Genomic DNA, 45559 nt, shown 5'->3' with positions numbered 1-45559 from the left:
TTTTTCTCTCCTCAATTTTGCTTTATTTCCCTATTGACTTTTTATTTGCAGACTTCGTCCTGGGCCTCTACAATGCCGCCGGGCCGGGACAGGCTCTGGATGAAGATACAAGAGCAGCAATCCAGTCCATCCAGAAGCCCATCAAGTTAGAGCTTCTGGTCTCCCTCTCCTGTACCATGTGCCCGGAGCTGGTGACGGCGGCTCAGCGGATCGCTGCGGAAAATCCGCACATCACCGCCCAGGTCTATGACCTGAACCGCTTCCCAGACCTGCGGGAGAAGTATCAGGTGATGAGCGTTCCCTGCCTGGTCATCAATGATGGGGAGCAGGTATCTTTCGGCAAGAAAAATATCCGGCAGTTGTTGGAACTTTTAGCATAGCAGGGAAGCCGCGTTACGGGCCGTCTGGTCTGTAACGCGGCTTTCTCCATCAAAAAGGGCTTGTGGAACAGAGACTTTTGGAGTATTCTTTAGTTATCAATAACTAACCCGCAAAGAGGCGTATCACTATGAAGAAATCAGACTTGGACTTCTGGCAGGGAATGGCCGCACATTACACCAAATTCATGCGGCGCTCTGCACCGTTATATACAGAAATCTGCAATCACATTCGTCCGCATCTCACACGGGATATGAATGTATTGGAACTGGCCTGCGGCACAGGCCAGCTGTCCTTTCCCCTGTCTCCGTGTGTCCGGCTGTGGGAGGCCACCGATGCCTCTTCCAATATGATCGCGGAAGCCAAGAAGCGGAGCGGATCTTCCCGGCTTCATTTCTCAGTGCGGGATGCCTCCTGTCTGCCGTATGCCTCGGAAACCTTTGACGCGGTGGTGATTGCCAATGCCCTGCATATCTTACCGGAGCCGGAAAAGGTTTTGCGGGAAGCTCGGAGAGTCTTAAAGCCGGGAGGATGGTTATTTGCCCCCACCTTTGTCCACGCCGGTGGAAAATTGGCCAGACTGCGGACCTGGGGTATGGAGCGGACCGGCTTTCGTGTCTACCACGCCTGGAACGCCGGGGAATTCATTGCTTATCTTTCCTCCCACGATTTTTGGGTGACGGAACACACCCTGCTCGGGGGGCGTGTACTGCCTGTGTGCTATGTGGCCGGCAGGAAGTAACTGCCCAGAATGGGGCGAAAGCGGGCCATCGGCATACAGCGCCGATGGCCCGCCCTTGCATTTTGTGACTTCAGTGAGATAAATCGGAGGGCAACAAAGCAAGTCCTTTTCCGGTGCGTCTATGCATCATTGTCTATCGCACCGTGGTTCCACACCTGAACCAAACGGCTGCGTTAGCAGTACTTTCTTCCGCAGAATCGCTTTAGTTGAAGCGTGCTATTCAGACTTTTCCTGTTGCTCTGTATTATGGTGTCTGTGTTTCCCACAACAGTGATGTCCAGCATGTCCTCCACAGCAGCAACCAGCATCTGCCGGATTCAAGTGAAGAAGGTCTACTTTTTCTGTTTCCGTCGACTCTTGGATTTTGGCATTTATTAAAGATTCGAGCATGAGATACACTCCTTATTTCCGAATAATGTCAATGTCCTGTGTGCCAGAGCAGAGGCATTCCGTGCGTTTTTCACATTTTGTAAAGCCCACGCGTACGGCCGCATCCGATACTTCGTTTTTTAATACGCCCATATCCATCCCCTGGAAGTAATACGGCAGATACCCCATTACCATATCCCAGGGGCCGGTGTGGTCAGGCAGGATAGCCTCGCTGATAACCAGCAGCACCCCTCCGGGATTCAGTGCGTCATAGCACTTTTTCAGCAGTTCTTCCATACGGCCTTTGGCAAAGAGCATCACATTGAGGGCCAGGATTAGATCATACCTCTCTCCAATTCTGTCTGCCATAAAGTTGCCGCACATCACTTCCGTGCGGTCAGTGAGTCCCATAAGGGAGATGGATTCTTCCACCACCGCCGGGGGAAAACGGTCAAATAGGACGCCAGTACGATCCGGCCGATCACCGATGACTGCCAGCCCTAAAAGTCCTGTAGCACCGCCTAGGTCCAGCACGCGCCTGATTTGGTCATTTTCCGGCAGAGAACGCACAATCCGCAACAACTCCTGCTGCCGGTAACCTTCCTGTGCCTGTCGCATCCGCTGTGCAAAAGAGGCAAAATCCAACTGCTGCTCCATCGCTTCCTGTTGCTGGGACTGGGGGCCTTTTGTGACCAACAGCTTCACATCCATAGGTGCCATGCCTTCCTGCATATAAAAGGGCAGAAAGCCTCCCAAATATTCATCTTTCCCTTTGACCAGATAGCGGTCAACTTCCGCGGTGTTCTGGTAAGTGCCGTCCGTCTTGTTTAAAAAGCCGATGGATACCAATGCACTGAGCAGATATTCTGTATTTGCCTTATGCCATCCCATATGAACTGCCAGTGCTTCAGCAGTAACCGGCTGGCAAAGTTGAGAAAATACATCCAGCTCCATGGCCGCATTGAGCAATCTGGAATATAGATTTAAAAATGGAAGCTGGACTAACTGTTCCCAAACACTTACAGACTTGTTGATTGTGAACATTAAAAAACCCCCTTTGTTTTTATATGGTTAGTCATTGCTAACCTCAATTTAATTATACCGGAACCACCGGCTTCTGTCAAGGAAAGGCATAGAGTGCTTCGTTCATCCAGATTATAGGAATATTGGAATGTACGGTACAGCTTTCATCCAAGGAAACGGCCTCGCTGCTACAAGTTAGTCTACCTTACCTGCTTTGAAACCTTTCTTCGGGACACAAAATAAATCACCCCTCTTGAGCGAGTGTTCAGAGGGGTGACTTTTGAATCAGGTTCTTATATGCAGTTGATATGTGTTGCGCCGTCTGCCTTTTTATTTAATTGCGTCCTTTAATACCTTGCCAGCCTTAAAGACTGGCATCTTTCCGGCTGGGATCACAATGGGCTCATTGGTTTTGGGATTCCGGCCCGTACGCTCAGCACGCTCTTTCACTTCAAAGCTGCCGAAGCCGGTGAGCTGGACCTTATCTCCCGCGCACAACGCTTTCTCGACCTGGGATAGGAATGCGTTCAAGACTTTCTCTGCATCCGCTTTGGAAACCCCGCTCTCCTCGGCCATACCAGCAATCAGTTCTCCCTTGTTCATAAAGCAAATTCCTTTCTCTTTCTATTGATTTGGATAAGCACTCTTTACATGATAGCCGCATCAGCGGCTTACCACAGAGATGAAGCCCAAGGCATAACGGCTGAGGGCGTTCCTCCCTCAGCCGCAGCCGCGGTCAGCACATATCCCGTGCCCACTCCCGGACATCTTCCAAAGTCAGCTCAAAGCGGCCGCCTGCCGCAACCGTATTCCTGGACATATCCACGATCATGTAGCCGCCAAGGTTGTCCGCACTGATGGGCGCATGGGATTTCCGCATCATGTAGCCAGCCGCCTTCAGTACACGGCGGAGCGATTGCTCCAGGGAATCCTCTGTACGCATCGAAATACCTCCAATTTGATATTCCGAGCCAAACCACGCCGCGCTCCAACCGTTTTCCTGCTGGTATTATAACAGGGAACTCACGGAAAATGCAACTGTGCGGGCCGGTTTGGATGCTTTTTCCCTTGCGTTTCCAATGCAGGCACTCAAAATTAGCGCAAAGGGCCTCGGACCTCGAAGGGAACATATGTCACTCATGCTTGTAAAAGGCCCCCATCTCTCCAGCATCCTAAAAATCTGAATATTCTGTAATCAGACAGCTGCGGCGCAGGTAATAGAATACCCACACCGCAGCGTTGTCTTTTTCAATCAAAGTGTCCAGCGGCTGGACTCCGTTCGCTCGGAGACGAAATTCCGGTAGATGCCCGCCTGCTGGATCAGTTCGTCGTGGGTACCCTTTTGGACGACGCGGCCCTGGTCTACCACCAGAATCTGATCCGCACCCCGCACCGTCTTGAGCCGGTGGGCGATCATCAGCACGGTTTTCTCCCGCGTCAGGGCTTCCATAGCCTTTTGGAGCTGGTCCTCATTCTCGGGGTCCACATTGGCCGTGGCCTCATCGAAGATGACGATGGGCGCGTCCTTCAGGAGACACCGGGCGATGGAGATGCGCTGCTTCTCCCCGCCGGAAAGCGTGGCTCCTCCCTCGCCAATTACCGTGCCGTATCCATCCGGCAGGGCAGAGATGAAGTCGTGGCAGCACGCCTTTTTTGCGGCCTCCACCACCTGTTCATGGGTAGCGCCCGGGCAGCCGAACTTGATGTTGTTCTCCACCGTGTCGGCAAAGAGGTACACCCGCTGGAACACCATGCTCACCTGCTCCATGAGGGATTCCAGTGTGTACTCCCGCACATCCCGGCCACCAATGGTCACACGGCCGCCGTCCACATCCCAAAACCGGGCGATCAGGTTACAAAGGGTGGTCTTGCCGGAGCCGGAAGGCCCCACAATGGCGGTGGTGGTCCGGTCTGGGATAGTCAGTGACACATCCTTGAGGATGGGGCGGCTTCCATAGGAGAAGTTCACATGGTCGAATACAATCTCGTGGCTCTCCGGACGGATGGCCGTGCCACGCTGGTCCATCTCCGGGATGTCGTCTACCTGGTTGGCGTGGTCGATGGAACTGCCCACCAGACGCAGGGCGGACACGCCGCTGCCCGCGGACTGGATCTGGGAGAAGATCAGGAAAGAGACGATGACCGCCATCAGCGCATTGGCGAGGGACATAGCTCCCGTCAGGCACAGCCCCACCGACGCCGCCAGAATTAGAACGCTGAACAGGTGGAGGACCATCTCCTGGCCCCAGATATAGGGAGTAAACAGCTTCTCCACCGCCAGATTGTTCGCCCGGCTGTCCTCCAGCGCCTGCCGCACCCGCTTGTCGCCCTTTCCGGTCAGGTTAAAGGACTTGATGACGCTCATGCCCTGGAGCTGCTCCAGCACTGCCTCCACCAGCCGGGCCTCGTCCCGCTGGCGCTTGGGGGCAATCTTGGCGGACTGCTTCTCCATTCCGGAGAGGAGGGCCAGATACACCAGCATCCCCGCCAGGGCCAGCAGGCCGATCCGCCAGTCCCAGAACAGGACGCACAGCAGCATGACGGCGGAATTGATCAGGCCGCCCAGGATACCGACCAGCACCATGGGGCCGGTACTCTCCACCTCGTCCAGAACGGTGGTGGTGATGCCGGTGAGTTCTCCCAAGCTCTGGTCGTTGAAATAGCCCATGGGGACCCGCTTGAGCTTGTCGCCAATGGAAATGCGCTTGTTCGCCACCATGAAGTAGCCGGCGTGGGTCTGCTGGAGCTGGCTGAAGCGGTTGAGGACCGCCCGGCCCAGAATGCTGGCCAGCAGAAGCCCCAGCGCCTGCCAGGCCGGGGCGGAGTCTGTGGAGCCGCCCACCAGGGCCAGCACCACCACATAGATGGCCGCGATCTGGAACATATGGAACACCGCGTAAAAGAAACCTAAAATCATGGACTTCCGGATATTGTCCTGCTCCTCTCCGGCAAAGTCCCAGATTTTTTTCAAAACACCGATCATGCCTGCTCTCCCTCCTTTGCGCCCATATGCGCCCGCCACATCTCCTGATACAGCGGGCAGTTCTTCAAAAGTTCCCCGTGGGTGCCCACATCCTGGCTGCGGCCGCCATTGACTACCACGATCTGATCCGCGCCGGTGATGGTGCTGAGGCGGTGGGCGATGACCAGTACGGTCTTTCCCGCCACCAGCTTGCCCACGGCCTGCTGGACCACGGCCTCGTTCTCGGGGTCTATGTAGGCAGTCGCCTCGTCCAGCACCACAATGGGCGCGTCCTTGAGCATGGCCCGGGCGATGGCGATACGCTGGCGCTCGCCGCCGGACAGATGGGCGCCGCCTCCGCCCACCACCGTGTCATAGCCGTGTTCCAGACTGCGGATAAAGGCGTCACACCCGGCGGCTTTTGCCACGGCCTCCACCTCTGCGTCGGTGGCCGCCGGGCGGCCCATGCGGATGTTCTCCCGGATGCTCTCGTCAAAGAGGTAGTTGTCCTGGGAGACAAAGGCCACCTGGTCGTAGAATTGCTTCAGCGGGACCCGATTCAAGTCCTGCCCGCCCAGGGTGATGGCGCCGGAGGTCACATCCCAAAAGCCGGCGATCAGCTTGGCGATGGTGGACTTGCCCGATCCGGAGGGCCCCACAAAGGCGGTCATGGTCCCGGCGGGGATGGTGAGAGATACATCGTGGAGCACTTCCTTGTCCGCGTGGTAGCCGAAGGACACATGGGAGAGCTGGATGCCCCGCCCCTGGAACTCCGCTGGCGTTTCCCCGTGGTCCTGCTCCGCTCCGTTCAAAATGGCGTCCACCGAGCCCACAATGGTGCCCACCTTGGCGAGACTGTCCACAAAGTCCATGGCGGCCAGCAGGGGCCCGGCAATGCCCAGGGGCAGGACGATGGTGGTGATAAAGGTCTCGATGGGCAAACTCCCTCCGGTATAGAGGAGCCAGCCCACCGGCAGAATGGTGATCATGGTGGTGGGCGAGATGGCACGGGCCAAAGAGACCGGCATCTGGCAGCTCTTCATCCAGTGGTAGAAGTAGGAGGCGTTGGCCTTTACGCTGTCGGAGAAGCGGGCATAGGACTGCTTGCCCTGGTTAAACGCCTTGATGACCTCAATGCCGCCGATGTACTCCACAATGGCGCTGTTCATGGCTTGGGTGGTTTTGACCGAGCCCTCGTACTGCTTGCCGTAGCCGGCCATGACCGCCATCATGAAAGCCATGCCCACCGGGATGGACACCAGACTCAAAAGGGCCATCCGCCAGTCCAGCACGAACAGATAGATCAAGATGCACACCGGTCCCAGCACATTGGCGGTCATCTCCGGCAGAAGATGGGCCAGAGGCCGCTCCATGCTCTCCACCTGATCTACGATGACCTGCTTCATCTGGCCGCTGGAGGTGTCCAGAATCGTACCCAGAGGCATCTTTGGCAGTTTCTCCAGCACTTTCTCCCGGATAGATTTCAGGATAGCAAAGGTGGCCTTGTGGGATTGGGATAGAGCCAGGGAATACAGGGTGGCCCGGAGCAAAAAGCCCACGAGCGCCACTGCGCACCAGGTCAGGTAGAACGAGGATTCCTGGTTTCCAGACAATAGGCCGAGAATGATCTGAGCCACGGCAAAGTAGGGGAGCATCCCAAACAGTACCCCCACCACAGCGGACAGGACCGCCCGCTTCAGGCCGCCCTGTTGTCCCTCTCCCAGCTCCCACAGACGGAGCATGGGACTTTGTTGTTTCATGATAAATTCCTCCTTTTTAGTTAGTGATCGCTAACTTTTGCGCAAATGGGAGGGCTGCACCCAAAGGCACAGCCTCTTGTCAGGGCTGAGGGTCAAACACGGTGGAGAATCCCGCCATGTGGTAGCGGTTGAGCATCTTGACATAGCGGTGGGCGGCGGCACGGTCCATGTTGTGCCGCACCACCTCAAACATGCCGTTGAAGTAGGCGGTGACGATGATATGGATGAACTCCTCCGTCACCAGACCGGACTTGACGCTCTCACAGCCGATGACCTCCATGTACTTGTAGGTGTACTCGACCTCGATGTCCACCAGCTCGTCCAGGAAGCAGGAAAACCGGGTGCCGTGGGCCCCGTCCAGCAACAGGCGGAACACATCAAAGTGGTCGTAGATGTAGTCCAGCATCTCCTCCTGGTGGCGGGCGGTGTACTGTCCCATATCCGCACGCTGTTCCTCCTCACTGAGCTGGTGAAAATCCTCCTGCACCCTGCGGAACATAGCCTTGAACTGATCCACCACCGGCTCCGCAATGGCCCGGAACAGCCCCTCCTTATCCCCGAAGCGGGTATAGATAGAGCCGGTGCTGGTTTCCGCCGCCTGAGCTATGGTGCGCAGAGAAGCGTCCAGAAACCCCTTGGACAAAAACTCCTCCTTGGCACACTCCAGCACCTTGTCATAGACACCCGCCTTTTGTTTTGCCACTGTCATTCCTCCTTTTTCAAAACACCGTTTTATAACGATGTTTTGAATATAGCACTATGGTTTGTATTTGTCAAGAGGAGAGCTCAGAATAAGAGAGCGAAAGACCCCGCAGACCGAATCTGCGGGGTCTTTTCATGTCATTCTATTTCTGTGGCCTCTTGAATAGTTGGATAGATCACCTGCCACGCCGGGAGAAAGTTCAGTTGGGCCAGTGCGTTGCGGAAGGCCCTTGATAATGGGTCTACAAATTCCCTTTGGCTGTGAAGCAGCTCCACGATATAAAGCTCCCATGTGTAGTGGGGGCCCCGCTGCTTTTTCCGTAACAGATAATATGCCCTCTCTGCTCGGAACATCAGAAACTCTACGATTGAGGTGTAGTTCTCGAAGGAATAGAGCTTTGCCATATGGAGCATCCCGGCGCTGTCATAACGCGTTACGGGAAAGTCCACTTCCGCTTCCTCCAATGTAAAGTCAAATGCGGAGGCAGGGAACGCAATCACGGTGTTGAGCAGCACCCTTTGTGCCGCCAGGACCAATGACTTTTCTCGCCGCAAAAAGGCGATATATTCCTCCCATGTGAGGTCGGCCCAAAACCCGTCCACATCGCTTTCTTTTTTCCAGGTGAACAGCGCGTCCTCCACCCGGTAGGTTAAATAGGTCAGGTACCCATATGTTGTTTCTTCATCATACAGCTTTGCATACATGCCGGTGCGAAGGATTTGCTCTACCAGTTCTTTATTTTGATCCCAGTTCATTGTTCCACCTGATCCGTCCATTTGTAGCCCCATTAGAAATTCAGGAAATCAAGCCCGGCGGCTTTTGACATTGCAATTACCTTGTTCGGGTTGTTCTGCAATTCCACCTCCGTCCCAAGCGCGTTCATCAGCAGGCCGAAGGTATCGTGCATCCCCATCTGATTCTGTATATTGTATGTGGCGGCGTACTCCGGGAAATGGGCCCAGATATAGTTCATCAATGCGGGGTAGTCGATTAGGCCGCCAGCCCTTAACTCCTCGTACTGCCCCCATAGTTCAAACAAGGCGAGGCTGCTGGCCCGCTTGGAAAAGAACAGATACCCCAAGGTGTTGTCAATTCCTTCCCGCACATCCTCTTCGGTCTGCTCCGATTGCTTTAATACGGTTTCTGAGAAGTCGCAGTTCCAAATAGGATAGCAGACAGCGAGGACTTCCTCTCCTGTGCCTGTTTCGATCCAGAAGATCCCGTTCATCAGCGGCTTGTAGCGTGCAGTGCGGCCCCGCGGTGTGGCAAGGGGCGCTGGGTAAGGTCCAAAGTATTCCGGATGATACTCCATATTGTAAAAAGCAATATCACGAAGCGAGGTCTGTCCGTCTGCATATATTCCGTGCCGGACCTGGTACCGGTAGATCTCATACTCAATGATTTTATATCCCCGCCGCTCTTCCGCAAACGAATAGAGCAGCACACGGGAGTCCTCTTCAGGCATCCTCCCATATGCCATAGCCTCTTTTGATATGGCTGGCGAGGATTTTTCCACCACATAGTATTCATCTGCCAAAAACTTGCCGTCCTGTTTTCTGGCTGCGATATAGTAGACGCCAGGACACTCCTGGCTTGCCCTTACGATTTCACCAACTGTGTCGTCCAAACAGAACGGTAGCCTCTCCGGGGGCGATTCTTTTTCTCTATCCATGCGTTTCTCTCTTTTCCCGTGTGGCATTTTACCCAATTACAACACCAATAAAGTGCTACTGCATAAAAAAGCACACCATCCGTACCCTAATGTCACACCACAAAAGTGTACCATGGGGAAAATGGTGGTGGAGGAATCGTATATGGAGATGGACTTTATCAGAAACCGTATTACAGAATTACGGGTAAAAAAGGGAGTTTCCGAGTACCAGTTAAGTTATGATTTAGGGCATAGCAAGAACTATATTCATAACATTGTCACCGGGTATTCCCAGCCATCTGTGAAAGAATTGCTCTATTTGATTGACACGCTCGGTATCACGCCCCGTTTGTTTTTCGATGAGGAAGCGGAATACCGAAATCCAATTTTGGTTCAGGAGATCATAAATGGCATCAAGTCGATGAACGATCAGGATTTGGAAGCTGTTTTGTTGATGGTCAGGCGCTTGAATGAGAAGAATTAACAAGTATAAAATCGTGTAATTAAGATATTATACCCGATATACCGGGAATATTCAAGAGGCAGCATGTCAAATATAATAGAAATCACAAAGGGGTGGTTTCTATTATTACTTACGACCCGCTCTGGGACACCATGCGTCGAAAGGGAATTACAACTTATTCTCTAATAAAGGACTATTCCTTCAGCAAGGGAACATTGGATTCTTTGAAGCAAAACCGGAATATTTCAACCGCAACGCTGAATGACCTTTGCAACATTCTTTCTTGCAGGGTAGAAGATGTTCTTCGTCACATCCCAGATAAAGCATAAACGGCACTTTGAGGGCATTACAGCTCACACCAAAGCGCCGTTTTTATTTTGTATCTGCCTGCATAAAAAACGCAGTTACCCGTCAAGGATACCTGCGTTTTTTGCGAAAAAGGCTTATCAGGTTACAGGAGTCAGTTCGAACTTATAACTGCTGTAGGGGGCAGTGCGGATGGGGTTTCCCGGTTCCATCTTCCGGCAGAACTGACTGATGATATTGACTACGTTCGCGCCGCAGCCCTTCGGAAACTCGTGCCATACAGCCTCGTAGATCTGTTCCTGCGTGAAGAGCCAGCCAGGGTGCTGGGCCACATCCACGGACCTTACCATGCCTTTTTCCTTTTTGGAGTACCAGCACGGCCTCCAGATAATCCTCGCCCGACGCATGGAGTTTTTTCATAGGCGCGACCTCTTCTCTATACAGTGATCTTCTGTTCTGCGTTCCACATGGCCGCATATTTTCCGTTCTCGGCCAGCAGCTCCTCGTGGGTGCCAGACTCCTTGATTGTTCCGTCCGCCACTACCAGGATCTGATCCGCGTTCTTGACGATGGAAAGGGTATGGGCGATCATCACCACGGTCTTTTTCTCCTTGAGCAGATTGGCAATGGCCTGTTTGACCGCCAGCTCGTTCTCGATGTCCAGGGATGCGGTGGCCTCGTCCAGCAATAGGATGGGACTGTTTTTCAGAATGGCCCGGGCGATAGAAAGCCGCTGCCGCTCTCCTCCGGAGAGCAGGCTGCCGTTTTCTCCAATCCCGGTGTCATAGCTCTTTTCCAGTTTCTCCACAAAGCCGTCACATCCGGCGTCCCTGCAGGCTGCCTCCACCTCCCGGTCAGTGGCCGTGGGCCGGGCGTGGCGGATGTTCTCCCGCACGGTATCGTCAAAGAGGAACACCTGCTGGTCCACCATAGAGAGCTGTGCCAGCACCCGCTCTGCGGAGACAGTCTGGATGGATTGACCGCCGATGGCGATGGTCCCGCTCTGCGGCTCATAGAATTTGGCGATCAGATTCAAAATCGTGGATTTGCCCGAGCCGGAGTCCCCCACGATGGCGGTGAGTTTCCCGTCCGGGACGGTGAAGGACACCCTCTTCAGGACCGGCTCTCCCGGCATATAGGAGAACGACACATCCCGGAAGGTGATGTCGTGCCGCTCCGGGGCAAAGGGCGCGCCCTCCCCGGCCTCCTCCGGCTCCTGAATCAGATTCTCAATGTTCCTTTTGGAGACCATCAGGTGCTTCCATTCAAAGAGATCAATGGCAATACTGGCGGTGAGCTTGGTCAGCAAAATGGGCAGCATGGAGAGCATCAGATAGTCCACGCCGCTCAGTGTCCCCGCCGCCCATGGCCCGGCGGCCAGCACCATGATAAGCGGCACGCTGCCCCAGCTGATGATATTGTAGCCGAATCCGATGGGGATGCCCTTGGCTTCGTACTGGTAGCACACCCGGCTGAACTCCTCCATGGCCTGGGTGACGGTCCTGTTTTTTACGCCGCCCATGTTGTACGCCCGGAACATCTGAATGCCGTCAATGTACTCCACAATGCCACTCACCGTCTCGGCGCTGACCTTGTTTTTCGCCACGCCGTACACCTTTACCACCCGGAAGGACAGCCACAGGTCGGGAATCAGCAACGCGACAACCGCCAGCAGGATCAGCCCCGCCGGTAGCCAGACGGTGCATACAAAGCCAACCAGCACCGCGGAGAGCGCGGCGTTTTTGATAATGTTCCCACTGGAATGGGTCAGAATTTTCTCATAGCTGCCCACATCGCTGGTCATGGTGTTCACATACTGCCCAACCTGCCCCTGGGTGAAGCGGGCCAGGGGGATCTTCTTGAGCTTATCCCCCAGAAGCAGCCGCAGGCGCTTGGACACCGCCGCCCCGCCGATCTGGACCTGGGTGTACCCGGTGCTGTAAATGACCAGCCGCAGCAGGAAAATGACAGCGAGCCCCGCGGTGACCGCTCCCACCATTCCGGCGGTAATCGTTCCTGAAGCCAGAGCGGTGAGGACGATGTAGACAGACAGATAACTGCACCCGGAGAGGATGCCCTCCAATACGGTCAGCACTACACCAATATAAAAAGCCCTGTTTTTGCGGAACGGAGATTCATTTGTCATCGTCTTGCCCTCCTTTCACGGAATAGGTGATGGACCTGGCCGCCCGGTAGTCGGCCCAGGCTTTGCGGTAATAAGAATTCTGTTCCAGCACCTCCGCATGAGTTCCGCAGCAGGTGATGGTGTGGTCCTCCACCACCGCCACTTTGTCGCACATCTTTACCGCGCCCAGCCGGTGAGCCACGATGAGTACGGTCTTGCCACGGCAGAGGTTTTCAATGGCCCGGTCAATCTCCACCTGATTCTCCGGGTCGGCGGCGGAGGTCGCCTCGTCCAGAATGAGGATGGGGGCGTCCTTCAAAATAGCGCGGGCAATGGCGATGCGCTGGCGCTCCCCACCGGAGAAGCGTGAGCCCATAGCCCCAACCTTGGTGTCGTATCCCTGGGGCAGCGACAGGATGAAGTCGTCGATCTGTGCCAGACGGGCGGCCTCCCGCACCTGTTCCAGCGTGGCCTGCGTGCCCATACGGATGTTCTCCAGCACGCTGTCCCGGGTGAGGAAGGTCTTTTGAAACACGATGGAGATGTGAGCGAGCAGGTCCTCGTAGCGGATGTCCCTGACATTCCGGCCGCCGATGCGGACCTCGCCCTTTGTTGTATCGTAAAACCGGGAGATCAGCTGGATGATAGTGCTTTTGCCCGCGCCGGACACCCCCACCAGGGCCACCTTTTCCCCCTGCTTTACCGACAGAGAGCAATCCCGCAGCACATCCGTCTTCCCGTCATAGGAGAAGGTCACATGGTCCAGTTCAATGCCGTGGTCCTCCGGGAATGGCCCGCCTCCTTCAAAGACCGGAAGCTCCAGGATCTCCCGCACCTTTCCCACACCGCTGAGAGCCTGGGCAAAGGTAGTGGACATCTTCTGGAGCGGCAGGATCTCCGTCAAATACATGCCGCCCACATAGGCAAAGAGCAGAAACACGCTGGCGCTCACCGAGCCCCGGAGGAACATAAGCCCCCCGGCTGGGATCATCAGGAGCATACCGCACTCCACCAGCAGCAGGAAAGCCGCATAGGGCGGCGCGGTTTTATGGGTCACCAGATTCCAGATCCGGTTTTCCTCCGAAATGGCGTGGGAAAACTTCTGAAACGACCGGCTCCCCATGTTGTACGCCTTGATGAGCCGCATCCCGGAGACATACTCGATCATTACCGAGTTGAAGCTCACCAGGGAGCGGTTGGCGTCCTCCAGAATTCCCTTCATGCGGCCAAAGATCACCCCCATCACAATTCCCGCCAGCGGCAGGGGGAGCAGCGAGACCAGCGCCAATGGGACATTCACCGACAGCAGATAGAGGAAGATCACCACCGGGCCGGTGAGATAGGCCACGAACTCCGGCAGGTTATGGGCCAGAAACAGCTCCAGCTTCTCAATGTCCTCGTTGAGCACGGTCTTGACCGCTCCCGTGCTCCGCTCGTCCAACGCGCCCAGGGGCACCTTCGCCAGATGCTCCGTGACCATGCACCGCACCCGGAACAGGGCGCCGTAGGCCCCCTTGTGGGACAGCACCCCGGAGGCCCCCAGCAGCACCATCCGCCCCACGGTGCCCGCCATCACGAACACGGCGCAGTCCGCGATCACCGCCGGGGTGCAGGCGCCGGACAGCACCGCGTCCATCAGCCGGTACAGCCCCAGGTAGGCGGTGATCGCCAGCAGCCCGCTCCCAAAGGCGCACAGCACCGACCCGATCAGCCATTTCTTCTCCGGCCCTGCCCACCGGAGCAACAGCCTGACCGGGCTTATCTCTTTCTGTTTCATATTGCACTCCTCCTTTACCAGCCTTGACGGAACAGGCCGGATATGATATTTTAGTTAGCAGATACTAACCAAATAACAGCATACTCCCTGTCTGTCACAGATACAAGGCGTGCCACGCTCATGCGGCTGATCGGGGTATGGATTCGGCCGATTGAGGTGGAGGAGGCGTGTCAGAATGTATAGCTGCAATGTATTGGATGAGCAATATGCCGGGGCCATGGCGGAGCATGGCTTTGTGCCGGAGCCGGACAACCGGAGGTATGGAAGCATGGGCCTGTGCTGGCGTCAGGCCGGCCCCGGTGGAAGCGGCTATTTCTGGACCTATGGGCAGCAGGACCTCTATATGCTCAAAATCCACGATTTCTATTTTCATGAGGATCAGCTTCTGGAGTTTTGCTGGCCGGAGAGCCTGAGCGTCACCTGGTACGAGTCCATCTCCGGGGAGGAGTTCTCTCCCTGCCGCCGGCTGGTGTCCGGCTGTGTCAAGAGCTTCATCGGCGGGCGGGAGCCCTACCGGGCGCTCATCCACCGCCGGGTCCCCATCGTATCCATCGGCATTGAGATCACTCCGGCTTACTATCAGGACTACCTCCGCCGCCAGTTTTCGGAGGAGTTTCAAAGCCTGTTGGAATCCTTTCAATCTCTGGACCAGACCGACCACTTCCCGGAGATGGTCCGCCTGCTGAAAGAGGTCCGTGACTACCGGGGCGAGGGGCTGGCCGCCAAACTCTTTTACGACGGCAAGGTGGCGGAAGCCGTGGCGCTGGTGGTGGAACGGCACCGGGCCCACCCAGCTCCCAGGCGAACACTGACGCAGGAGGATGAGCGGATGCTGGCGGATGTGGCGGCCTACATCACCGCCCACTGCGCGGACCGGCTGCCTCTGGAGCGCCTGGCCCGCATCGGCTGCATGGGCGTCTCCAAGCTGAAGGATGCCTTTCACGCCCGATACGGCTGCACCATCACTCAGTATATTCAGGGGCAGCGGATGGAGCGTGCGGAGCAGCTGCTGGCAAATACCGACCTGCCCGTGGGCCAGATCGCTCAAATTGTGGGCTATCAGAATCCCAGCCGTTTCGCGCAGCTCTTCCGCCGCAGCACCGGGCAGAGCCCGGCAGCGTTCCGGGCGTTCTCCCACCCACGGGAAGCAGAGTGAGAGAACACGCCGGACCGAAAAAGCCAGGAGGCAGGAAGAAAGACAGCCGCCAGCTCTCGGCTTGCTCCTAAGCCTGAAGGAACCGGTGAATGATTTGCAATCTCATCGCGCCCGATATCTATGGTAATAGAAAAATCTATATGAGGACGCTACAATAGTATCAAGGAGATTATGAATTTGAGCCATCCTTCATCTTGGTACGAATCGTCTGCTGCGCTCCCAGCATGGAACATACCGCTCTTGTTGCTTGATCGAGAGTAAGGGCAATCCATGCTCCGTATAATCCCAGGCCAAGTTCATAAACCAGAAAGAAGGTAAGGATCGGCCGCACCACCGCGATACTGATGAGAGAATAGAGGGCCACAAAACTGGTATGCCCCAAGCCACGGAGCAGCCCCGCATGGACCATAGCCCATGCCTCCGGAATGTTGACAGCAGCCACAAAGATCATGATCTCACAGCCCAGAGCCAGGTCATTGCCCTCCAAGTGGTAGAACCGAAGCAAGGGCGACCGGAGCAGCAAATAGATCAGCGTGGCCGCACCCCCAGTCCACAGCGCCGCCCGGCGGGACACCGCCCCGATCCGTTTCAGATTGCACGTCCGTCCAGAGCCCAACGCCTGGCCTGCCTGAACCAAGCTGGCCTTCCCAAGCCCCTGGGAGAAGCTATAGTAAATGTCGCACAGGCTCCCGCAGATGTTGTGGACGCTTAGCGCCACTGTGCCCAGATCCGCCACCAGGCGGGAGAATGTGAACATCCCGAACCGTTCCGCCGCCTGCTCCAGGAACGTGCCCGCGGCAAGGGGAGCCAGGGAGCGGAGGTATTCCCGTCCCGGCAGCCAGTCCCCTCTGCCCCGCAGAGTGGCCGGATGCCGCCGCCGTAAGAAAAGCGCCAGCGTATAGGCCAGCGTAGCGCCAGCACCGATAGCGGTTCCAAGTCCGGCGCCAAAAACTCCCAATTTGGGGAATGGACCAAGGCCGTAGATCAGCAGCGCATTGAAGACGACATTGACTCCGTTGCCCAGCACATTGGACACAAGCACGCTTTTGGTATCGCCAAGCCCCGCCAAGATGCCGTGAAGGACAATAGCCGGCCCGGAGAATGCCAGACTCACCAGGGCGGGAAAGGCATACCGCAACGCCAAGCTGATATAGTCATCCTGTGCACCGGCCAGTTGTAGAAGCGGGCCGGCTCCAATCCAGGTCCCGACCAGGAGCAGTATCGAGAGACCGCACCCCAGCATGAGCGAAGCGCGGGAACAGGCGGTCAGGGACTCATCCGGATCCTCGCCGCGCCGGCGGGCAACATAGGCGCTCAGTGCAACAGAGTAGGAGCGGGTTACGCAGAGGATCACCATACGGGGTTGGGAAAAAATACTGACCGCCGCCACCGCTGTGTTTCCCAGAGAGGAAACCATCAGCAGGTCGGCGGCGGTGAGCAGCATCAGCAACAGTCCCTCTGCCGCGGCGGGCCAGGCCAGCCGCCAGAATTCCTTACGGATGGCCATATGCGATCAGCGGATCTCCCGCCCGGACGCCCAGGGCGATTGTGTAGTAAAGGACAATGCCGTCAAACTCGGCCCGAACCTCTTGTAAGCGGTGGCCGGACAGCGTCTCCAGATGTCCGAGCAGTTCTCCCCTTCGGACCTGTTGGTCTAAACCTACTGCCGGGTACCAAAATCCCTCCGACTCAGCTTCCGCATAGAAGGTTTCTGTGATTTCCAGCTGATCCCGCGGCGGGTTCCCTCCGGGCATAATCTCCAGATGTCGCAGCAGGGAGCGGACATCCTCACAGCAGGCGTCCACCTCCTGTTCAGACCACAGCCCCTGACCGCCCCGCTCAATCAGCAGGGCGGGAACGCCCCTCTGCACCGCCCAGCTGTAAAGTCCGTTCTTCGCAGTGGAACGTACCCGGTAGGGTACAGTCAGGACCTTGGCGGCGGCCAGGGAGACTTGGTTGACCATTTCCTCCCCCGCTGTGGGGAAGAACACCAATGGATGAAGCGCCTCGTTGCAGTCTCCGCTGTGGAGATCAGCCAGCAAATCGGCTTCCGGGTACAAAGCCGTTTCCAGAGCAAAGGCCAATCGAGCGGAAAGGCTGCCCGCAGAATCGCCGGGAAAGGCTCGGTTCAAATTGACGCCGTCCTCTGGCACCACCTGTTTGGCTCCGGCATAGAAGGCGCTGGGATTTGCCAGCGGCAGGAGGATGACGTTCCCCGACAGTCTCGCCGGGTCCAGTTCTCCAGCCAGGCGGCGCAGTGCCTGGGGCCCCACATATTCGCACCCATGGACCCCGCCTGTGACAACCAGTGTTCTGCCCCGTGCGGCGCCGCACAGGCAGATTGCATTCAGAGGCGGAGCATCCGGTACCGGGAGCGGTACGTTTTTCCGCTCACCCGGCAAAAGTGTTGTCCCACAAAAAATCATACGGCCACCTCCGAAGTCTCGGTGTCAAATACCACAATGGACTCCAGCAGCCGCCGGGCGTACTCATCCTTGGTCTCGCTGATGCGGCTGACGGGCAGATATTCAGTTACACGGCCCTGATAAAGGAACAGCACATCGTCACAGAGATAAGTGATAGAGGTCAGGTCGTGGGTGATAAATACATAGGTCAGTCCCAGTTTTTCCTTCAGGTCCTGCAGCAGATCCATCACCTGGACCTGGGTATGCGCATCCAAGGAGGAGATCGCCTCATCAAAGAGGATGACCTCTGGCTTACAGGCCACCGCCCTGGCGATGCACACCCGCTGAAGCTGGCCACCGGAGAGTTCGTGGGGAAATCTGTCCGCAAAATCAGCAGGAAGTCCCACCAGCTCCAGAAGGGCGGCTGTTTCTTTGTTTCGCTCCAGCCGTCCCCTCTCCCGGCGTTCCCGAACGGTCAGGCCCTCGCCAATGATGTCTTTGACACGGAAGCGGGGATTAGCAGAGGTTGTGTAGTCTTGAAACACCACACTGAGCTTGTTTTGCAGGTTCCTCCGGCCCGCCCGGGAGGCGTAGACCGACACACCGTCCAGAATCGCCTCCCCGCTGTCTGGCTTCAGGAGCCCACACAGCACCCGGCCCATAGTGGATTTTCCGCTGCCGGACTCTCCCAAAATACCGAGGCAAGTCCCTCTTTTTACGTTCAGGGACACATCAAAGAGCACCTGCTGACGGGTATGTCCGAACACCTTGTCCTGACGCTCACTTCGGAAACTGACGCAGATATTTTTCAGTTCAAGCATAGGCGCACTCCTTTCCTCCCAGTACCTGGCTGTACCGGCGCATCACATCCGTCCGCTTCTCCACCAGCAGCTTGGTATAGGAATCGGTCGCGTGATGGAGAATATGATGGAAATCCCCTTGATCCACCACAAGCCCCTGATTGAGGACTACGATCCGGTCTGCCACCCGGGAAATAGCGTTCAAGTCATGAGAGATAAAGACCATTGCCGTCTGGTGTTCCTGCTTGATCCGCAGCAATTCGTCCAGAATCTCAAATTGAGTGATGGCGTCAATGGCTGTGGTGGGTTCGTCCGCGATCAGGAGGGACGGCTCCATAGCGGTTGCGATACCAATCATGATCCGTTGAAGCATTCCGCCGGAGAGCTGATGCGGGTACTTCTCCAACACCTCTTCCGGATTACGAATCCGCATTTTCCCCAGCATCTCCAGAGATCGCTGGAGGATATCCTCCTTGCTCCAGTTATTGTGGGCCGCAAAGGTTTCGGCAATCTGGGCTCCGATCCGGTAGAGGGGGTCAAAACAGGTCATCGGGTTTTGGAGAATGATGCCTACCTGGCCGCCCCTCAGACGGCGCAGCTCTTCATCACTTTTCCCCAGCAGTTCTTCTCCCTGGAATTTGGCGCTTCCAAGCACGTGGAATCCATGATCCAAAAGGCCCATCGCCGCTTTCATAGACATGGATTTTCCACTTCCGGACTCCCCAAGGATTCCAAGACACTCTCCAGGATATACCGAGAAGGAAACTCCCTTCACCAACTCCACCCCCTGATGCCGACGTGCGCAGAGCAGGACATGGAGATCTTGTAATTCCAGAACCGGGGTCATTTCTCCACCTCCTTGGGGTCCAGCACGTCCCGCAGGGCGTCACCCATCAGATTAAAGCAGCACACCAGAACCACGATAGCAATACCAGGCGCGATCATCTGGGTGGGATTACTGGTGAGTACATCCTTCGCCTCGTTGAGCATGGCTCCCCATTCCGGGGTGGGGGCCTGCACGCCGAGTCCCAGGAAGGACAGGGTAGAGATATTGATAATGGCCCAGCCCACATCCAGAGAAGCCAGCACCGCAAGATCAGAGGTGATGGATGGCAAAAGGTGGCGGAACAGGATGAACCGCTCCGGCATCCCCACGCACCGGGAGAACTGGACAAAGTTCCGGTCCCGGTACTGCATAACGCCGGTTCGGATCATACGGGCATACCAGGCCCATTTGATGAACACATTGGCAATGATGACATTTTGGACATTGATCCCCAGAAGGCCCACCACGGCGAACACCATGATCTGACTGGGGAAGGAGAGCATCACGTCCACCACCCGCATGATGATTTCTTCCACCACGCCCCGGAAGTAGCCGGCCATAACGCCCAGCAGCGCGCCCAGCGCGATGGTCCCCAGCATGGTCAGAAGGGCAAGTCCCAGTGTTGGACGGATACCATAAATCAGGCGGGAGAGCACACACCGCCCCAGGTGATCAGTCCCCAGCGGATATTCCAGGCTGTACGGCGCGAATTTGTCGAGGATGTCCGTAACATAGGGATCGTGCGGCGCCAGGAGCGGGGCAAGAATGCCGATCAGCGCGATCAGGAGGACAAAAGCCACCGTTACCACAGCGGCACGGTTGTGCAGAAAGCGTTTTCCCATAGCTCAGCTCTCCTTTCTCAGCCTGGGATCGGATACAGTCTGAAGGATGTCGAACACTAGATTAAATACCACGAACAATACACCGATGAACAGCACATAAGTCTGGATGACCGGCAAATCACGATTAAAGATAGAACTGATGCACAGCGTTCCCAGCCCCGGCCAGGAAAACACGTTTTCCACCACGATGGTGCCGGCAATCATCTGAGGGATGCTCATGCCCATGGCGACAATGCAGGTGTGCATGGAATTTTTCAGGATATGCTTGACCAGGATAGACCGCTGAGGCAATCCCCGGACATTGGCATAGAGTACATAATCCTGCTTCATATTCTCCAGCATATTGTTGCGGATGAGCCGGATATAGGTAGAGATGTAGCTGAGCGCCACGGTAAAGGCGGGCAGTATCATATGTTGCCAAGTACCGTTTCCGTTGGTCGGTAGAAGCCCCATTTTGACACTGATCCCCCACATCAGGAGTAACCCGACCCAATAGGCAGGCATGGCGGTGGAGATGAAGACCAAACCCCGCATAATCTTATCGAACCAGCCGTCCTTATACACAGCGCAGAGGAAGCCGATAGGGATGCTCAGCACCAGCACGATCACAAACGAGGCCGCCGCCAACTGCAGTGTGGCTGGCAGGCAGCGGGCCAGTTCTCCGGCTACTGTGCGGGCGGGATTGACATAACTGATACCGAAATCTCCCTGAAGACAGCCCAGGACCCAGTCAAAATACCGCACCAGAAACGGTTTGTTCAGGCCCAGCGCCTCCTCCATCTCCGCAATCGCCTCCTCTGTGATAATGGGCGTCTGCTGAATTCGGAGGACGACCTCCGCCGGATTTGAGGGGATCATATTGATGAATACAAAACAGACAAAGGAAATCGCCAGCAGCAGGGGGATTGCCATCAGCAGCCGGCGGATCACATAGCGCTTCATAGATGCCCCTTTCTTTTTTACATATTTGCAAAATTGTGATTTTCTTCTGTGGAAGCCTCGCAAACGTGTTTCTTGTGTGCTTCACGCCTGGGGAAAGCGTGAGCAAATCCCGCGAGCGAAAGCAATTCAGCATAAGGGCCGCTTCAAAAGAAGCGGCCCCGATGCCATCGACGATTACTCGAAGTACATGCTTGCGAAATCCACATCATACTGGTCGGTGCCGAAGTGGACCCCCTTCAGTTCCGAGGTATAAAGGGCCTTGTTGGTTTCATAGGTCAAGGGGATGTAGACGGCGTCCTCATGGAGCCGGGTCAGAACAAAGTCATATAGTTCCTGACGCTCTGTCTCATCGGTGGAGGTGAGGATATCCGTGATGGCCTGATCGATCTCCGCCTTGTCCTCCAGTCCCTGCTGTGCAGCGTAGTCGCCATACACCGGGGCCCGCATAGCAGCCAGAGAGGACTGGGGATCATAAGGCATACCCCAGCAGATGTTGAACACCATATCGAAATTACCGGCTTTCATGTTATCACGATAAGACTGTTCTTCCTCGCCGTGGATGTTCAGGGAGATGCCCAATTTCAGATACTCGCTCTGAAGATACTCGGAAATGGTCTTCTCAGTAACGCTGTCGCTGTTGTAGAGGAGGTCCAGTTCCAGTTTCTGTCCATTCTTGGCGCGGACCCCGTCGCTTCCCATAACCCAGCCGGCCTCGTCCAGAAGGCGGGCCGCCTCATCGGTGTCGTAAGCATAAGGCTCCAAATCCACGTCACAGTAGGGGACGGTTGGGGAATAAAGGGTATCCGCTGCCGGCTCCAGGCCGTAGAAAATGCCCTCGGAGATGGCCTGCCGGTTTGTGGCGTGCTGGAGCGCCTTTCGCACCGCCACGTCTCCCAAAATATCGTGGGTGGTGTTCAGCACAATATGCCGGGTGGAGGTGGGGTCAGACAGGCTTACGGTGAACCGGTCACTGTCCACATACTGGCTGATGGCATCAGCGTCCAGCATGTTCTTGCCGAAAATCAGGTCGATCTCCTCATTCTCCAGGGCCATAATGCGTGTCTGGTTGTCGGGGATGACCTTGACAGTGATCTTCTGAATTGCGGGCGCCTCACCCCAATAATTCTCATTGCGCTCAAAAACAGCATACTCATCGGTAACAAAGTCTGTGAGCACATAAGGACCTGTCCCGATATAGCCGTTGACGCCGTTCATCGTGCTGCCGTCGATCATGCAGTTAGGGGAAATCATTGCGAACGGGCGGATGCAAGCCAGCTCGGTGAGCATGGGGTAGTACGGCTCGCTCATCTCAATGACAAAAGTATCGCTGTCCGGCGCCGAAACGCTCACCAGCAGGTTCATCATCTCCAGCCAGGTGTGCCGCTCCCGGTTTTCCAGAATCGCGTTGAAGTTGGCCAGAATGGCGTTGGCGTCGCAGGGTGTTCCGTCGGAGAAGGTTACGCCGTCCCGGATATTGAAGGTATAGATCCGGCCATCATCGCTGATGGTCCAGTCCTCTGCCAGACAACCCACATAACCATCTTCCGTATTGCTCACCAGTGTATCGTAAAGGATACTCTGGGCGTACATCTCACCGGCGTACAGGTGGGGGTTCAGGTCCCGGATATCCCGATAGTTGACAAATATCAGCTCGTCCCGCGTAGCGGTTTCACTCTCTGCGTCGGACGGGCTTCCGCTTGGATCTGCTTCGCCCCCTTGCCCGCAGCCGGCGAGCGCCGTCAGCAACAGAGCGCTGCTCAACAGCACAGAAAAAATTCTTCTTTTCATAAATGCCTCCAGTCTTAAATATTGTAGTCTTGTACTACGGTCTGTAATTTTACAGCAGTTAGTCAAGACTTACCAGAGGCCAGTTTTTCATGGAATTCCATAACTATTTGTTATGCCCTTACAGCATTTCCCTGAACCGCTCTATCAGCCAGGAGGCCTGCGGCGAGAGCGGGCGCTCTGGGTCCAGCACATAGCCGATTTGGAGAAACGGCTCGCATCCGTTGATGGACAACGGTTTGATATCATATTGTTCATAGGGGCGGTGCATAAAATTCAGGCCTAGACTGCAAACATCCGTGTGGAGCAGAAAATTGATGATCGAGTGGTCACTGTCGCTGTATATCACGTGCTTCATAACGCTTTGGTCAATGACTCCCATGCTCACCGTTTCAAGATGATGTTCCATGGAAAAGAAATCCCGTACTCCCCGCATGAATTTCAGATTTGGCAGTTCTGAAAAGTCCACACTCTCCGCATGATACAGTGGGTGCTGAGGTCCTACATAGACGCAGATGCTCTTTTCACTCTGAGGAACAAATTCCAATTTCTTGTGGAAAAGAATGTGTTGGAATGTAGGAGTCTGCTTTTGCGCCACATATACGATCCCGACTTCGGAGATCCCCTGGTGGACATGGTTGGTGATCTCCTCCACGGTGCCCTCATGGTGCTCAATATGGATTCGAGGTCCCCAGGTTTTGTAGAAGTCTACCAACAGGCGTGACACCATGTTGCTAGGATATGTGGACAGCCGCAGACCGTCCTGCTCATCCGGCACGGCTAAAGAGGAGATCGTAGCCGTTGCCCTCAGAATCAGCTTCGCATACTCCAGTACGGTCTTCCCATAAACCGTAGGCTGTACGCCCTTCCCGCTCCGGACCAGAAGGGGCCGTCCCAGTTCATGCTCCAATGTACGGATGGTTTTGCTGACGTTTGGCTGCGTGGTATACATGCAAGCCGCAGCTTGTGAAATGCTTCCGCGTTCGCAGGCGGTCACAAAGCTCTCCAGTTGTTTCATTTCCATTGCGCGTTCCTCCATGCCATCAGTTTGCGTATGCTAACCACAATATACTATATCAGGCGCTTACGGACAAGTAATATATTCTCATTCAGGATGATATAAACTTGAAAATAGCCGAAATATCAGGTACAGTTTATTTTGGTGAATTATAGGCTGGGTTCCTCCTGAATGGCTGATTGTCAATATGTCCAAGCAGCAGACCTGGCAGGTGGTAAGCGGCCCGCCCGGCGCCCCCCGCGCCGGCATCATGCCGGCGGCCTCTGGCCTTTCTGCAACCTTCCAGAACGACGCCTAAAAAACCGGTTATTCCAGCCGCCAGCCCTCGGCCTGCTCCCGGACCTGAACAAACCGGCGGTAGAGGCCGTCCTGAGCCATCAGCGCATCGTGAGTCCCCTGCTGAACGATCCGTCCCTGGTCCACCACCACGATCTGATCCGCGTCCCGGACGGTGGAGAGCCGGTGGGCGATGGAAATGAGCGTTTTGCCCGCCGTCAGCTCCCGGATGGCGGCCAAAAGCAGATGCTCGTTCTCCGGGTCCACACTGGAAGTCGCCTCATCCAGAATCACGATGGGGGCGTCCTTCAGAATGGCGCGGGCAATGGAGACCCGCTGCTTCTCGCCGCCGGAGAGGGTGGAGCCGCCCTCTCCCACCATCGTATGATAGCCGTCGGGCAGCGCCATGATGAAGTCGTGGCATTGGGCGCGCCTGGCCGCCTCCACCACCTGCTCGTGAGTGGCGTTGGGATTGCCGAATTTGATGTTGTTCTCAATGGAGTCGTGGAAGAGATACACATTTTGGAAGACCATGGAGAGGTTTTTCAGCAGGCTGTCGGCGGTGCAGTCCTTCACATCCGTGCCGCCCACGCAGACACTTCCCTCCTGCACATCCCAAAAACGGGCGATCAGGCTGCATAAGGTGGTCTTTCCAGAGCCGGACGGTCCCACCACGGCGCAGGTAGTCCCCTGGGGGATTTTGAGAGAAACATGGTCGATGACCTTCCGGCCTCCTCCATAGGAGAAGGATACATCCTTCAGCTCGATGTCGAAGCGGCCGGGAGCGAGGGCCTTGTCCGTCCGGTCCAGGGAGGGGATGTTGGTCACCGCCTCCAGCCGGTCCAGCTCGGTGGCGATCTTCTTGTCCAGGAAGGAGCCGTCCCCCATGACCTCCATCTCGGAGTAGAGGATAAAGGACGCCACCAGGAACAAAAAGCAGTAGGTCAGGGAGATGGCCCCCTGCAGGTAGAGGAAGGTGGACAGGAACATGAGGGCGCAGCCGGTGAGCTTGAACACCAGAATATAGAGCCGCAGGGCGGGCAGGGCTGCCTTCTCCTGATCCAGCGCCGCCTTCTGCCGCCGGTGGAAGGACTGGTACACCGCGCCGTCCTGCCCCACCGTCTGGGAGAAGGAGCGCAGCACCGCGATGCCCCGGATGTACTCCAGCGACTGGGTGACCAGCTCCTCCTGCGCCTCCTGCACCTTTGGGGTGTGCTCCGCCGCGGCTTTCTGCACCATTCCCAGCACATAGAGGCCCACCAGCAGGCCCGCCAGGGACAGCAGGGAGAACCAGGGGCTGAAAAACATCATCATTACAATGATGATGACCGACATGGACACGCCGCCGGTGATGTCCGTGATAAACAGCATGGAATACTGCTCCAGCTCCACCACCGTGGAGGTAAGGGTGGTCTGGATGGTGCCCAGGCGCTGGTCGGAGAAGTAACCCATAGGGGCGCTTTTCATCTTCTCGCCGATAGCCAGCCGGTAGTCCCGGAAGATGTCGAAGCCCTTGGCGCTCATGGAGATGTCCTCCAGCCACTGGAACAGGAAGCGGCCGAACACGCTGGCGATCAGGATGCCGAGGCCCTGTCCGATCACCTCGGCGGTGAGGCTGTCCAGATGGGAGATCACCACATAGACCGCCATGAGCATCATGGCCATGGAAAAGGTTTTCAGGATGTTGCAGACAATGCCCGCATAGATGTATTTTTTCTGGTCTCCGGCAATATCCAGAATCCGTTTGATGGTATGGAACATTCAGTTGGCCTCCTTTCCGGCAAAAGCTGCCGTGCTTTGATACTGCTCCCACATGGTCCGGTACAGGGGGCAGGTGTTAAGCAGCTCCTCCTGCCGGCCGCAGGCGGCAAGCCGCCCCTGGTCGATCACCAGAATTTGATCCGCGTTCTGGATGGTGTTCAGCCGGTGGGCCACCACGATCAGGGTCTTGCCCCGCACCAGGCGGGAGATGGCCTGTTGGATCTGCGCCTCGCTCTCGGGGTCAGCGAAGGCGGTTGCCTCGTCCAGGATGATGACGGACGCCTTTTTGAGCATGGCCCGGGCGATGGTAATGCGCTGGCGCTCTCCGCCGGAGAGCCGGTCCCCGGCGTCTCCGGCCAGGGTATCGTACCCCTGCTCCAGATTCATGATAAAGTCATGGCAGTTGGCGGCCCTGGCCGCAGCTTCCACCTCCGCGTCGGTGGCACTGGGATCACCCATGCGGATATTCTCCCGGATGGACCTGTCAAAGAGGAAGTTGTCCTGGGCCACATAGCTGATCTCCCCCATGAGCTGGTCAAAGGGAATATTTTGGATGTCCTGCCCGCCGAAGGAGACCGTCCCGCCTGTGGCGTCCCAGAAGCCGGCCATCAGCTTGGCAATGGTGGATTTTCCGGAGCCGGAGGGCCCCACAATGGCGGTGATCTGCCCGGTGCGGGCGGTAAAGTTCACATCGTGGAGGACCTCCTTCTTCCCATCATAGGAGAAGCACACCCGGTCAAAACGGAAGGAACGCTCTCCCAGCTTCACCGGCTTTTCAGGCCGGCGCTGCTCCGGCGTGGCGAGAAAGTCCTGAATGGGGTCCAGGTTGGGAGCCATGTAGGAAAGCTGCCCCAGGGCAAAGCCGAATTTGATGAGCCCGGCCATAAAGCCGAAGGGGATGATGATGCAGGCCAGGAACAGGGGCAGCTCCAGCGTGCCCTGCATATAGAGCCACGCTCCCACGGGCAGCGTGCCCAGTAAAGTGGAGGGGAGCACCGCCTTGAAGCCCGCCATCCAGAACCAGCTCTGCCGCCACCAGGCCAGGGTGCTGTCGTGGAAAAAGTTTACCGACCGGGAGAACTCCCCGAAGCTCTTGCTCCCCTGCCCGAACGCCTTGATGACCTGGATGCCGCCCACATACTCCACCAGGGCGGCATTTATCTCGTTGCCCGAGCGCAGGTAGACGGCCATCTTCTCCTTGTACCCCCGCATCATGCACACGGCGAACACCAGGCTCAGGGGGACGGTAATGAAGGCGGCCAGCCCCATCCGCCAGTCCAGAACGAACACCAGGATGATGCTGAAAACCGGCCCGGCCAGGTTGGAGGGCAGCTCCGGCACCATGTGGGCGATGATGTCCTCCAGCCGCCCCACATTGTCCACCATCAAAGTCTTGAAGGTGCCGGAGGGGGTCTCCAGCATGACGCCCATGGGGACCTTCGCCATTTTATCCGCCAGAGCGCACCGGATGTTCTTCAGGATGGTGAAGGAAACTGTATGGCTGCGCATGGAGGACAGGCCGGTAAGCCACGCCCGCAGGCACATGCACACCGCCGCCGTCACCGCCATGACCGCCGCCCGTTCCACCGTGGCAGTGCCCTCATACAGCTCCTTCGCCAGCAGGGTCACCACAAAATAGGGGGCCATGCCGAACATCTCTCCGATAAAGGCCAGGATCACCGAGCCAGTCATTTTTCCCCTGGCCTCTCCAGAGAAGGAAAAGAGGACTTTCAGGGGATTTTCCCGTTTTGTTTTCATTCTGCACTTCCTTTCCGCCGTATTCCGATACGGCTCATGCTTTTCTGATATGGATTCGGGCCTGACCGCGTTTCCAAAGCGGGCTCCCAAGCCATGCGCCGATGGCGGCTCCCACGATGATGGCCGCCAGCATCAGGACCAGCATCCCCGGCGTGGCAAGCCCCTCCACCGCCGCGGCATAGGCTGGGGACATCTCTTCCGCGGCGCTGGCTGCCGTCCGGGCCGGGTCGATCCAAATGTAGAGTGGACTCCCGCTGGAGCTGAAGGCCAGCGGGGGAAAGCTCCAGCGGGCGGCCCGCAGGCTCTCATACCCGCCCAGCCGCCGCACCAGCTCCGCCAGCACCGCTCCGGCCGCCAGCGTCACCGCCATCCAGCCGGACAGCTCACCCGCCGCCAGGAACAGCAGAAGCACCACTAAGTTCATGAGTACCGGTACCCCAAACCGGGGCGTTCGGGCCGCCAGATACAGATACAGCCACCCCGATGCGGCGGCGGTGATGGCCGGGAGAAAGACCCAGAACAAGGGGGAAAATGACCCACACATCATCACCAGCACCGTGATCAGGAAATAGAGCAGGGACCCGCCGAGCACGGCAGCAAGGCTCCTGGCCGTCCATACACGCTTCATTTACATACGCACCTCCTGTTGTGGATTTTAGTTAGTTTTCGCTAACTCAAATGTAGAAAAAAGGGGCTGTTCAAAGCCCCAGGATGGCCCGCCAGCCGGGAATGAAGAACTGGTGCATCGTATCCAGGTAGTGCAGGGCCTCCTCCTTGGTGAAGTCATGGACTACCACTTCAAAGAGGGCGTTGGTATAGGCGGTCATAAGCAGATGGAGTTCTTTGGGGTCCACTTCTTTTACCGGGACGCCATGCTTCTTCGCTTCCTCCATGTAGGCCAGCGTCTCCTGCTGCTCCATAACCACAATATCGTGGAGAAACCAGGCGTACTTGGTCCCGGCAGAACAGCAAAGCAGCAGCTTGAACTCGTTGAAATGGGAATAGATCTGTTCCACCACCAGGCCCAAATCATTGCCTGAATCCCACATGGCATCCAGGTCGCCCTGCTCCAGAAAGTCATAGTCCACCTGCCGCGTCCGCTCACACCACTTCTGAAGTTCAGAGAGTACCGGCTCCACCAGGGCGGCGAACATGGCCTCCTTGTCTACAAAGTGGCGGTACAGTCCGGCGGCGGTGATGCCCGCCTCCTCCGCGATCTCCCGCATGGTGGCCTTTTCAAAGCCTTTTTCCAGAAAGATCTTCATGGCGGCCGGTATGATCCGTTCGTGGGTTTCCGTCTTGTCCTTCGGCATACTTGCCTCCTTTCTTTGTTATCGTTGTTCGCTAACGATGTTTACAATATAGCACGCAGTGTTCAGCCTGTCAAGCGTCTTGTTCTCATCGCCATACACAGACAGATAGACCCGATGAAAAAAACCGCAGGCACCCATTTAGGGCAACTGCGGTTTTTAAGAAGAAATACTATTACAGCAATCCATCATCAATCAGAAGGACCTGTTTCCACATCAAATTTCCCCCTCGTCCTCTATTGACCTTGCATTTGAAGGTCTCCTCTGATACAGGTTGGCCAATTTCTGAAAACTGTCCTCGCTGATCACATGCTCTATTCGGCAAGCTTCCTGTTCCGCTATTTCTGGCTCCACGCCAGCCTCCATCAGCAGATGGGTGAAGAAGCAGTGCTTTTCATAGGTCTGCTCTGCTACCTCTCGGCCTATATCGGTCAAGCGGAGAAAGAGGTCCTCATCCATAGTGAGAAAACCGCCCTTTTTCAAGGTAACTACCGCATGGCATACGCTGGGTTTGGAGACTCCCATATGCCGGGCCACATCCACAGAGCGCACCATACCTTTTTCTTTTTGGAGCACCAATACAGCCTCCAAATAGTCCTCTCCAGACGCTGTGGCAGATCTTTTTTTCTCCATGTAGTCCTCCTTGAAAATGCTATGCAAGCGTAACGACATCATCGCAGCAACGGTGCATCAGTTCCCTGTCATGGGTAATCACAAGAATTGTTTTTCCGGCTTCCGCTTCTGTACGGAACACATCTGCGACAATCCCCATATTGCCGCCATCAAGCCCGCTGGTTGGCTCATCGAAGATAAGAATACCACGATCCGACAAAATGCCGCAGGCGATGGAGAGCCGCTGTTTCTGCCCGCCGGAAAGAGCGGCTGGGTGTGTGTCCTTGTACGCATACAAGCCCAGCTTTTTCAGCAATGTTCTGGCCCGCTCCAGCCGTTCCGGAGCGTAGTCTGAATAAAGCAGCAGTTCTTCCGTGACGCTGTTTGTAAAAAATTGCGTGCCCGTATCGTTGGAGTTGTACCATACGGCTCTGCGGCGCTTTCCTGCCGCAAGGCGTTTCCCCTCGATTTGGATTTCTCCAGAGCTCTGTTTCCAAAGTCCCGTCAGCACCATGGCCAAGCTGGTCTTCCCTGCGCCATTTTTCCCATTCAAAGCAGTGATTTGTCCGCTGTACAGTGAAAAATTCAGCTCTGAAAAAATCCAGTTTTTCTTCCGCCTGCAGGACAGGCGGAGCGCCGAGAGCATAGGATTCTGCTCCGGTTTTACAGGTACAGGCGGTGTCCACTTTCCTTCGGTGATCTCCCGCAACCCATAGGTTTGGCGTTCTTCCCAGGTAAGCGCCTGCATCTGCGCCGCAGTCTTTTCCCACTGGATCGCACCATCGGAAATGTAGATATATCGGTCGGTAATCCCCTGAAGCCAAGCCAGACGATGTTCAGCAATCACGAGCGTATTGCCCTCCGTCTTCAACTTCCTCAGGATTTCCGCAAGCTGTGTAGTCCCCTCATTGTCTAAATTCGCCGTGGGCTCGTCGCAGACATAAACGCGAGGCCGCAAGGCGTAAACAGACGCAATCGCCGTCCGCTGCTTCTCCCCGCTGGACAGAACGTCCAGTGGCCGCTCCCGCAGCCGTTCCAGTCCAAGCGCAACAATGGCTTCATCGGTGCGCCGCCGTATTTCTTCCGTGGACATACCGCAGTTCTCGCAGGCAAAGGCAACCTCTCCCGCCAGTTCTGAGGAGAAAAACTGGCTTTTCGGGTCCTGAAACACGCTTCCTATTTCCTGCCCTATGCGCCAGCTTGGCATTGTGGTGAGCTCTGTTTCATCAAGCCGGAGGCTTCCGGTCAGCTTCCCCGGATAATAGGCGGGAGCAAGGCCGTTGATCAGTCTGGTCAGCGTTGTCTTTCCTCCACCGGAGGGACCGGTCAATACAACACATTCCCCGTCGCGGATGGTGAGGTCTATATTCCTTACCCCCTCCTCGCAGCCCGCATATTGAAAGGTCACATTCCCCAGACTTATCATATGCGAACACCCCCTACAGCGAGAAACACGGTGGTTGCGGCCGTCCAAACGCCAGACCAAATATAGTCGGGCGCTCCGAGTCTTTTCCCATAATAACTGCCCCGCTTGCCCGGATACTCCGCGCCCCTGGCCACGGCAGAAACCGCCAACTGGTCGGCAATCTGCAGGCATCGCAAAAGTAGGGGGACAAGCACATACTCACAGGATACCGCCGGATGGCGTACAAGCTGCGCCGGAGCCGTCAGCCCACGGTTGCGCATGGAGCGCCCCACGCTTTTTACTTCACTCCTCATGGTAGGAAAAAAACGGAATACGACTAAGAGTCCAAGGATCACAGGCGTGGGCATATGAATGCGGGAGAAAAACGCCGCGAGCTCACCGGGGGGCGTGGTAATGAGATCCCAGGCCGCAAGGAAAACCGGAGACAGGTTCCAGAGCATCAGCACATAGAATTCCGAGAAGATCGCCATATGGAATCCGTGGAAACGAATTAGATACAAGAGAACTGCCAACAGGAGATAAAACACCCCAAAAGAACGCAGAAGCCGCCAATTTCGCTGAAACCCCAGGTATGTAAAACCGAGCAGGGTCAAGGTACAGGTCAGTACAGCGTTGGAGGTCAGAGATACTCCAACAGTCACACAGAGTAGCGCCCATAATTTCGTCAGGACGGCAAGGTGGCTGCGCCGCATCAGAGTACGCCCGCCTTTTTGAAGTGCTTCTGAATCAATTTGCCGCCAATCATACTGCCGAGGAAGCCGCAGATAACCGTGAAGAGAATGATCGCCGCAAGCCATCCCGCTGAGGTGTAATAGCGGACAAAGGAATCAATGTAACTTTGCTCCATGCCGCTGGAGAGGGCGAAGGCTTCATAAGTGTCCCAGAAGAACCAGATGGGCAGAAGATTGACTCCATTGTACAGAAGGCTTGAGATCGTCCATGCAGCCGTCATTTTCCCCTTCGACTCCCAGCCGTTTTTCCAAAGGATCGCCTCGCAGATGAGGCCGACGACGATGTAATAGGGCAGCAGATACCAGTTGCCCATGATTAGGAATACGCAGCCTAGGATCGTCATGTAGATCAAGGAAACAAAACGCTTATGGATCCGGCTGACCATCAGGAAATAAACCGGTGCGCAGAGCAGCATTGTGAAGCCCACCGACAGTACCATGCTGACGAAATCATTTACCATGCAGACCATGTTGACGACCATCTGGATGACAATGAGCAGTACGGTCAGCAGCACCGTTGTGATTACATCCTTGACCGTCCATTTATTTGCCTGTTTCATTTTGAAGGCCCTCCTTTTTCTCGTTATAAAAGCAGAAATTGCATACCTTATCTCCTCCGCCGATGGTCTGGTCCCTGCCCCATCGAACACCGGGGATGTTCCCATACATTACATCATCACTTTCGCAGAAAATGGGTGCCAGCTCCGGCACACTGTATCGGCGAAACACATCGACATACAGGCAGGAGCGGCAGTCCCATTCGATTGCATACGCATCATTCCGTTTCCACTCAAATACCCATCCTTTCGGGCCAAAGCTGTGTTTCGTGGAAATAGAGCACATGATACGGAAAATTGAGAAAAAGAAAGGCAGTCTTCCCATCCCCTGAAAAATATTTGCCATGGGTTTGGCAGTTTTCAATACCGCAGCACGAATTGCCATGAGGGAGGCAGATTGGGTATATCCATATTCTTGCAGACAGCGGTGGAATGCAACGGCCGGAAGAATGGAAGTCCTGAGATGCCCGGCCAGCATTGGATCAGACAGATCGTTTTCTCCTAACAGCCTCCCATACTCTATAGCAATCGCCCTCCTCAGTTCTGGAGAAGGAAGCATCGCATACGCTGAGGCCAGTTTGCTTTTCTTCAGCAACTTTTCTATACTTTTGTCATCCATACAGTTTCCTCCATCCGCCAGCCAAATGCCTAATCCGTATTTTTTGTATGCTCTGCTGGTCGCTTTGTCCCTGCATCAGAACTGTGATTGGGTTCGTATTTCGGCTGCGGGAGATAATATGGGTATTCATAACAACTCCTCTTCAGAGGTTAGTTATCGCTAACTTTTCTGTAAAAAGTTAAGGCTCATTTGAGCCTTAACAGGCCGCTCCAGCCACAGTTAAAAAAGACTGCCAGTTCATTGACATACCCTATTGCCTGTTCCCGGCTCATGTCGTGGACGACTGTTTCAAAAACAGCCGTAAAATAGGCACTGGTAATCATGTGATGCAGATCGTGATTGACTACGCCTTCTACCTTGCCGAGCTGCCGGAGCTGCTGATAATACTTTTCCGTCTGGGAAACTTCAAGTTCCACAAGTTCATGTACATAGTTGCTGTATCGAGTCCCTTCAGAACAGCATATCACCAGTTTGAATGCATCGAAATTGTCATAAATGTAATTGATAAAATAATTCAGATAATCGGTCGACAGTTCCTGGCTCTGCGCTGTTTTTTCCTCTGTAATCAGATCATAATGCGCCCGCTGGGCCGCCTTGAACTGTTCCATCAGCGTATCTGCGGCCTCGGACACCAACGCATCAAAGAGAGCCGCCTTGTCTGGATAGTAGCCGTAAAATGCACCTTGGGTAAAACCGGCCGCCTTGACAATTCCACGAAGAGAGGCATCTTTGAAGCCTTTCGCTAAAAATTCTTCTTTTCCTACTTCAAGGATTTTGCGTTGTGTTTCTGTGTACTTAGTCATATTGAAACCAACTCTTTTCAATATATCGCCGCTATATATCATTGATATATTATCATAAAGTATGTAGTTTGTCAATGCGGCTCTGTAGATGCTTTTGGCTATGGCGGCTCGTCTTACCAAGTAAAGCCATATGTCCTTCACTTAATAAAATTGCCCTGCCTTGGCAGGACAATTTTATTTCTACAGATATTTTTATTCTTATAGCCGCCAGATGCCAGCCCGGCTCTGTTCCGCCCAGAGATTCGCATAAATGCCGCCCCGGGCCAGAAGCTGTTCATGAGTTCCCGACTCGGCCACCCAGCCGTCCTCCAGCACAATGATGTTGTCCGCGCTCATAATGGACTGAAGCCGGTGGGCAATGACGATGACCGTCTTTTCCGCTACCAGAGCGGAGATCGCCTGCTGGATCAATACCTCATTCTCAGGGTCGAGGGATGCGGTTGCCTCGTCCAGCAGGACGATGGGCGCATCCTTCAAAAGCGCCCTTGCAATCGAAATGCGTTGCTTCTCACCGCCGGAGAGTGTAGAGCCGCCCTCTCCCACGATGGTTTGGTAGCCATCGGGCAAAGCCATGATGAAGTCGTGGCAGGCCGCCGCTTTCGCCGCTTCCATGATCTCCTCCATGGTGGCATCCGGCTTTCCCATACGGATGTTGGCCTCTATTGAATCGTGAAAGAGGTAGACATCCTGAAAGACCACGCTGATCCGTCCCAGTATCTCGTCCGTTCTCATATCCCGCACATCCACGCCGCCCAGCCGCACAGCGCCCCCGGTCACATCCCAGAATCGGGCGGCCAGCCGGGTGACAGTGGACTTGCCGGAGCCGGAGGGCCCCACCAGGGCAGTAACGCTCCGGGCCGGGAACTGGAGGGGAATGTCATGGAGCACTTCTTTTTCCCCGTAGGCAAATGAGACATGCTCGAAGGTAATATCCGTCCCCTGTGGGGTCTGGCTGACCTCCGGCTCCGGCAGAGGCCTCTCCTGGAACAGCGCCTGGATGCGCTCCCCGCTGCGGCGGGTGCGGGAGAAGTCCGCAATAAAGGTAAACAGGGTCAGCACCGGCTCGTAGATAGTGAGTGTCAGGATCAAAAACGCCAGATAATAGAAGGGCTCCAACTCCCCGCGGGTCAGCAGAAACGCCCCCGTCAGCATCACGAGGCCGATACCGCAACTGAGGACAAACCGACCCAGCATACTCACCGGAGCCGCCGCCCCTGTCTCCATGTGGATGGCTGCGCTGCGCTCCCGCTCAAAGGAACGCTTCAGGCTCTGGAACTGGGCGCCCGCCATATGGAAGGCCCGCAGGGTCTGGATGCCGCTGACATATTCCAGGATTCCGGACGCCACTTCCCGCTGGGCATTTTGCAGATCCGCGCTGATTCGTCCCATCCGGCGCAGGCTCAGGAACGCGAACGGGAGCGCCAGCGGGATGACCAGAAAGACGGCCAGCGTCATCCGCCAGTCAAACGCCGCCAACAGCACAGCGGCCAGAACGAAGCGGATCAGGATGACCGCCACCTGGGGGAGCATCTGCTGGGACAGGTCTCCCACCGTCTGATAGTCCCGCAGCAGGACAGTGGACAGGTCTCCTGCGTCACGGGCGGAGTAAAAGCCCATGGAGAGCTGCCGCAGGTGTTCGCCCAGGGTGATCTGAGAGTCCTTGATGATGCCGGCATAGCCGGTGCTGGCGTCGATGTAGGTTTTCAGCCGGATAAAGAAGTAGGCGATCAACTGGGCCAGGAAACCTCCCACCAAAAGCCAGAGGGCGGTTGTCGGAAGAGCCGTCCCCGGCTGGGCCAGGGGGGCCAGCAGATAGTAGACCGCCCCCAGCATCAGGCCGTAGGGAATGGACATCACAATACTGTCAAACAGACACCAGAGCATGAGCCGCAGATATTTATACGGCTGGCCCAGGGTCATCATCTGAAACCATTCTTTGATTTTCATGCCCGTACCACTCCTTTCCCGATACTCCAGCGGTCCCGCCGCTGATTGGCCTCCACCAGCTTTTGATAGGTCGCACAGGAATCCAACAGTTTTTCGTGGGTGCCGGCGCCCACCAGCCGCCCCCGCTCCATGACCAGGAGCTGATCCGCCCGCTCCACGGTTTTCAGCCGGTGTGCAATCATCAGTACGGTCTTGTTCCGCGCCAACTTTGCAAAGGCGGCCTGGATCTTGGCCTCGTTCTCAGCGTCGGCGTAGGCGGTTGCCTCGTCCAGAATGACAATGGGCGCGTCCTTCAGAAAGACCCGGGCGATGGCAAGGCGCTGCTTCTCTCCGCCGGAGAGGTAGGCGTTGTCCCGGCCCACCACAGTCTGATAGCCTTTGGGAAGCGCCTGGATCACCTCGTGGATGCCTGCGTTCTTTGCCGCCTGTTCTACCTCCGCCATGGTGGCTGCGGTGTTGCCCATACGGATATTGTTCTCAATGGTGTCGGTGAACAGCACGGAGTCCTGAAACACATAGGCCACCAGGTCGGCCAGCCGGTCCGGTGGGATGTCCCGGATGTCCACCCCTCCGATTCGGATGCTTCCCGCCTGGGGCTCATAAAAGCGCAGAAGAAGCTGGGCGAGAGTGGACTTCCCGCCGCCGGAGGGGCCGACCAACCCTGTCACCGTTCCTTGGGGGAGACGGAAAGAGACATGATCCACCACCGGGATGCCTTTGGTATAGGCAAACTCCACATTGGAAAATTCCACATCGAAGGCAGTTGGATTTCCGGTTCCCTCCTGATCCGGCTCCGGCTGACGGAGGATGTTGTCCATGCGGCGGACGCCCTCCAGGATGCGGCTGGAGAGGATCACCATCTGCATCATGTTTTCCAGCGGCTCCTTCAATCCGCCGCCCACCAGAAAGAACAGCAGAATGACGGGCAGGAAATCCAGATAGCTGTCTGCCGTGGGGATGAGCAGCAGGGCCGCCGGAAGCAGGAACAAAAGCTGCGCCCCGAAAAAGGCATAATAGGCGCCCATGGGCCTGGCGTTGGCCCGTGCCGTCCGCTCCACCACATCGGTGAAGTGATTCAGGTCGCCCTCGTACCGGCGGAAGGCGCTGAGGGTCCGGTTGAACACCTTCACCACACTCATGCCGTGGATGTACTCTACCACGGTGCCCTGCATCCGCTCCTGGGCATCGTGAAGTTCTGCTTGAAGGGCCGCCTTGTCCGGCTGTCTGAGACAGGAGGACAGCATCCAGAGGGAGATGCAGATGGGCAGCAGCGTCACCAGCGCCAGCCTCCAATCCATGAAAAACAGGTACAGCAGGGTGAACACCGGCGTGGCTATCGCCGCAGCGATTTCGCACAGATGGTGGGCCAGGAACGCTTCAATCTGGTCGGAGTCATCGGAGACAATCTTTTTGATGGCCCCCTGGGTGGTGCCGGTAAAGTAGCCGGAGGAGATACGGGAGAGCTTTTCCATCAGCTGGAGGCGCAGTTCATAAATGATCTCATAGGCCGCCGTATGGGAAATTGCTGAGGAAGCGTAAGCGCAGACGCCATAGACCAGCGCCGCGCCGAAGGTAATGGCACAGAGGGCAAGAATTTTCCCCTGGTCTGCCTCCGCCGGAGCCGTGTAATGGGCCAGCAGCTCCACCACCACGCCGTAGATGGTGAAAAACGGCACAATCCGCGCCGCGGAGGAGAGGACAGACAAAAGGCAGGCCAGCGTCAGCTTGTTTTTCCGCGCACCGGCCAGCTCAAACAGGCGGGCATGGCCCTGTTTTTCTTTTTTCGTTTTTTCTTTCATATGGGTCGCTCCTCGATTAGCAATAACTAACTTCCGCTGAAAAAGAAAGACGCGCTCAGGCGTCCTCCTTGAAAATCAAAGAAAACAACAGTTCGTAGATCCGCTCCAGCGTGCGGTCCAGGGCGTCGGTGTGCAGGGACTCCCGGTTGACCTTAGCCATAGCCATGATTTTGATGAGATTGGCTGCTACATGGAGGTCCACATCCTGCCGCACTCCCTCCATGTGATCCAGCAGGCCGTGCAGGATTTGGGCCTCCCGCTGGTCATAGTCGGCATCATCCGGGGTCACGCATTCCGGTGAGGATGCACGGCGGAGTTTTTCCATATCCTCCACAGTTAGGTACTGGTAGATACTGTTTTGGCTGAACACAATCAGTTTCAGATACTCTTTTCCCTCGGCGGCGGTCATCTTCTCCCGGCCGTTCAGAAGGGTTTCAAAATGCTGCTTCACCCGGTCCCGTTGGTACTCCATGATGCCGGTGACAAATTCCTCCTTGGAGGAAAAGAAGTTGTAAAAGGTGCTCTTGCCCAGCCCGGCGGCTTGGGTGATCTTCTCCACCGAGGCGTGGGTCATGCCATACTGCTTGATAAGCTCGAAGCCCGCGTCCAGCATTTTGACACGCAGCTCCTCCCTATCGGTGATACTGAAAATTTTAGGTGACATTGTGCCCCTCCTTTGCGACTGTTATTTTATATTTGGTCGCAAAACAAGAATAGCAGACATGGATGCAGTTGTCAACAGAATAAAGAATTTTTTTCTGAAAATGGTCTTTATTTTATAAACCTCATGCCTGATATACATAAAAAACCGCAGCCATCTGAGACAGCCGCGGTTTTATAAATCAGCCGTTATTGTAACAACCGGTTATTCCAATTCAGGATCAGGTCTAGGATATATTGAGGATTTCCCATATTGCAGTGGGCTTGGCCGTGGATGGCTGCGCCGGGCACTGCGAACTCCAGTGTGCGAGCGCTTTTCAGCAGGTCAATTTCTTCTTTATAGAGATCAAAGCCAACCATCAGATCTTCTCTGGCGCTAATGAGCAATACATCCTGTGTAATCTGGTCGGCCACAGGCTCAATGGTAAATGCCTTAGCCCTTTGCAAATACTCGTAGACATCCGCCGTCCCGTAGGCATAGTTCGCGTGCTGGATAGACCAGCGGAAGAGTGGATTTTGCTCGGAGAGCCCTGTATAAAGGGCAAGGACCTTCTCACGCTGTTTTTCAGACAGCAACTGTTCCAGTGTTGTACGGATTTCTGCCGGCTTGTCCGCCATCAGCGCTCCATAGATGCTGGGCAGGACGCACCAGGCAACAACTCTCCGGATACGCGGTTCCATAGCAGCCGCCCGCATGGCGAGTTCGCCGCCTAGGGAGACGCCCACAATGGTGACATCCTCCGCACCGTAAAAGTCCAATACCGCGCCCACCGGCTTCTCCCACTCCGGCGTAAAAGTCAAACCGGACTTCCGCAGTGCAGCCCCCTGTCCGGGGCCCTCAAAGGCCAGAATTTCATAGCCACCCCGGGCCAGATAGAGCAGGAGGTCTGTGAATTCCTCCAGAAGCGAGTCGTTGCCGCCGTGGAACAGGATGGTCCCCCGCTTGTCTCCGGAGGGCGTGATCCGCCAGCATGGGAGTGTGCCGCTTTCATAGGGAACCTCATCCCGGTGAATGGGGCCGCCCTGGGGGCTGAAAAGGTGGGCAAAATTGGCATAGATCAGTTCCTGGGCCCGGTCATAGACATCTCGGCTCTCCGGCGTGTCCGGCACCATAAAAAACTCTGCCATACGGAGGTAACCCGCCGCCGCGGCCCAGTCCTTCCGCCGTTCTGCCTGATAGGATAACTCCTTTAACACTCGCTCCCAGGATGCAAAATCTGTGATCTCCTTTCCCCTGGCCGCCACCTCTGCCGGATCTCCGTGGTTCCACAGGACAACCCGATTGAGTTGAAAGTTATAGAGCGGACTGTTATTGAACTGATAACTGCCGCTGAGGAATTCGTTTGACATGAAAATACCCCTTTCTTGGATCAGATGGGGGCATTGTATCACAGCAGGTCCGCAGGGTACTTCTGTCTATCTGCTGTTTTGTGGTCCAGGGTATCGTAGGAGCCCGAAACAATCTCCTTTACATAGGACATGGAGAGCCCCAGCAGATTTTGACTGGTATCTGCCATGTGGGAAGGTGTGGCAAAGCCCGCGGCCATGCAGGCTTCTGTGAGGGTCATCCCCTCCTGCATCCGGTAAAAAGCCCGTTCCAGTTTCAGGTTTGCCAGATAGAGTCGCGGGGAGATCCCGGTCTCCTGGTGAAACAGATGAGTCAGACGGCTGGGTGACAGATGAACAGCTTGAGCCACCTCCTGGATAGTTACCGCCTCCAGTGCCTGAGCCCGTTTCATATAGGCGGCGGCAGCCAGCACTCGGCTGTCCTCCTCTGGCGGCACCAGTTTCTCCAGACCCAGCAGATTCCCGGTACCCTTCGCCGCCCGTACAGCCTCCTCCTCTGTGCGGACATTCTGCCATAAACCGCTGACTGCAGCCGCAGTTTCCTTTCCCAAGGAACGGCAAGACATTCCCTGCAGGAGCACGTACTTGACGAATCGGGCCATGGGGGTCAGTTCATCGATGAAAATCACAAGGAGGTCGGCGTCTGTACGGACTGTATGGACGACATTGGAGGCAATGGCAATGCCTGTGGCCTGCATGTGTTTTCCGTCTATCTCGGTGATGAAAGGCCCATCCAGCCCGATCAAAACATGGGCGGCGAAGTGCCGGTGCGGACGGGGATTTTGATAGGCGGCCCGAATATAATAGCAGTCCTGTATGCAAAAAACAAATGGAGGCATGGTGTCCCTTCTCAGCGCAATAGCCCTATAATTTCTTCGCGGGCCTGACGCCCCTCTGGAAACCACTCCACCATTGCATAGCAGTGGCACATTCCCGGGGCGATGGTCATGGTGTAGGGGACATTCGCCGCTTTGCAGGCATCGGCAAAAGACTCCGCCACTACAGAGAGAACTTCATCCCCACCATAGTAGAAGTGAACCGGCGGCAAGCCGGTAAAATCCCCCTTGGGACCAGAGAGCATATAGACAGGTACCGGCTGTCCCTTTGTCATAATCTTCCGATCCGTCTCCATAAAGGCGGCATCCACCATCACGTCGCGGCTGTTCAACGCCTGCATCTCCGCCCGCTCCTTTTGAGAACTGGGAATACTGCCGGGCGACACCGCGATAACCTGTCGGGGCATCCCCGTCGGCCTGTTCAGCGCATTGAGGTGAAGCGGAAGCCCGACAGCCAGTGCGCCGCCGGAGGAAAAGCCCACCAGCGAGATGTGCTCCGCCCCGTAGCACTCTGCCATCTCCCGGTAGCATTGAAGCACCATCTCATAGGTTTCTGTGATACAGTGGTCTGTACAGAGCGGATAGTATGGGAACCAGCAGTCGGAGCCGCTGCGGACAGCAAAATCCCGCGCTGTCTTAATATCGCCCTGGTCAGGACCGACGATCATCCCACCTCCGAACAAGTACAGGATCGCCTTTTTTGTCCTCTTTTGTCCCAATTGAATGGTAAGGCAGTGATATTGCCCCAGGATCAATCGATCACCGTAGACTGCTTTATGATCTTTTGGCATCTGGAACTGCCGTCTGCGGTTCATCCCGCGCACTTTCTCCAGCAGTTCTTCCTCCGGCAGCGCGAACAGCTTTTTCGTCCCGGCGGCCCGGAGCGCTGCAGAAGCCAGTTTGTATCGAATGCTCATATCAACTTTCTCTCCTTTTATACATTGTCCGACTGGAGCAATTCCGCCATCAATCTGTCCGTGATTGCGGGAGATGCGTGTTCTTCCCCCTCCAGTTTGATGATGCGGGCATGGGGAAGCCTTTTGACGGTCTCCACCATGGCGCCATAAGGCACCTCGGAATCAGCTGTCCCGTGTAGTAATACTACCGGACATCGCACCTCAGATAACTCAAATCCCCAAGGTGCTTCCTGTAGTTTAGCTTCCTGACCGATATTCCGGAGATCGCCGCCCATAGAGTCCCGGAAGTCTCGCCCTTGCAAGGCCGCCTCGGGAAAGAGGGGAAGATAACTGTCATATAAAGCCTGCCCCACCTCTTGCCGTGACATGCCGCGGAACGCATGATAGAGCGCCGCCTCCTGAGCCGGATATTGCGCCAGAATATTTGGGAAGCAGACCGCAGGTATGCCGCTGTTGATATAGACAGTACCGATTCGATCAGGGTAGAGGGCCGCCAGACTATACGCATAAGGTGCGCCGGCGGAGATGCCCACGATGTCAAAGCTCTGGAGACCCAGGTGATCCCAAAATTCAGTCAGCAGCCGGCCCCAGTCGGCTACGCAGTCCATATCGAAGTAGTCGGAGTCTCCATAACCAGGGCGGGCAAGAGCGATTACCCTCATGGGCAGTCCGCAAAGAGACCCCTCCATTCCCTCTGAACATATGCTTCCCACCAAGCCGTGAAGCAAGAGTACCGGCTTGCCCGTTGATGTCCCATATTCCGCATAGGACAGACTTGCATCATTGGGAAGCTGAAAAGAGCCTAAACGCATATCGTTCCTCCATTTCCCTGATTGTAAATTAGCGCTTCTATGTAGTTTGCTATGGCTAACCGAAGTATAACACGCAAACTGTGGAGCGTCAATCACATACCTTTCCTTTTTATCTGCTGTAAATCTCTGCCCGCTCAAAAACGCAATTACCCATCAAAGATAACTGCGTTTTTTGCGGAAGGGTTTCTTGGGTGCATGAGGCAACTCGAACTTACCATATTTTGAGGAAATTTGATTGACAAAGGATCTTTGCCGCATTATCATAAACATATCTTCTGATCACGAAAGGATGTACCTCTTATGGCTGCTCGTACTGTAGAAGAACGCATCGCAATCATCGATGAAAAAATCTCCAAAAAGAAAGCTGATATTAAAGTTCTGGAGGCCCAAAAGCAAAAGTTGCTCCATCCTGTTACCATGAAAACTGTAATGGAAAAAGCAAAAGCCTCCGGCCTCTCTCCAGAGGAGATCGCAGAAAAACTCGGTCTTGAAATGTGATCCGAAAATATTGAACGGCTGACGCCTTCTCCGCGTCAGCCGTTTATGTATATGTAGGTGCCAGATATGTGTCCATATTAGTGTCAAGCCGGTGGATATAAAAATCCAGCAGGGGCTTCCCCTTGCTGGATCTCTTGTTTCAGTCAATGGCTCAGTCCGCTTCGCAGACGGTGTCCCGCTCCCTCTCTTTTGATGGAAAAATAATCACAGCTACTCACAGAGCATTAAAAAGTCCTCTGCGACCATAGCTTGTACAATCTCGTGGAAACGCTGATCCCCCCATTCGTTGGAGAGAACCGGCCGGCCGAGCTTCTCTTGGACATATGCTTCTATCAAATCCATGTCACACATCCGGATGCCGGTATATGCGGAAACGATTACGCGCTCTTTTGTTGTCATAAACGGCTCTCACTCCCCGCTCAGTCACAAATCTCTAATCATTTTTGGGAACTAGTAGCCCCGGATGCTCACTTTGATATTCCAGCACCTGCTCCGTGTAGTCGGCCAGTACCAGCTTCAAATAGTCCTCGTCTGTTTCCCAGGAGTCGTTATTCAAAATGACTTCCAAAGCACCCTTTTCCGCTGCCTCCCGCTCCTCAGCGGTGCAGGATTCCAACGTCTGGCCTTCCAGCCGATCCAACAGCTCTTGTTCATAGGTCTTTCGACAGCCGATCAGAACGTCGTTTACAAAGTGCAGATCAAGCTGGACGCCCCCATACACAAAACTGAGCTGCCGGTCCGTGATCCCGGCGCTGGTCGCGGTGATCCCGTCCACATATCCGGTCTCCGAATTGTATTTGACCACATGGAGCTCTAAATTATCGGGATTGGAGCCGCCCTGCTGTTCTTCCGATTTCGCATCAATCATGGCCTGCTCAATGAGGTCGATATATACGCCGTCGTAAGTCAGGTCTGCGTTCACCACTGTAAATGGTTCGGCTGGATCCGGAGTCAGGTCCGCCACAGCCCTCCAATACACAAATGTTCCGCCAGCCACTACGATAAGCAGAAAAAGCGCCACGGCAAGCAGAAAAAGCGCCACGGCCAACAAGATTTTTTCTTTTTTCATAAAGGTCTCCTTATCCACTTGAAAATTCTAATAGATGGATTATAGCATCGCTGTGCAAAATACGTCCAATAAATTTCCTTCATAAAAGATTCCATTTATGCCATGGGTTCACACCGCCTCTTGACAGGTGTCCGGGAGCCTCTTACATGCACGAGATGCAAGAAAAAATTGCGGTGGACACGTTGAGCAGGAAGAAATCTTGATTTTCTGCCGGTCTTTCTATATAATCGCATCGGTGATTGTCATGTACAGGATGAGCCTGAAATGCTGCCCGAAGTGCAAGAAGGTTTTTATTGCGGAGCCTTATCAGAAGATCTGTGGGGAGTGCAAGGAGCAAAGACGAATAAAGCAATATCTCAGGACGCATAAGCAGCTGGCTCCATTTGAAGATTATACAAAGCCGCTGCTCAAAATCCAATGTATCATCTGCGAAACAGAAACGCCGCTCCGTAAGTCGCGCTGCAGGTTGTACTGCAGGAAATGCGGAGCGCTCATCTATGATCCCGCTATCGATAAGGTTCCGGTTTAGATGTTTCCAGTTTTGTTTTCAGGATGCCAGGGTGAAAGATTGATGGGAGGAGTGCAGGTGTCTGATGGACGGGTTTTTCTCAGAGCAGCCGTGCTACCGTATTGAAATATTGGAATGGATCAATGAAGAGGATATTACCGACGAATGGCGTTATATCTGGAAGCATGACCCGCCTGAGCCGGTCTATGAAGTTATGATGGGCGGCTTTGTTGAGTCCCTAAATCTCGCCTTTGTGTACGAATCAATATATACCAGATCCGAGTATGAACAGATCCGGCAAAGCGGTTTCGATTACCAACCGCTGTTGTGGAGAACCCATATTCTCACGGACTGCCCAGACGATGATGCTAACTATGAAAAGGACGAGAACGCGGGAACTGGAGTTGCGGCCAAGCGGCTATCTAAATTTACGCTTTTTCCACGGTTGTGGAGGTAGCAGTCGGGGCGCTCATGCAGACGGAACCATAACCCAACTCCTGCCAGAGATAGGTACAAAATGAGCCCGAATAAACTGTTGTCCGGGTAAATTGGTTATGAAAAAAGCAGGCATGGAAGATCTCCCCCGTAGTATTTTCCGTGCCTGCCTTTATCATTTATATTTACATTCACATCTGACTCGCCATTTTCAAATATATAGGCTAAGAATCGGTTTCCCGGTCAATAGTAGCGTGTCCCGGGGCTGCCAGCAGAGCGGCAAGTCATCATCAATCAGCAGGATCTGTTTTCGCATGAAACTGCCTCCCATCCCCGGTTGGATCTGTATTTGGGTGGGCCTTCTGGTACAATTCGGCCAACTTCTGAAAACTTTCTGGGCTGATCACATGCTCCATGCGGCAGGCGTCCTGTTCCGCTGTTTTGGGATCGACACCTGCCTCTACCAGTAGGCGTGTGAAGAAGCAGTGCTTCTCATAGGTCTGCTCGGCTACCTCCCGGCCCACATCGGTCAGGCGGAGAAAGAAGTCTCCGTCCATGGTGAGAAATCCGCCCTCTTTCAAGGTAGATACCGCGTGACACACGCTTGGTTTAGATACCCCCATGTGCCGGGCCACATCCACAGAGCGCACCATGCCTTTTTCCTTTTGGAGTACCAGCACGGCCTCCAGATAATCCTCGCCCGACGCATGGAGTTTCATTTTACCGCCTACTTCCTATTCCATATCGTTCAGGAAAAATTCCGGCAGATGTTCTCTACCCTCCGGCTTACAGAGGGAGTAACTTTCCTGAATCTCGCCGTGCTCCATGTGGATAACAAAGTTACA

General features: G+C 55.3%; 45 protein-coding genes and 1 pseudogene (1 of these 46 running past the window's edge). 7 read left to right on the top strand and 39 right to left on the bottom strand.

The genetic code is table 11. The features are described from left to right. The coding region (locus NE584_RS02410; protein ID WP_256181644.1) for a thioredoxin family protein at positions 1-380 on the top strand (380 nt) is incomplete at its 5' end. A gap of 128 nt (positions 381-508) precedes the next feature. Continuing rightward, positions 509-1120, top strand: coding sequence for a class I SAM-dependent methyltransferase (locus tag NE584_RS02405; RefSeq protein ID WP_050624349.1), 612 nt, complete (start codon positions 509-511; stop codon positions 1118-1120). Between the two features lie 402 nt (positions 1121-1522). Here NE584_RS02405 and NE584_RS02400 read toward each other — a convergent pair whose 3' ends face one another. The 8 genes from NE584_RS02400 to NE584_RS02365 form a co-directional block, all read right to left on the bottom strand. Beyond that, positions 1523-2533, bottom strand: a complete 1011-nt coding sequence (locus tag NE584_RS02400; RefSeq protein WP_050624348.1) for a class I SAM-dependent methyltransferase — start codon at positions 2531-2533, stop codon at positions 1523-1525. A 309-nt stretch (positions 2534-2842) separates the two neighbouring features. Beyond that, positions 2843-3115, bottom strand: a complete 273-nt coding sequence (locus NE584_RS02395) for an HU family DNA-binding protein (protein ID WP_050624347.1) — start codon at positions 3113-3115, stop codon at positions 2843-2845. A gap of 133 nt (positions 3116-3248) precedes the next feature. Beyond that, positions 3249-3455 carry a hypothetical protein gene (locus tag NE584_RS02390; protein WP_055179918.1) on the bottom strand — a complete coding sequence of 69 codons (207 nt, stop codon included), beginning with the start codon at positions 3453-3455 and terminating at the stop codon, positions 3249-3251. 309 nt (positions 3456-3764) lie between these two features. Further along, positions 3765-5495 (bottom strand): ABC transporter ATP-binding protein, encoded by a 1731-nt coding sequence (locus NE584_RS02385; RefSeq protein ID WP_256181643.1) that lies wholly within the window; start codon positions 5493-5495, stop codon positions 3765-3767. Continuing rightward, complete coding sequence (locus tag NE584_RS02380) at positions 5492-7234, bottom strand: ABC transporter ATP-binding protein (RefSeq protein WP_256181642.1); 1743 nt, start codon at positions 7232-7234, stop codon at positions 5492-5494. The genes NE584_RS02385 and NE584_RS02380 overlap by 4 nt, the downstream gene beginning before the upstream one ends. Before the next feature lie 79 nt (positions 7235-7313). Then, positions 7314-7937: a TetR/AcrR family transcriptional regulator gene (locus NE584_RS02375; RefSeq protein ID WP_009259373.1), complete on the bottom strand. Its 624-nt coding sequence runs from the start codon at positions 7935-7937 to the stop codon at positions 7314-7316. Between the two features lie 137 nt (positions 7938-8074). After that, positions 8075-8692 (bottom strand): hypothetical protein, encoded by a 618-nt coding sequence (locus NE584_RS02370; protein ID WP_035300004.1) that lies wholly within the window; start codon positions 8690-8692, stop codon positions 8075-8077. A 32-nt stretch (positions 8693-8724) separates the two neighbouring features. Continuing rightward, entirely contained in the window at positions 8725-9609 is an 885-nt protein-coding gene (locus NE584_RS02365) for a hypothetical protein (RefSeq protein WP_021631656.1), read from the bottom strand. A gap of 142 nt (positions 9610-9751) precedes the next feature. Between NE584_RS02365 and NE584_RS02360 the strand changes: the two genes are divergently transcribed. Next, a complete protein-coding gene (locus NE584_RS02360; RefSeq protein ID WP_256181641.1) occupies positions 9752-10072 on the top strand; it encodes a helix-turn-helix domain-containing protein in 321 nt (106 codons plus the stop codon). A 131-nt stretch (positions 10073-10203) separates the two neighbouring features. Next, entirely contained in the window at positions 10204-10380 is a 177-nt protein-coding gene (locus tag NE584_RS02355; RefSeq protein ID WP_305147793.1) for a helix-turn-helix transcriptional regulator, read from the top strand. 117 nt (positions 10381-10497) lie between these two features. Here the strand turns inward: NE584_RS02355 and NE584_RS02350 are convergent. The 3 genes and pseudogenes from NE584_RS02350 to NE584_RS02340 form a co-directional block, all read right to left on the bottom strand. Then, positions 10498-10777: pseudogene (locus NE584_RS02350) on the bottom strand (hypothetical protein). A 16-nt stretch (positions 10778-10793) separates the two neighbouring features. Then, the gene (locus tag NE584_RS02345; protein ID WP_055181066.1) at positions 10794-12503 is read right to left on the bottom strand and encodes an ABC transporter ATP-binding protein; all 1710 of its coding nucleotides are present in this window, start codon (positions 12501-12503) and stop codon (positions 10794-10796) included. Beyond that, a complete protein-coding gene (locus tag NE584_RS02340) occupies positions 12493-14259 on the bottom strand; it encodes an ABC transporter ATP-binding protein (protein ID WP_055181065.1) in 1767 nt (588 codons plus the stop codon). The genes NE584_RS02345 and NE584_RS02340 overlap by 11 nt, the downstream gene beginning before the upstream one ends. Positions 14260-14434: 175 nt before the next feature. Here NE584_RS02340 and NE584_RS02335 point away from each other — a divergent pair, with 175 nt between their 5' ends. Further along, positions 14435-15415 carry a helix-turn-helix domain-containing protein gene (locus NE584_RS02335; protein ID WP_055181063.1) on the top strand — a complete coding sequence of 327 codons (981 nt, stop codon included), beginning with the start codon at positions 14435-14437 and terminating at the stop codon, positions 15413-15415. Positions 15416-15584: 169 nt separating this feature from the next. Here NE584_RS02335 and NE584_RS02330 read toward each other — a convergent pair whose 3' ends face one another. From NE584_RS02330 to NE584_RS02210, 25 genes are all read right to left on the bottom strand, one after another. Beyond that, the gene (locus NE584_RS02330) at positions 15585-16922 is read right to left on the bottom strand and encodes an MATE family efflux transporter (RefSeq protein ID WP_055181061.1); all 1338 of its coding nucleotides are present in this window, start codon (positions 16920-16922) and stop codon (positions 15585-15587) included. Next, positions 16909-17841, bottom strand: coding sequence for a M14 family metallopeptidase (locus NE584_RS02325; protein WP_055181059.1), 933 nt, complete (start codon positions 17839-17841; stop codon positions 16909-16911). Before NE584_RS02325 ends, NE584_RS02330 begins: the two co-directional genes overlap by 14 nt. Beyond that, entirely contained in the window at positions 17838-18641 is an 804-nt protein-coding gene (locus NE584_RS02320; RefSeq protein WP_055181057.1) for an ABC transporter ATP-binding protein, read from the bottom strand. Before NE584_RS02320 ends, NE584_RS02325 begins: the two co-directional genes overlap by 4 nt. Then, positions 18634-19467 carry an ABC transporter ATP-binding protein gene (locus tag NE584_RS02315; RefSeq protein ID WP_055181055.1) on the bottom strand — a complete coding sequence of 278 codons (834 nt, stop codon included), beginning with the start codon at positions 19465-19467 and terminating at the stop codon, positions 18634-18636. Before NE584_RS02315 ends, NE584_RS02320 begins: the two co-directional genes overlap by 8 nt. Next, entirely contained in the window at positions 19464-20288 is an 825-nt protein-coding gene (gene opp1C, locus NE584_RS02310) for a nickel/cobalt ABC transporter permease (protein WP_055181053.1), read from the bottom strand. The genes NE584_RS02315 and opp1C overlap by 4 nt, the downstream gene beginning before the upstream one ends. A gap of 3 nt (positions 20289-20291) precedes the next feature. Beyond that, positions 20292-21230: a nickel/cobalt ABC transporter permease gene (opp1B, locus tag NE584_RS02305; protein WP_055181050.1), complete on the bottom strand. Its 939-nt coding sequence runs from the start codon at positions 21228-21230 to the stop codon at positions 20292-20294. Positions 21231-21404: 174 nt separating this feature from the next. Continuing rightward, on the bottom strand, positions 21405-23018 hold the full coding sequence (gene nikA, locus NE584_RS02300) for a nickel ABC transporter substrate-binding protein (RefSeq protein WP_055181048.1): 1614 nt from the start codon (positions 23016-23018) through the stop codon (positions 21405-21407). A gap of 118 nt (positions 23019-23136) precedes the next feature. After that, positions 23137-24039, bottom strand: a complete 903-nt coding sequence (locus NE584_RS02295) for a LysR family transcriptional regulator (RefSeq protein ID WP_055181046.1) — start codon at positions 24037-24039, stop codon at positions 23137-23139. 300 nt (positions 24040-24339) lie between these two features. Beyond that, positions 24340-26070 carry an ABC transporter ATP-binding protein gene (locus NE584_RS02290; protein WP_055181044.1) on the bottom strand — a complete coding sequence of 577 codons (1731 nt, stop codon included), beginning with the start codon at positions 26068-26070 and terminating at the stop codon, positions 24340-24342. Continuing rightward, entirely contained in the window at positions 26071-27828 is a 1758-nt protein-coding gene (locus tag NE584_RS02285) for an ABC transporter ATP-binding protein (protein ID WP_256181638.1), read from the bottom strand. It lies immediately after the preceding gene. A 34-nt stretch (positions 27829-27862) separates the two neighbouring features. Beyond that, the gene (locus NE584_RS02280) at positions 27863-28456 is read right to left on the bottom strand and encodes an MptD family putative ECF transporter S component (RefSeq protein ID WP_256181637.1); all 594 of its coding nucleotides are present in this window, start codon (positions 28454-28456) and stop codon (positions 27863-27865) included. A 70-nt stretch (positions 28457-28526) separates the two neighbouring features. After that, positions 28527-29141, bottom strand: a complete 615-nt coding sequence (locus NE584_RS02275) for a TetR/AcrR family transcriptional regulator (RefSeq protein ID WP_006573116.1) — start codon at positions 29139-29141, stop codon at positions 28527-28529. A gap of 213 nt (positions 29142-29354) precedes the next feature. Further along, entirely contained in the window at positions 29355-29771 is a 417-nt protein-coding gene (locus NE584_RS02270) for a metal-dependent transcriptional regulator (RefSeq protein WP_055181038.1), read from the bottom strand. Between the two features lie 19 nt (positions 29772-29790). Next, a complete protein-coding gene (locus tag NE584_RS02265; protein ID WP_055181036.1) occupies positions 29791-31176 on the bottom strand; it encodes an ABC transporter ATP-binding protein in 1386 nt (461 codons plus the stop codon). After that, positions 31173-31868: an energy-coupling factor transporter transmembrane protein EcfT gene (locus NE584_RS02260; RefSeq protein WP_055181035.1), complete on the bottom strand. Its 696-nt coding sequence runs from the start codon at positions 31866-31868 to the stop codon at positions 31173-31175. The genes NE584_RS02265 and NE584_RS02260 overlap by 4 nt, the downstream gene beginning before the upstream one ends. Further along, the gene (locus NE584_RS02255) at positions 31868-32467 is read right to left on the bottom strand and encodes an MptD family putative ECF transporter S component (RefSeq protein ID WP_050624316.1); all 600 of its coding nucleotides are present in this window, start codon (positions 32465-32467) and stop codon (positions 31868-31870) included. The genes NE584_RS02260 and NE584_RS02255 overlap by 1 nt, the downstream gene beginning before the upstream one ends. Continuing rightward, complete coding sequence (locus NE584_RS02250) at positions 32451-33083, bottom strand: L-2-amino-thiazoline-4-carboxylic acid hydrolase (protein WP_050624315.1); 633 nt, start codon at positions 33081-33083, stop codon at positions 32451-32453. Before NE584_RS02250 ends, NE584_RS02255 begins: the two co-directional genes overlap by 17 nt. Before the next feature lie 185 nt (positions 33084-33268). Then, the gene (locus NE584_RS02245) at positions 33269-33886 is read right to left on the bottom strand and encodes a TetR/AcrR family transcriptional regulator (RefSeq protein WP_055181033.1); all 618 of its coding nucleotides are present in this window, start codon (positions 33884-33886) and stop codon (positions 33269-33271) included. A gap of 198 nt (positions 33887-34084) precedes the next feature. After that, a complete protein-coding gene (locus NE584_RS02240) occupies positions 34085-35833 on the bottom strand; it encodes an ABC transporter ATP-binding protein (RefSeq protein ID WP_256181634.1) in 1749 nt (582 codons plus the stop codon). Then, entirely contained in the window at positions 35830-37632 is a 1803-nt protein-coding gene (locus NE584_RS02235; RefSeq protein WP_055181031.1) for an ABC transporter ATP-binding protein, read from the bottom strand. Before NE584_RS02235 ends, NE584_RS02240 begins: the two co-directional genes overlap by 4 nt. 55 nt (positions 37633-37687) lie before the next feature. Next, complete coding sequence (locus NE584_RS02230; protein ID WP_055181029.1) at positions 37688-38296, bottom strand: TetR/AcrR family transcriptional regulator; 609 nt, start codon at positions 38294-38296, stop codon at positions 37688-37690. Between the two features lie 185 nt (positions 38297-38481). After that, a complete protein-coding gene (locus NE584_RS02225) occupies positions 38482-39642 on the bottom strand; it encodes an alpha/beta fold hydrolase (protein ID WP_256181632.1) in 1161 nt (386 codons plus the stop codon). Between the two features lie 38 nt (positions 39643-39680). Further along, the gene (locus NE584_RS02220; protein ID WP_050624311.1) at positions 39681-40478 is read right to left on the bottom strand and encodes a helix-turn-helix transcriptional regulator; all 798 of its coding nucleotides are present in this window, start codon (positions 40476-40478) and stop codon (positions 39681-39683) included. Positions 40479-40489: 11 nt separating this feature from the next. Further along, on the bottom strand, positions 40490-41392 hold the full coding sequence (locus NE584_RS02215; RefSeq protein WP_050624310.1) for an alpha/beta hydrolase: 903 nt from the start codon (positions 41390-41392) through the stop codon (positions 40490-40492). A gap of 17 nt (positions 41393-41409) precedes the next feature. Next, the gene (locus tag NE584_RS02210; RefSeq protein ID WP_055181026.1) at positions 41410-42204 is read right to left on the bottom strand and encodes an alpha/beta fold hydrolase; all 795 of its coding nucleotides are present in this window, start codon (positions 42202-42204) and stop codon (positions 41410-41412) included. 300 nt (positions 42205-42504) lie between these two features. On the opposite strand from NE584_RS02210, the gene NE584_RS02205 reads away from it, so the two are divergent. Next, positions 42505-42702: a hypothetical protein gene (locus NE584_RS02205; protein WP_050624308.1), complete on the top strand. Its 198-nt coding sequence runs from the start codon at positions 42505-42507 to the stop codon at positions 42700-42702. Between the two features lie 433 nt (positions 42703-43135). Here NE584_RS02205 and NE584_RS02200 read toward each other — a convergent pair whose 3' ends face one another. Then, positions 43136-43771 carry a hypothetical protein gene (locus tag NE584_RS02200; protein WP_050624306.1) on the bottom strand — a complete coding sequence of 212 codons (636 nt, stop codon included), beginning with the start codon at positions 43769-43771 and terminating at the stop codon, positions 43136-43138. A gap of 593 nt (positions 43772-44364) precedes the next feature. On the opposite strand from NE584_RS02200, the gene NE584_RS02195 reads away from it, so the two are divergent. Next, complete coding sequence (locus NE584_RS02195) at positions 44365-44736, top strand: hypothetical protein (RefSeq protein WP_050624304.1); 372 nt, start codon at positions 44365-44367, stop codon at positions 44734-44736. A gap of 268 nt (positions 44737-45004) precedes the next feature. Here the strand turns inward: NE584_RS02195 and NE584_RS02190 are convergent, their stop codons facing one another. Further along, positions 45005-45433, bottom strand: coding sequence for a metal-dependent transcriptional regulator (locus tag NE584_RS02190; RefSeq protein WP_055181023.1), 429 nt, complete (start codon positions 45431-45433; stop codon positions 45005-45007). A gap of 15 nt (positions 45434-45448) precedes the next feature. Beyond that, positions 45449-45559, bottom strand: partial view of an ABC transporter ATP-binding protein gene (locus NE584_RS02185; protein ID WP_055181021.1) — the final stretch only. It continues 1386 nt past the right edge of the window; only the last 111 of its 1497 coding nucleotides appear in the window; the start codon falls outside the window, past its right edge; its stop codon occupies positions 45449-45451.

It is taken from the genome of Clostridium sp. DFI.5.61, assembly GCF_024462915.1.
In the GTDB taxonomy this organism is placed as follows: Bacteria; Bacillota; Clostridia; order Oscillospirales; family Oscillospiraceae; genus Lawsonibacter; species Lawsonibacter asaccharolyticus.
Note: the sequence above shows the minus strand (reverse complement) of the source record. Positions and strands in the feature narration are given on the sequence as shown.

Excerpts from the sequence above, each read along its gene's own strand:
- NE584_RS02235 (WP_055181031.1), bottom strand. The coding sequence starts at position 37,632 with ATGAAAGAAAAAACGAAAAAAGAAAAACAGGGCCATGCCCGCCTGTTT.
- NE584_RS02325 (WP_055181059.1), bottom strand. The coding sequence starts at position 17,841 with ATGATTTTTTGTGGGACAACACTTTTGCCGGGTGAGCGGAAAAACGTA.
- NE584_RS02400 (WP_050624348.1), bottom strand. The coding sequence starts at position 2,533 with ATGTTCACAATCAACAAGTCTGTAAGTGTTTGGGAACAGTTAGTCCAG.
- NE584_RS02220 (WP_050624311.1), bottom strand. The coding sequence starts at position 40,478 with ATGCCTCCATTTGTTTTTTGCATACAGGACTGCTATTATATTCGGGCC.
- NE584_RS02270 (WP_055181038.1), bottom strand. The coding sequence starts at position 29,771 with ATGGAGAAAAAAAGATCTGCCACAGCGTCTGGAGAGGACTATTTGGAG.
- NE584_RS02260 (WP_055181035.1), bottom strand. The coding sequence starts at position 31,868 with ATGCGGCGCAGCCACCTTGCCGTCCTGACGAAATTATGGGCGCTACTC.
- NE584_RS02345 (WP_055181066.1), bottom strand. The coding sequence starts at position 12,503 with ATGACAAATGAATCTCCGTTCCGCAAAAACAGGGCTTTTTATATTGGT.
- NE584_RS02195 (WP_050624304.1), top strand. The coding sequence starts at position 44,365 with ATGGACGGGTTTTTCTCAGAGCAGCCGTGCTACCGTATTGAAATATTG.
- NE584_RS02365 (WP_021631656.1), bottom strand. The coding sequence starts at position 9,609 with ATGGATAGAGAAAAAGAATCGCCCCCGGAGAGGCTACCGTTCTGTTTG.
- NE584_RS02380 (WP_256181642.1), bottom strand. The coding sequence starts at position 7,234 with ATGAAACAACAAAGTCCCATGCTCCGTCTGTGGGAGCTGGGAGAGGGA.
- NE584_RS02285 (WP_256181638.1), bottom strand. The coding sequence starts at position 27,828 with ATGAAAACAAAACGGGAAAATCCCCTGAAAGTCCTCTTTTCCTTCTCT.
- NE584_RS02290 (WP_055181044.1), bottom strand. The coding sequence starts at position 26,070 with ATGTTCCATACCATCAAACGGATTCTGGATATTGCCGGAGACCAGAAA.
- NE584_RS02190 (WP_055181023.1), bottom strand. The coding sequence starts at position 45,433 with ATGAAACTCCATGCGTCGGGCGAGGATTATCTGGAGGCCGTGCTGGTA.
- NE584_RS02340 (WP_055181065.1), bottom strand. The coding sequence starts at position 14,259 with ATGAAACAGAAAGAGATAAGCCCGGTCAGGCTGTTGCTCCGGTGGGCA.
- NE584_RS02230 (WP_055181029.1), bottom strand. The coding sequence starts at position 38,296 with ATGTCACCTAAAATTTTCAGTATCACCGATAGGGAGGAGCTGCGTGTC.
- NE584_RS02240 (WP_256181634.1), bottom strand. The coding sequence starts at position 35,833 with ATGAAAATCAAAGAATGGTTTCAGATGATGACCCTGGGCCAGCCGTAT.
- NE584_RS02360 (WP_256181641.1), top strand. The coding sequence starts at position 9,752 with ATGGAGATGGACTTTATCAGAAACCGTATTACAGAATTACGGGTAAAA.
- NE584_RS02390 (WP_055179918.1), bottom strand. The coding sequence starts at position 3,455 with ATGCGTACAGAGGATTCCCTGGAGCAATCGCTCCGCCGTGTACTGAAG.
- NE584_RS02215 (WP_050624310.1), bottom strand. The coding sequence starts at position 41,392 with ATGAGCATTCGATACAAACTGGCTTCTGCAGCGCTCCGGGCCGCCGGG.
- NE584_RS02250 (WP_050624315.1), bottom strand. The coding sequence starts at position 33,083 with ATGGATGACAAAAGTATAGAAAAGTTGCTGAAGAAAAGCAAACTGGCC.
- NE584_RS02320 (WP_055181057.1), bottom strand. The coding sequence starts at position 18,641 with ATGCTTGAACTGAAAAATATCTGCGTCAGTTTCCGAAGTGAGCGTCAG.
- NE584_RS02200 (WP_050624306.1), bottom strand. The coding sequence starts at position 43,771 with ATGAAAAAAGAAAAAATCTTGTTGGCCGTGGCGCTTTTTCTGCTTGCC.
- NE584_RS02265 (WP_055181036.1), bottom strand. The coding sequence starts at position 31,176 with ATGATAAGTCTGGGGAATGTGACCTTTCAATATGCGGGCTGCGAGGAG.
- nikA (WP_055181048.1), bottom strand. The coding sequence starts at position 23,018 with ATGAAAAGAAGAATTTTTTCTGTGCTGTTGAGCAGCGCTCTGTTGCTG.
- NE584_RS02295 (WP_055181046.1), bottom strand. The coding sequence starts at position 24,039 with ATGGAAATGAAACAACTGGAGAGCTTTGTGACCGCCTGCGAACGCGGA.
- NE584_RS02275 (WP_006573116.1), bottom strand. The coding sequence starts at position 29,141 with ATGCCGAAGGACAAGACGGAAACCCACGAACGGATCATACCGGCCGCC.
- NE584_RS02245 (WP_055181033.1), bottom strand. The coding sequence starts at position 33,886 with ATGACTAAGTACACAGAAACACAACGCAAAATCCTTGAAGTAGGAAAA.
- NE584_RS02370 (WP_035300004.1), bottom strand. The coding sequence starts at position 8,692 with ATGAACTGGGATCAAAATAAAGAACTGGTAGAGCAAATCCTTCGCACC.
- opp1C (WP_055181053.1), bottom strand. The coding sequence starts at position 20,288 with ATGGGAAAACGCTTTCTGCACAACCGTGCCGCTGTGGTAACGGTGGCT.
- NE584_RS02330 (WP_055181061.1), bottom strand. The coding sequence starts at position 16,922 with ATGGCCATCCGTAAGGAATTCTGGCGGCTGGCCTGGCCCGCCGCGGCA.
- NE584_RS02255 (WP_050624316.1), bottom strand. The coding sequence starts at position 32,467 with ATGAAACAGGCAAATAAATGGACGGTCAAGGATGTAATCACAACGGTG.
- NE584_RS02315 (WP_055181055.1), bottom strand. The coding sequence starts at position 19,467 with ATGACCCCGGTTCTGGAATTACAAGATCTCCATGTCCTGCTCTGCGCA.
- NE584_RS02395 (WP_050624347.1), bottom strand. The coding sequence starts at position 3,115 with ATGAACAAGGGAGAACTGATTGCTGGTATGGCCGAGGAGAGCGGGGTT.
- NE584_RS02385 (WP_256181643.1), bottom strand. The coding sequence starts at position 5,495 with ATGATCGGTGTTTTGAAAAAAATCTGGGACTTTGCCGGAGAGGAGCAG.
- opp1B (WP_055181050.1), bottom strand. The coding sequence starts at position 21,230 with ATGAAGCGCTATGTGATCCGCCGGCTGCTGATGGCAATCCCCCTGCTG.
- NE584_RS02205 (WP_050624308.1), top strand. The coding sequence starts at position 42,505 with ATGGCTGCTCGTACTGTAGAAGAACGCATCGCAATCATCGATGAAAAA.
- NE584_RS02210 (WP_055181026.1), bottom strand. The coding sequence starts at position 42,204 with ATGCGTTTAGGCTCTTTTCAGCTTCCCAATGATGCAAGTCTGTCCTAT.
- NE584_RS02405 (WP_050624349.1), top strand. The coding sequence starts at position 509 with ATGAAGAAATCAGACTTGGACTTCTGGCAGGGAATGGCCGCACATTAC.
- NE584_RS02225 (WP_256181632.1), bottom strand. The coding sequence starts at position 39,642 with ATGTCAAACGAATTCCTCAGCGGCAGTTATCAGTTCAATAACAGTCCG.
- NE584_RS02335 (WP_055181063.1), top strand. The coding sequence starts at position 14,435 with ATGTATAGCTGCAATGTATTGGATGAGCAATATGCCGGGGCCATGGCG.
- NE584_RS02280 (WP_256181637.1), bottom strand. The coding sequence starts at position 28,456 with ATGAAGCGTGTATGGACGGCCAGGAGCCTTGCTGCCGTGCTCGGCGGG.
- NE584_RS02355 (WP_305147793.1), top strand. The coding sequence starts at position 10,204 with ATGCGTCGAAAGGGAATTACAACTTATTCTCTAATAAAGGACTATTCC.